At 63.1% G+C, this 57671-nt stretch carries 54 protein-coding genes and 1 riboswitch (2 of these 55 only partly in view); of the genes, 26 read left to right on the forward strand and 28 right to left on the reverse strand.

Translation table 11 applies throughout. The features are described 5' to 3' along the window. Positions 1-447, forward strand: the 3' portion of a protein-coding gene (locus tag CLV47_RS02180; protein WP_238145174.1) for an SDR family oxidoreductase. Its footprint begins 267 nt before the window's first position; 447 of the gene's 714 nt are visible here — the last part of the coding sequence; its start codon lies beyond the left edge, outside the window; it ends in the stop codon at positions 445-447. 207 nt (positions 448-654) lie between these two features. Here the strand turns inward: CLV47_RS02180 and CLV47_RS02185 are convergent, their stop codons facing one another. The 3 genes from CLV47_RS02185 to CLV47_RS02195 are packed head-to-tail and all read right to left on the reverse strand — an operon-like array spanning position 655 to position 3925. Continuing rightward, the gene (locus CLV47_RS02185; protein WP_170110925.1) at positions 655-1284 is read right to left on the reverse strand and encodes a TetR/AcrR family transcriptional regulator; all 630 of its coding nucleotides are present in this window, start codon (positions 1282-1284) and stop codon (positions 655-657) included. Between the two features lie 25 nt (positions 1285-1309). Continuing rightward, positions 1310-2311 carry an NAD(P)H-dependent flavin oxidoreductase gene (locus CLV47_RS02190; protein WP_170110926.1) on the reverse strand — a complete coding sequence of 334 codons (1002 nt, stop codon included), beginning with the start codon at positions 2309-2311 and terminating at the stop codon, positions 1310-1312. Positions 2312-2344: 33 nt separating this feature from the next. Continuing rightward, positions 2345-3925 carry a class I adenylate-forming enzyme family protein gene (locus CLV47_RS02195; RefSeq protein ID WP_202862330.1) on the reverse strand — a complete coding sequence of 527 codons (1581 nt, stop codon included), beginning with the start codon at positions 3923-3925 and terminating at the stop codon, positions 2345-2347. 152 nt (positions 3926-4077) lie between these two features. Here CLV47_RS02195 and CLV47_RS02200 point away from each other — a divergent pair, with 152 nt between their 5' ends. From CLV47_RS02200 to CLV47_RS02225, 6 genes are all read left to right on the forward strand, one after another. Then, positions 4078-4452, forward strand: a complete 375-nt coding sequence (locus CLV47_RS02200; RefSeq protein ID WP_106347341.1) for a hypothetical protein — start codon at positions 4078-4080, stop codon at positions 4450-4452. A 137-nt stretch (positions 4453-4589) separates the two neighbouring features. Further along, on the forward strand, positions 4590-5402 hold the full coding sequence (locus tag CLV47_RS02205; protein WP_106347342.1) for an ABC transporter ATP-binding protein: 813 nt from the start codon (positions 4590-4592) through the stop codon (positions 5400-5402). An 8-nt stretch (positions 5403-5410) separates the two neighbouring features. Then, positions 5411-6574 carry a branched-chain amino acid ABC transporter substrate-binding protein gene (locus CLV47_RS02210; protein WP_106347343.1) on the forward strand — a complete coding sequence of 388 codons (1164 nt, stop codon included), beginning with the start codon at positions 5411-5413 and terminating at the stop codon, positions 6572-6574. A gap of 33 nt (positions 6575-6607) precedes the next feature. Continuing rightward, complete coding sequence (locus CLV47_RS02215) at positions 6608-7486, forward strand: branched-chain amino acid ABC transporter permease (protein ID WP_106347344.1); 879 nt, start codon at positions 6608-6610, stop codon at positions 7484-7486. Beyond that, positions 7483-8496: a branched-chain amino acid ABC transporter permease gene (locus tag CLV47_RS02220; RefSeq protein WP_106347345.1), complete on the forward strand. Its 1014-nt coding sequence runs from the start codon at positions 7483-7485 to the stop codon at positions 8494-8496. The genes CLV47_RS02215 and CLV47_RS02220 overlap by 4 nt, the downstream gene beginning before the upstream one ends. Further along, positions 8493-9308 (forward strand): ABC transporter ATP-binding protein, encoded by an 816-nt coding sequence (locus CLV47_RS02225; RefSeq protein WP_106347346.1) that lies wholly within the window; start codon positions 8493-8495, stop codon positions 9306-9308. The genes CLV47_RS02220 and CLV47_RS02225 overlap by 4 nt, the downstream gene beginning before the upstream one ends. A gap of 69 nt (positions 9309-9377) precedes the next feature. On the opposite strand, the gene CLV47_RS02230 is transcribed toward CLV47_RS02225, so the two are convergent. After that, on the reverse strand, positions 9378-9914 hold the full coding sequence (locus CLV47_RS02230) for a GNAT family N-acetyltransferase (RefSeq protein WP_106347347.1): 537 nt from the start codon (positions 9912-9914) through the stop codon (positions 9378-9380). Positions 9915-9930: 16 nt separating this feature from the next. Next, positions 9931-10620 carry an SDR family oxidoreductase gene (locus CLV47_RS02235; RefSeq protein ID WP_106347348.1) on the reverse strand — a complete coding sequence of 230 codons (690 nt, stop codon included), beginning with the start codon at positions 10618-10620 and terminating at the stop codon, positions 9931-9933. A 105-nt stretch (positions 10621-10725) separates the two neighbouring features. Continuing rightward, positions 10726-10818: riboswitch (ZMP/ZTP riboswitch) on the forward strand. A 68-nt stretch (positions 10819-10886) separates the two neighbouring features. Between CLV47_RS02235 and serA the strand changes: the two genes are divergently transcribed. The 5 genes from serA (at position 10887) to sfnG (ending at position 16746) form a co-directional block, all read left to right on the forward strand. Next, positions 10887-12218 (forward strand): phosphoglycerate dehydrogenase, encoded by a 1332-nt coding sequence (gene serA, locus CLV47_RS02240; RefSeq protein ID WP_238145176.1) that lies wholly within the window; start codon positions 10887-10889, stop codon positions 12216-12218. A gap of 133 nt (positions 12219-12351) precedes the next feature. Further along, positions 12352-13335, forward strand: a complete 984-nt coding sequence (locus tag CLV47_RS02245) for a pirin family protein (RefSeq protein WP_106347349.1) — start codon at positions 12352-12354, stop codon at positions 13333-13335. A gap of 189 nt (positions 13336-13524) precedes the next feature. Further along, positions 13525-14511 carry a hypothetical protein gene (locus CLV47_RS02250; RefSeq protein ID WP_146135256.1) on the forward strand — a complete coding sequence of 329 codons (987 nt, stop codon included), beginning with the start codon at positions 13525-13527 and terminating at the stop codon, positions 14509-14511. Continuing rightward, on the forward strand, positions 14504-15277 hold the full coding sequence (locus CLV47_RS02255; protein WP_106347351.1) for a hypothetical protein: 774 nt from the start codon (positions 14504-14506) through the stop codon (positions 15275-15277). Before CLV47_RS02250 ends, CLV47_RS02255 begins: the two co-directional genes overlap by 8 nt. A 305-nt stretch (positions 15278-15582) precedes the next feature. Beyond that, positions 15583-16746, forward strand: a complete 1164-nt coding sequence (gene sfnG / locus CLV47_RS02260) for a dimethylsulfone monooxygenase SfnG (RefSeq protein ID WP_106347352.1) — start codon at positions 15583-15585, stop codon at positions 16744-16746. Positions 16747-16749: 3 nt separating this feature from the next. Here the strand turns inward: sfnG and CLV47_RS02265 are convergent, their stop codons facing one another. The 3 genes from CLV47_RS02265 to CLV47_RS02275 form a co-directional block, all read right to left on the reverse strand. Then, entirely contained in the window at positions 16750-17703 is a 954-nt protein-coding gene (locus CLV47_RS02265) for an NAD-dependent epimerase/dehydratase family protein (RefSeq protein ID WP_170110927.1), read from the reverse strand. 113 nt (positions 17704-17816) lie between these two features. Next, the gene (locus CLV47_RS02270; protein WP_106347354.1) at positions 17817-18263 is read right to left on the reverse strand and encodes a hypothetical protein; all 447 of its coding nucleotides are present in this window, start codon (positions 18261-18263) and stop codon (positions 17817-17819) included. A 49-nt stretch (positions 18264-18312) separates the two neighbouring features. Then, positions 18313-18939 carry a DUF2231 domain-containing protein gene (locus CLV47_RS02275; RefSeq protein WP_106347355.1) on the reverse strand — a complete coding sequence of 209 codons (627 nt, stop codon included), beginning with the start codon at positions 18937-18939 and terminating at the stop codon, positions 18313-18315. A 121-nt stretch (positions 18940-19060) separates the two neighbouring features. On the opposite strand from CLV47_RS02275, the gene CLV47_RS02280 reads away from it, so the two are divergent. Further along, on the forward strand, positions 19061-19774 hold the full coding sequence (locus CLV47_RS02280) for a helix-turn-helix transcriptional regulator (RefSeq protein WP_106347356.1): 714 nt from the start codon (positions 19061-19063) through the stop codon (positions 19772-19774). Between the two features lie 68 nt (positions 19775-19842). On the opposite strand, the gene CLV47_RS02285 is transcribed toward CLV47_RS02280, so the two are convergent. The 10 genes from CLV47_RS02285 to CLV47_RS02330 form a co-directional block, all read right to left on the reverse strand. Continuing rightward, the gene (locus CLV47_RS02285) at positions 19843-21012 is read right to left on the reverse strand and encodes a TetR/AcrR family transcriptional regulator (protein WP_170110928.1); all 1170 of its coding nucleotides are present in this window, start codon (positions 21010-21012) and stop codon (positions 19843-19845) included. A gap of 81 nt (positions 21013-21093) precedes the next feature. Then, positions 21094-22245 (reverse strand): acyl-CoA dehydrogenase family protein, encoded by a 1152-nt coding sequence (locus tag CLV47_RS02290; RefSeq protein ID WP_106347358.1) that lies wholly within the window; start codon positions 22243-22245, stop codon positions 21094-21096. Between the two features lie 162 nt (positions 22246-22407). Beyond that, on the reverse strand, positions 22408-23349 hold the full coding sequence (locus CLV47_RS02295; protein WP_106347359.1) for a hypothetical protein: 942 nt from the start codon (positions 23347-23349) through the stop codon (positions 22408-22410). 156 nt (positions 23350-23505) lie between these two features. Continuing rightward, positions 23506-24843, reverse strand: a complete 1338-nt coding sequence (locus tag CLV47_RS02300; protein ID WP_106347360.1) for a family 4 glycosyl hydrolase — start codon at positions 24841-24843, stop codon at positions 23506-23508. Positions 24844-24849: 6 nt separating this feature from the next. After that, a complete protein-coding gene (locus CLV47_RS02305; protein WP_106347361.1) occupies positions 24850-26157 on the reverse strand; it encodes an AI-2E family transporter in 1308 nt (435 codons plus the stop codon). Positions 26158-26162: 5 nt separating this feature from the next. Beyond that, positions 26163-26615 (reverse strand): acyl-CoA thioesterase, encoded by a 453-nt coding sequence (locus CLV47_RS02310; protein ID WP_106347362.1) that lies wholly within the window; start codon positions 26613-26615, stop codon positions 26163-26165. 106 nt (positions 26616-26721) lie between these two features. Further along, on the reverse strand, positions 26722-27129 hold the full coding sequence (locus CLV47_RS02315) for a Zn-ribbon domain-containing OB-fold protein (protein WP_106347363.1): 408 nt from the start codon (positions 27127-27129) through the stop codon (positions 26722-26724). Continuing rightward, positions 27126-28316 (reverse strand): thiolase family protein, encoded by a 1191-nt coding sequence (locus CLV47_RS02320; RefSeq protein WP_202862331.1) that lies wholly within the window; start codon positions 28314-28316, stop codon positions 27126-27128. Before CLV47_RS02320 ends, CLV47_RS02315 begins: the two co-directional genes overlap by 4 nt. A 111-nt stretch (positions 28317-28427) precedes the next feature. After that, on the reverse strand, positions 28428-30443 hold the full coding sequence (locus tag CLV47_RS02325; protein WP_202862332.1) for a chloride channel protein: 2016 nt from the start codon (positions 30441-30443) through the stop codon (positions 28428-28430). 88 nt (positions 30444-30531) lie between these two features. Further along, entirely contained in the window at positions 30532-31017 is a 486-nt protein-coding gene (locus CLV47_RS02330; RefSeq protein WP_106347366.1) for a MarR family winged helix-turn-helix transcriptional regulator, read from the reverse strand. A gap of 131 nt (positions 31018-31148) precedes the next feature. Here CLV47_RS02330 and CLV47_RS02335 point away from each other — a divergent pair, with 131 nt between their 5' ends. The 7 genes from CLV47_RS02335 to CLV47_RS02365 all read left to right on the forward strand — a co-directional run bounded on the left by CLV47_RS02335 (position 31149) and on the right by CLV47_RS02365 (position 38812). Beyond that, on the forward strand, positions 31149-31796 hold the full coding sequence (locus CLV47_RS02335; protein WP_106347367.1) for a TetR/AcrR family transcriptional regulator: 648 nt from the start codon (positions 31149-31151) through the stop codon (positions 31794-31796). Positions 31797-32047: 251 nt separating this feature from the next. Then, on the forward strand, positions 32048-33577 hold the full coding sequence (locus CLV47_RS02340) for a class I adenylate-forming enzyme family protein (protein WP_106347368.1): 1530 nt from the start codon (positions 32048-32050) through the stop codon (positions 33575-33577). Next, positions 33574-34368, forward strand: coding sequence for an MBL fold metallo-hydrolase (locus CLV47_RS02345; protein ID WP_106347369.1), 795 nt, complete (start codon positions 33574-33576; stop codon positions 34366-34368). The genes CLV47_RS02340 and CLV47_RS02345 overlap by 4 nt, the downstream gene beginning before the upstream one ends. A gap of 16 nt (positions 34369-34384) precedes the next feature. Continuing rightward, positions 34385-35152 (forward strand): SDR family NAD(P)-dependent oxidoreductase, encoded by a 768-nt coding sequence (locus tag CLV47_RS02350; RefSeq protein ID WP_106347370.1) that lies wholly within the window; start codon positions 34385-34387, stop codon positions 35150-35152. Continuing rightward, a complete protein-coding gene (locus CLV47_RS02355; protein ID WP_106347371.1) occupies positions 35152-37491 on the forward strand; it encodes a xanthine dehydrogenase family protein molybdopterin-binding subunit in 2340 nt (779 codons plus the stop codon). The genes CLV47_RS02350 and CLV47_RS02355 overlap by 1 nt, the downstream gene beginning before the upstream one ends. Further along, complete coding sequence (locus CLV47_RS02360) at positions 37488-38312, forward strand: FAD binding domain-containing protein (RefSeq protein WP_106347372.1); 825 nt, start codon at positions 37488-37490, stop codon at positions 38310-38312. The genes CLV47_RS02355 and CLV47_RS02360 overlap by 4 nt, the downstream gene beginning before the upstream one ends. Before the next feature lie 8 nt (positions 38313-38320). Next, complete coding sequence (locus tag CLV47_RS02365) at positions 38321-38812, forward strand: (2Fe-2S)-binding protein (protein WP_106347373.1); 492 nt, start codon at positions 38321-38323, stop codon at positions 38810-38812. 104 nt (positions 38813-38916) lie between these two features. Here the strand turns inward: CLV47_RS02365 and CLV47_RS02370 are convergent, their stop codons facing one another. Beyond that, entirely contained in the window at positions 38917-39984 is a 1068-nt protein-coding gene (locus CLV47_RS02370; protein ID WP_106347374.1) for an ABC transporter substrate-binding protein, read from the reverse strand. Positions 39985-40038: 54 nt separating this feature from the next. Here CLV47_RS02370 and CLV47_RS02375 point away from each other — a divergent pair, with 54 nt between their 5' ends. Beyond that, the gene (locus tag CLV47_RS02375; protein ID WP_106347375.1) at positions 40039-40260 is read left to right on the forward strand and encodes a PIN domain-containing protein; all 222 of its coding nucleotides are present in this window, start codon (positions 40039-40041) and stop codon (positions 40258-40260) included. A 111-nt stretch (positions 40261-40371) separates the two neighbouring features. Here CLV47_RS02375 and CLV47_RS02380 read toward each other — a convergent pair whose 3' ends face one another. The 5 genes from CLV47_RS02380 to CLV47_RS02400 form a co-directional block, all read right to left on the reverse strand. Beyond that, positions 40372-41013, reverse strand: a complete 642-nt coding sequence (locus tag CLV47_RS02380) for an NAD(P)-dependent oxidoreductase (RefSeq protein ID WP_170110929.1) — start codon at positions 41011-41013, stop codon at positions 40372-40374. A 121-nt stretch (positions 41014-41134) separates the two neighbouring features. Next, positions 41135-42589 (reverse strand): plasmid pRiA4b ORF-3 family protein, encoded by a 1455-nt coding sequence (locus tag CLV47_RS02385; protein WP_106347377.1) that lies wholly within the window; start codon positions 42587-42589, stop codon positions 41135-41137. A gap of 132 nt (positions 42590-42721) precedes the next feature. Next, on the reverse strand, positions 42722-43114 hold the full coding sequence (locus tag CLV47_RS02390; RefSeq protein ID WP_106347378.1) for a PaaI family thioesterase: 393 nt from the start codon (positions 43112-43114) through the stop codon (positions 42722-42724). 102 nt (positions 43115-43216) lie between these two features. After that, complete coding sequence (locus CLV47_RS02395; protein WP_106347379.1) at positions 43217-44713, reverse strand: CoA-acylating methylmalonate-semialdehyde dehydrogenase; 1497 nt, start codon at positions 44711-44713, stop codon at positions 43217-43219. An 86-nt stretch (positions 44714-44799) separates the two neighbouring features. Further along, positions 44800-45468, reverse strand: a complete 669-nt coding sequence (locus tag CLV47_RS02400) for an LPXTG cell wall anchor domain-containing protein (protein WP_146135257.1) — start codon at positions 45466-45468, stop codon at positions 44800-44802. A 1050-nt stretch (positions 45469-46518) separates the two neighbouring features. On the opposite strand from CLV47_RS02400, the gene CLV47_RS02405 reads away from it, so the two are divergent. Beyond that, positions 46519-48459 carry an N-acetylmuramoyl-L-alanine amidase gene (locus CLV47_RS02405; RefSeq protein WP_106347381.1) on the forward strand — a complete coding sequence of 647 codons (1941 nt, stop codon included), beginning with the start codon at positions 46519-46521 and terminating at the stop codon, positions 48457-48459. Here CLV47_RS02405 and CLV47_RS02410 read toward each other — a convergent pair. Continuing rightward, positions 48449-49093, reverse strand: a complete 645-nt coding sequence (locus CLV47_RS02410) for a hypothetical protein (protein ID WP_146135258.1) — start codon at positions 49091-49093, stop codon at positions 48449-48451. The two genes, CLV47_RS02405 and CLV47_RS02410, sit on opposite strands and share 11 nt — an antisense overlap. 52 nt (positions 49094-49145) lie before the next feature. Between CLV47_RS02410 and CLV47_RS02420 the strand changes: the two genes are divergently transcribed. Next, complete coding sequence (locus CLV47_RS02420; protein ID WP_106347384.1) at positions 49146-51245, forward strand: hypothetical protein; 2100 nt, start codon at positions 49146-49148, stop codon at positions 51243-51245. On the opposite strand, the gene CLV47_RS02425 is transcribed toward CLV47_RS02420, so the two are convergent. After that, complete coding sequence (locus tag CLV47_RS02425) at positions 51242-52285, reverse strand: FkbM family methyltransferase (protein WP_146135259.1); 1044 nt, start codon at positions 52283-52285, stop codon at positions 51242-51244. The two genes, CLV47_RS02420 and CLV47_RS02425, sit on opposite strands and share 4 nt — an antisense overlap. A gap of 243 nt (positions 52286-52528) precedes the next feature. Between CLV47_RS02425 and CLV47_RS02430 the strand changes: the two genes are divergently transcribed. Further along, positions 52529-53347 (forward strand): ABC transporter permease, encoded by an 819-nt coding sequence (locus CLV47_RS02430; protein WP_106347386.1) that lies wholly within the window; start codon positions 52529-52531, stop codon positions 53345-53347. A gap of 1 nt (position 53348) precedes the next feature. Further along, positions 53349-54644 carry an ABC transporter ATP-binding protein gene (locus CLV47_RS02435; RefSeq protein WP_106347387.1) on the forward strand — a complete coding sequence of 432 codons (1296 nt, stop codon included), beginning with the start codon at positions 53349-53351 and terminating at the stop codon, positions 54642-54644. Positions 54645-54677: 33 nt separating this feature from the next. Here the strand turns inward: CLV47_RS02435 and CLV47_RS02440 are convergent, their stop codons facing one another. Continuing rightward, positions 54678-55790 carry a glycosyltransferase family 2 protein gene (locus tag CLV47_RS02440; protein ID WP_170110930.1) on the reverse strand — a complete coding sequence of 371 codons (1113 nt, stop codon included), beginning with the start codon at positions 55788-55790 and terminating at the stop codon, positions 54678-54680. Between the two features lie 5 nt (positions 55791-55795). Continuing rightward, entirely contained in the window at positions 55796-56866 is a 1071-nt protein-coding gene (locus CLV47_RS02445; protein WP_202862333.1) for an NAD-dependent epimerase/dehydratase family protein, read from the reverse strand. A gap of 319 nt (positions 56867-57185) precedes the next feature. On the opposite strand from CLV47_RS02445, the gene CLV47_RS02450 reads away from it, so the two are divergent. Continuing rightward, positions 57186-57671: the beginning of an acyltransferase family protein gene (locus CLV47_RS02450; RefSeq protein ID WP_170110931.1), read on the forward strand. 1671 nt of this gene lie beyond the right edge of the window; only the first 486 of its 2157 coding nucleotides appear in the window; the start codon lies at positions 57186-57188; the stop codon falls past the right edge of the window.

The following is a 57671-nucleotide window of genomic DNA, read 5'->3' on the forward strand; positions in this document are numbered from 1 at the left end:
ATCTCGACCGTCGAGCCGGACCTGCTCCGCCGTGCCTTTGACGTCAACTTCTTCGGTCCGGTCGCCTTGGCCCGGCACATGGCCCCGGTGTTGAAGGTCAACGGTGGCGGCGCTGTCATCGACGTACTTTCAGTGCTGAGTTGGCTCGCGAAGTCGGCTGGCTACAGTGCGGCCAAAGCGGCGATGTGGTCAGCGACGAACTCGCTGCGCATCGAGCTACTAGAACAGCGCACGCACGTACTCGGTCTGTTTATGGGCTATGTCGACACACCGATGACCGCGTCGCTCGATGTGCCGAAAATTAGCGCACAAGAAGTCGTCGCGGTCACCCTGGATGGCCTGGAACAGGGTGCATATGAGGTTCTGGCCGACGCGGTCTCGGCAAAAGTTCGTGCCGCACTAGGCCAGCCGCTCGAGGCGCTTTATCCAGAGTTGGCGAAACAATAGGTCCATCTGTCAGAAGTCGGCGATCCCACAGATCGGCGTCCAACCGCACACGCCGGACCGACTGCATCGGGCCTGGCCGGGAACTGACCAAGGCCGATTCCGCCCCAAATCCGGTTGATAGGAACGTGAATGAGGGGTACAAACTCACGGACGGTGGGGTACGAAGTCACGGACGGCGGGGTACAAACCTCACGGATCGCAGGATTTCTACGGCGTGCGGGCGCAGAGGGCGGGGAAGACCGTGATCCACGCGTCGATGACCTGTTCCTCGGTGTGGGGGTTGGTGCGCAGTACGCCGGTGAGGGCCAGCCCGCGTAGCAACTGGAGCAGCGAGTCGAAGGCGATCTCAAAGCCAGGTCCACTCGCGTATGGCTCGCCGAACAGCAGACGCGCGATGTCGCCGAGCTCTTTGCCCACTTGGCGCTCGGCCGGCATGAGCGTGGCACGCAGTGACTCGTCCGTGCGCGCGGCGAGCCAGAGCTCGACCCCGGCGAGAAACGTGGCTCCCGACATTGCTTGCCGTACGGCTCCGACGGCCTTGGTGATGCGATCGGTCCCGGCAGGATCGGGCACGGCCCCCGGTAGTCGTTCGGCGAGCTCGCGCAGCTGCGCAGCCTGGACTTCCGCCACGTAATGGATCGCACCGACGAAGAGGTCGGGCTTGGTCGGGAAATGGTGCAGCAGCGCGCCGCGTGAGACTCCGGCCGCGGTCTGCACACGCTGGGTCGTCGTACCGCTGTAGCCGAAGGCGACGAGGCATGCGACGGTCGCGTCGATCAGCTTGCGGCGCGTCTCGGCCGGAGCGATGTGGCGTCTCTTCGTGGGGCGTTCTGTCACGTCGCGCTACGTTACCGGGTGGCGATTACGCCGATCTGCCGCTGAGGATCGCGTCGGCTTCCTCGCTGAGCGATCGCATGATTTCCGCCGCCGGTTTGATGTCGTCGATCAGTCCGCATGATTGGCCGCAGTAGAGCACCTGGTCTTCGAGGTCGCCCTCGAAACCATCCATCGGCATGAAGATCCCGTAGCGGGTCAGCTCGACGTCTTGTCCGGCGACCGGCATTCGGCCAACGTTGTCTCCCTCGCCGGGCCGTTGACCGGAGGCTGGCGAACCAGCGTCTTCCCAGGTTTGTACGACGTTGTTGCGCAGGACGCGATGTGCGGCGTTGGGCCAGCCGCCGTCGAACAGTTTCGTGTGAAGTGTCTGGTCGGGCATCGCGCTCACGATGCGTTCCTTGTAACCGGCCGCGGCGCGAGACTCGTCGCTGCACAGGAACCGAGTGCCCAAAGAGACACCCTGCGCACCCATGTCAATCATGGCCGCAATGCCCCGCCCATCGGCGATCCCGCCCGCGGCGATCACAGGAATCGGCGCGATGGCGCTGACCGTCGCCGGCACGATGACGGCCAGTCCCGTCTCGCTGCCATTGTGTCCGCCGGCTTCGACGCCCTGGACCATGACGGCGTCGACACCTGCCGCCGCGGCGTCCTTTGCCGCCTCGACCGAGCCGACCTGTACGACGACCTTAGTGCCGGCGGCGTGCGCCTTTTCGACGTACGGCCCGGCGTCGCCCCAGAAAAGGATCAGGACCGGCACCTCCTCATCGATGCAGCATTCGACCTGGCCCTCATCGAGCAACGGCATGATGAGGTTGACGCCGTACGGCGCATCCGTGCGGGCCTTGAGCTGCTGGATGAACTCGCGCGTCGCGGCGGTGGGCAGCCCGCCCATCCCCAGTACGCCGAGACCTCCGGCGCCGGATACCGCGCACGCGAGTTCGACGCCCGCGAGACCTCCACCCATGCCGGCATTCCAGATCGGCACTCGGATACCCAATTGGTCACTCAATGGTGTGGTGAACATGGCGCCCCCTCGGCTTGGGGCCATCGTATGCCTCTAGGCCGGAAGGCGTAACCGGTGTTTTTGGATCTTGCCGGTCGCGGTTTTTGGCAGTTCATCGACGAACTCGATCTTCTTCGGCACCTTGAAGCCGCTGAGCTGTTCCTTGCAGTAGGCGAGGAGCTCCTTTTCGGTTATATTGCCGTTCGAGACGACAACGGCCGTCACCGCCTCACCCCAACGGTCATCGGCCCGACCGACCACGGCGGCCTCAAGTACGGCGGGGTTGCCGAGCAGAGCCCGTTCGACCTCGATGGATGAGACGTTTTCGCCGCCACTCTTCACGATGTCTTTGGCGCGGTCGGTGAACCAGACAACGCCCTCGTCGTCGATATGGCCGATGTCGCCGGTGCGCATCCAGCCCCCGCGGAATGTGACCGTGTTGGCGTCGGCGTTGTTCCAGTAGCCGCGCATGACGTGTGGGCCGCGATAGACAATCTCGCCGGTCTCGTTTCGGCCCAGCAGGCTGCCATCGGCATCGACAATCTGCACTTCACAGGACGGGACGGGGGCGCCCCACGATCCTGACTTCTCTGCTTGGTGCGATGGCCACTGCATCACGGTCGGCGGGACACACTCGGTCATACCGGAGCCAAGGATCGCAGCTGCGTTGGGAAAGAGTCGTTCCAGCAACTTCAACCGTGCTTCTGGCATCGGCGCCATCGCGTAAATAGCGACTCGTACGTCGGGAAAGCTCAGGCCTTCGGTCGCCTCGTGGCCAAGCAGGATTGCGTACATGTTCGGCAGCAGCATGATGTGTGTGGCCTTGTCCTCCTCCAGGCTCTTGAGGTAGGAGAGCGGCTCGAATCCGGGGAAGACGATGGCCGTGCCGCCGGTCGCCAGGATCGGTAGGAGCAGGGTGTCCAGGGCTGTGGTGTGGAACAACGGCAGGATGATCGGGTAGACCGAATGATCGTCGCCCCATTTGTGGCCGATGATGATCGCCGTCGACAGGATCGCCGTCACCACGGAGGAGTGGCGAGTGAGTACGCCCTTAGGTGCGGACGTCGTACCCGAGCTGTAGAGGCAATGCACGATGTCGGAATCGTCGATCGCTACCCGTGGCGGCGTGGTGTCGCCCGCGCGGAGTACGTCGAAGTCCGCGACCTCGACTGGCAGCTCAGGCAGCTGCTCGATGCCGGCCACGATGACCCGGGCGACGAGCGGCAGCGACGGCAGGATCTGTTCGAGCAGCGGCACGAAAGCGGAGTCGGCGATGATTGTTTCGACGGCCGCATCTGTAAGCACATAAGTAATGTCGGCGGGACTCTGCGCCAAGTTGATCGGCAATGCGACGGCGCCGGACTTGGCAACACCGAAGAACGCCTCGACAAACCCGCACGAGTTGCCCATCAACATCGCGACCGGTTCTTGATGCCGTACGCCGAGGTCAAGGATTCCGTGCGCGACCGCGTTGCTGACGTTGTCGAGCTCGCGGTAGGTGCGAGTGCCGTCGTCGCCTTTCAGCGCGTTGCGGTCGGGGAATGTGTGCGCCACCCGGGTGATCAAATCCCCCAGCACGTTGCGCTGGGCGAGGTTGATATCAAGCGGGTCGACGCCTGACAGATCTGCTTGCACGATTGGTCCTCCAACAAGTACGACGGCTGCTGCTTGAACTGTGCTGGAGTGCGCGCCAACGGTCAAGTGCCGCGCCGTTAACTCCATATGGCGCCGTAACACACCGCGCATGATCATGACATTAATGGCAGTGACCAATGAGGGAGCGCGCCATGATTCTTAAAGAGGTCTCCGTCGAACGGTTCGCCTTCACGTGCCAGGGATGCTGGCACGAGTGGCAGGCCGACTACGACCTCCAGCATGTCGAGGACAGTTACGGGCACGCGAAGGACTACTTCTTCCGCGACGGAGTGCGGTGTACGGACCCCACCGGCGCAGGTGTGACGTTGTGCCCGCAATGTGGACGCAGCACGGTGAGCGCGCGCTTGACGCACCGTCGGGCCACTCCTGTGGTCCCGGCAGCCGAAGCGAGCAATCCCGATAGTGGCGAGCGACCGACGGCCGCGCAGACCGCAGCCCGCGCGCGCGTGCCGATTCTGCCAGCGGAGAAGCTGGACACCGGCACGCCGCACACGTCCGGGGAGTGACGCCAGGACGCAGCCACGACCGACATTCACCGAGATACAGGCCGCTTACCCAGCCCACGTGTGCTTTACCTTCGTGAGACGGTCCGCGATTTACGCTGCCCACAGGTGCAATCGGTGCGGCAATAGAAGGACATGTCATGTCTGCCCCAAGTTCGGCTGGTTCGGTGTCGGGCGATCGAATCGACGGTCGGCACGCAATCGGCGCGGAGAGCGGACTCGTCGTCGAAGGCGTGCGGGTCGGCTATCCCGGTGGCCCCGACGTGCTTCGTGGCGTCTCGTTGAGCGTGCGTCCAGGCGAGCTCGTGGTGGTACTCGGTCGCAACGGCGCCGGAAAGACCACCTTGTTGCGTGCTATCTCGGGCCTACTTCCGTGTCGCAGCGGCGAATGCCGAATCGGTACGGCGAGCCTGCGCGGGATGCGAGCGTTCCGGATCGCCCGACGCGGACTAGCGCACGTCCCTGAAGGCCGCCGGGTGATCCCGGGCATGAGCGTCGCGGACAATCTGCGCCTTGGCGCCTTCCCGATCGCTCATCGTCGGGACGTGGACGACACGCTTGCCGAGGTGCTTGAACTCTTTCCGTCGCTGCGCCGGACGCTGTCGGCGCGGGCGGGCACCCTGAGCGGTGGTCAGCAGCAGATGCTCGCCATCGCTCGCGCCTTAATGTCGCGACCGCGCGTGCTGCTCCTCGACGAGCCACTGACCGGCCTCGCTCCGGTGATCCAGGACGACGTCATGGCAACGCTGAGTCGGTTACGGGCCGACGAGCGCACGATCCTTCTCGTCGAGCAGAACGCCGCGCGCAGCCTGGCAATTGCCGATCGCGGCGTCGTACTCGTCGAAGGCGAGGTCGGCCTCGAAGGCGCCGCGTCGACATTGGCTACCGATCCTCGGGTCAAAGAGGGCTACCTGGGAATTAGACCGGAGGACAACCAGCCCAATTCGAGTTAGGAAGTCGCATGAAGTCTCGATTCAGTCGACAAATGGTCCTCGCCGCGGGCGCGGCAGTGACGCTGGTCGTGTCCGTCGGTTGCGGTTCTAGCGGTTCGGGGACGAGTGCATCTGGGAGCAGTTCGCCGATCATCGTTGGCCTCGTTCAGCCCTACTCTGGTGCGGAGTCGTACTACGGCAAGTATGCCGACAACGCCTGGACAATGGCGATGGCGAAGTATGGATCGAAAATCAAGGGGCACCCGATCAAACTTGTCAAAGGGGACAGTAAATGTGACCCTGCGACGGCGGTGTCGGTCGCACACAAGATCCTGGCCCAGAAGCCGGTGGCGATCGAAGCCCCCGACTGTTCCGGCGACACATTGGCGATGTTGCCTATTACTACTGCAAAGAAGGTCCCGCTGGTCTCGGAAAACCTCGCTCCGGACATCACCACCAAAGGAAGCAAGTACGTGTGGCGGGTGCAGGCCAGCGACGCGGCGACCAACAAGCTGTTCGCGAAATACATTGTCGACCAGGGGCACAAATCGATCGGTGTCATCAACGACACCACGTCGTACGGCGTGGCTAACGCTGCAACCCTCGTGAGCGGGTTGGCGAAGTCCGCGGTCAAGCCCGACGTCGAGGCGACGTACGACATCGCGGCAACGGATTACTCCGGACAGATTCTCAAGGTCAAGCAAGCCAACGTCGAGGCGGCGTACTTCGAGGGCTACGACCTCCAGGAAGGCAACCTCGTTAAGCAGGCACGTAGCCTCGGGCTCACGATGCCGATCTACGGGCCGACCACGGCCAGTGACGGTACGTTCTTGAAGGCCGCCGGCGACGCCGCCGAAGGCGTCGTGTTCGCGACGTCGTTCCTGCCGGATTGGTCGTCGACCGCGACGACGTTCGCGAAAGACTGGCAGGACCAGTTCGGGTATCCACCAAATATGGACAGCGTCGGCATGTATCAGGCGGCCGTGGTGACGATCAAGGCGCTGCAGAAGGCCGGGCCGTCGGCGACCGCGGACGACGTAAACCGCGCGATCAAGGGACTGACGGTGAGCGGCCTGCCCGAGGGAGCGGTGTCATTCACCTCGACCGGAGATCTCGCACATCCGCTGGTGATGGCGGGCACGTGGCAGGGCGGCGCGACCAAGCTGGTGAAGATACTGGCCAAACCCGAATAGGCCGCCGGTCGTGGTGGTGACGAGGGGGCGCCGATGACGCTGTTGCTGCAGACGCTTGTCAGTGGGCTGGCCGCGGGCGTGGTCTATGGACTGATCGCGCTGGGATTTTCGCTGGTGTACCGCACAAGCAGAGTCATCAACTTCGCGCAGGGAGATCTGGCGGTGCTCGCCGCCTATCTCGCCTATACGCTCCGACAGCTTGGCTGGCCGGTCATCGTCGCGTGCGTGGTGGGTGTACTCGGCACGGGCGTAGTGGCGGGCATTCTCGAGCGTCTCGCGTTGCGCCCGCTTTATCGCAGGCCTGGTGCCGTCGCGATCCTGTGCACCGTTGGGTTGGCGATCGTGTTGGAGGCGTGCATTCGGCTGATATGGGGGAGTCTGCCGCTGTCACTGCCGTCGATTGCGTCAACCTCGCCGTGGCATTTGGGCGGTCTTGCGATCACCCCGCTGCAGGTGTCGATGTTCGTGGTGGGCCTGGCGATCGCGGTCATGGTCACGCTGCTGATCGGGCGCACTCGATCCGGGCGGGCGATGCGCGGTTGCGCGCAAGACCCCGAAGTCGTGGTGCTTTTCGGCGTCAACGTTGATGCCCTCTACTTCTCCTCGTTCGTGATCGGGGGTCTCCTTGCTGGCGTCGCCGGGATCCTGATAATTCCCACACTGGGGCTGACACCGGATATCGGGCTCAACTTGAGCGTGCTCGGGTTCAGCGCCGCGGTCCTCGGTGGGCTGGGCAGCATCTGGGGCGCGCTGGCTGGCGGGGTGCTGGTCGGCGTGATCACCAACGTCGCTGCGGTCTACGTGAGCTCGAGCTACGCCAGCGGGTTCGTGTACCTGATCATGGCGGTGATCCTGTTGGTGCGGGTGCGCGGGCTGTTCGGGGACGAGATTGAGGCGGTGCGCGAGGTATGACTCCAGACACATCGGGTCTCGGCGTACGCCGTTCGTGGCCGCACGACCTGCGGCTGCTGTGGTTTGTCATCGGTACCGTCGCGGTCACGGTGCTGGCACCGGTAATCGTGACCGGGCCCAATTTGCTGACGTTCGACCTGGCAGTCATCTACGCGATCGCCGCAATCGGTCTCAACGTCATCTTTGGACTCGGCGGTTTGCTGTCGGTGGCTCAGGCCGCCGTGATGGCAGTCGGGGCGTACGCCGTCGTACTCACGCTCAATCGGTTCCACATCGCGGTCCTGCTTGCACTTGCGATCGCTTGCGTGCTGGGCGCGGTCACCTCCGGGCTCACCGGGCTCATCGCGATAAGGATCCGTTCGCACTATTTCATTCTCGCCAGTGTCGCCCTCGCCGAAGGCGTCGTCCTGGTCATCACCAACGAGACGAAGCTGACCGGCGGTAGCAACGGGGTGGGGTTCGACGGGCTGCCCACGGTGTTCGGGCTGGACCCATCCGACCCGGCGCAGTTCGTGCTGATCGGTGTCCCGCTGGCCGGTCTCGTCTGGTATCTCGCCGCCTGCTTGCGTGAGTCGCGGCTCGGTGTCGCCCTACACGCGGTGCGCAGCGACGACTACTTAGCGCTCGCCTCCGCGATCCCAGCCAGCCGGTGTCGACTATGGGCGACGGTGATCGGCGGCGCGTTCGGTGGCCTGGCCGGGGGGCTGCTGGCATTGCTCGACGGCTATATCGGGCCGCAAAGCTTTGGCCTCACCACGGCCGTACTGCTGCTGCTGATGGTCGTATTCGGAGGCGCGTCGTCCAACGGAGGAACGGTCGTCGCCGCGATCGTGCTGACCGCGCTCACTCAGGGCCTGTTGACCGCAACCAAGGTCGGCGACCTGGTGTACGGCGTCGCAATCGTGCTGCTGCTCGTTTTCGCCAGCGGTGGACTGGCCGGGCTGGCCCGCGGCGCATTCGAATGGGGCCGGCGACGGGGCCACCGTAGCAAGACGGGGCAGTCGACATGACTCAAGGTGCGCTATCCATCGACGGCCTGAGTGTCCACTTCGGCGGCCTGCAGGCATTGCGTGGCGTCTCGGCCGAGATCACGCCGGGCTCCGTCCACGGTCTGCTCGGGCCCAACGGGTCGGGGAAGACGACACTGCTCAACGCCGTGTGCGGTTTCGTCCGGTCGACCGGGCGGGTGTGTCTTGACGGTGTTTCGTTGACGCGCGCGCCGGCGTACGTACGCGCGCGCAGCGGCCTTCTGCGGACCTTTCAGTCCCCGAAGCTGGTGCCGGACCTGACGGTGGAGGAACTACTGCGCGTTGGAGAGCATCCGCGCGGCTTCCGGCCGTGGTGGCTCGTCACTGCGTTGCCGCTGCGCGACAGTCGGGCCCGCAAGTCGGGCCAGCAGCGGGCATTGGCCACACTCGACCTTCTGGGCCTCGATGGATCCCTGCTCGCGGTGCCGATCCGTGATCTGTCGCAAGGCGTGTTGAAGATGGTCGACATCGCGCGAGCGCTGATGGCCGATCCGAAGGTGCTGCTGCTCGACGAACCATCTTCGGGAATGAGCGAGGCCGAGATCGCCCGATTGCGCGGCCACATCCTGGAGTTGGCGAGACGCGGTACGACGCTGCTGCTGGTCGAGCACAACCTGCCGCTAGTGCGAGCCGTCTGCGATCGAGTTACGGTGCTCAACCTCGGCGAGCAGCTGACCTCGGGTCCGACCGCCGACGTGTTGACCAGGCCCGAGGTCGTCGAGGCCTTTCTGGGTGTCGGCGCCGATGGGAGTGTGCCTAACGCCGTCCAAGAGCAACCCGGCGGCGGGCCTTGACGCGTGCCGCGATTCCGCCGGTCACGAGCGTGGCCGCAGCGATGTCGGTGTGAAGGGCCGGTCGCCTCTCTACGTTTCGAGCGCGCGCTCCATCACGTAGTCGTGGTGCAGTTCAGGGCCGACGTAGAACGTCTTCGGCCCGACGATCGCGAACCCCTGTTTCTGATAGAAGCGAAGTGCGCGGCCGTTTTCCTGGTTGACCCCGAGCCAGATGCCGCGGGCGCCGGCAGCGACCGCCTGCCGCATCGTCTCGTCGAGGAGCGGCCCGGCCAGTCCGCTGCCGTGCGAGTCTTGCAGGGTGTAGACCTTGCTTAGCTCGATGGTGGGCCGGATCGTGATCGCGCCCGCGACGTCTTCGTCGGTTGGGTCGCCCCCGACGAGCATCGTGTAACCGGCGGCGAGTCCGTCGCGTTCGGCCAGTACGACGATCCGGTCTGGGTCGGCCAAATAGTCGGTGAATCGCGCGGGCGTCAAGTGCGCTTGGATGAACTCGGCGATCGCATCCGGCGCGGCGCCGGGCGGGCAGGCGAGTGGAAACGTAGCGGCCGCGAGCTCGCCCAGTGCGTCGGCGTCGGCGGATTCTGCGAGTCGGATGGTCGTAGTCACTTGGCGATAATAGGCGCTACTTGCGGGTGGGCCGGACCGAGATCATGTCGACGGTCGCCTCCTCGGTGGCGTCGACGGCCAGTCGTACCGCCTTAGCGATCGATTCGGGCTTGAGGTAGAGCTCCGGCTGGTATTCGCCGCCGTTGTATTCGACGATGTCGTGCTGCATGTCGGTGTCGACTTTGCCCGGGTGTATCGAACTGACCCTTATGCCGTTCGGCCGTTCCTCCTCGCGTAACACGTCGCCGAATGCGCGCAGCGCCCACTTCGTCGCGCAGTAGATGCTGTTGTCGGGCAGCGTCATCAGGCCGAACCCGGAGTTGATGAGCACGACCTGCCCGTTGGTCGCCCTCAACTGTGGCAGCAAGAGCGTTGTCAGCTGGGCGACGGCAAACAGGTTGACCTCGAACTCATCGCGCCACTGCTGCCGGCTCATCTGGTCGATGGGTCCTCGGGTCGCGACGCCGGCGGAATGGACTAGTACGTCGAGGCCCGCGATCTGCTTCGCCGCGCGCTCGACGTCTTCGTCGTCCGACATGTCCGCCGTGAACGGTTCTGCCGATCGAAAAGTTGCCGCGAGTTCTTTGAGCCGTTGCTCGTCGCGACCACCCAGGAGCAGGTTGTGAGTGGCTTCCAGTTCACGTGCGATGGCCAAGCCAATGCCCCGTGACGCGCCGGTGATCAGGGCTGTTGGTAGTGAAGTCATGAACCCACTCTATGGAACCCGAACGCGACTCTGTTGGAATACGTGTGAGGAAGATGGCGTTGAGGGGGCTAATCAACCGGGACCTGACGGCGTAAACTTGGCACGGTCGATGGCCGTAACTGGCGTTTAGGGTGGGCAACCACCAGGGAGCGGCCGGCATTACTTTCGACTTCGGGACCGTACGCCTGGGCCTCGGGTTTGCCTTTGTATGACGCTGCGGAATTGACACCGCTGCGAAACACTGCCCGAGACCCGCAGGAGCGCGAGTGACGACGACAACCCACGTTTACCGACTGTCCCCCGAGATCCGTGACCAAGTACGCCGCGCCGGCGCCGGCGCAGAAGGATCGGCCGTGCCTAACGAACTTCAGATGAACGCCGCGCACATCCCGAGTGATGAGATTCGGGTGCTGCTGCTGGAGAACATCCACCCCGACGCAGTCACCGTGCTCGAAGGCGCGGGCTTCCAGGTCGAGACCACCTCGGGCTCGCTGTCCGAGGCCGAGCTGATCGAGCGGGTCAAAGGTGTCCACCTTCTGGGTATCCGTTCCAACACGAAGATCACCGAGAAGGTGCTCGACGCGGCCGACAGCCTGCTCGCAATCGGCGCGTTCTGCATCGGCACCAATCAAATCGACCTCGGCGCCGCGACCAGCCGCGGCGTGACCGTCTTCAACGCGCCGTACTCCAACACCCGCTCGGTAGTCGAGCTTGTGATTGGCGAGATCATCTCGCTGGCCCGCCGCCTCCCACGCAAGAACAAGAACATGCACGACGGTATCTGGGACAAGTCGGCGACCGGCAGCCACGAAGTGCGCGGCCGCAAGCTGGGAATCGTCGGCTACGGCAACATCGGGTCGCAGCTGTCCGTGGTCGCTGAAGCCCTCGGGTTCGCGGTGTCCTTCTACGACACCGCCGACAAGCTCGCGCTCGGCAACGCCAGGAAGGTCGACACCCTCGATCAGTTGCTGGCCGAAAACGACGTGATCACCCTGCACGTCGACGGCCGTCCAGGCAATGCCGGGCTGTTCGGGGCGGCGGAGTTCGCGAAGATGAAGGACCGTGCGTTATTCCTCAACCTCTCGCGCGGCATGGTCGTGGACCATCACGCCCTGCGCGAGCATGTCCTTAGCGGGCACATCGCCGGCGCGGCCGTGGACGTGTTTCCGGAGGAGCCGAAGAACCGTGGCGACGAGTTCGTCTCCGACCTGCGCGGCCTGGACAACGTCATCCTGACCCCGCACGTGGGCGGGTCGACCGAAGAGGCGCAGATCCACATCGGCAACTTCGTGGCGGGCAAGTTCAAGGCATTCGTCGAAGACGGCAGCACCTCGCTCGCGGTCAACATGCCGACGCTCGACCTTCCCGAGCGCGAAGGTAGTCGGCGGATCGTGCACACGCACCAAAACACCCCCGGCGTACTGGCCGCGATCAACCAGGTGCTGGCCGATCACGGCGCCAATATCGAGGGGCAGTTCCTGGGCACCCGCGGCGACGTCGGTTACGTGATCACCGATATCGGCTGCGAAATCGAGCCGGCCGTCATCAAGGAGCTCGCCGCGATGTCGCAGACGATCCGGCTGCGTGTCCTTTCGTAGCTCCTCTTTCTTCATAAGGTCATACGCCCTGGTCGCTACTAGCGACCGGGGCGTATGACGTTATTCGTGTGTGCCGTCTTGCGAGGGTTGACACCGTGAGTTATAGTTGAAACATCAACTAAAGGAGAACCTCATGCCTGCGATCACCGTTCCTGACATCACCGTCGTACCTCGCATTCCTGCCGTTGACCGCACCTCCCAGGTCGCGCGTCCGGTGAAGAGCATTACTACGTCGCCCCGCGGTTTCGAGGGTGAAGGTTTCCCGGTACGCCGCGCCTTTGCCGGCGTAGGCCTGCAGGATCTCGACCCGTTCGTGCACATGGACCAGATGGGCGAGGTCGAATACGCGCCAGGCGAGGCGAAAGGTACGCCGTGGCACCCGCACCGCGGTTTCGAGACCGTCACCTACATGATCGACGGCATCATGGACCACGGGGATTCGCTGGGTAGCAAGGGAAGTATCACCGACGGTGACACCCAATGGATGACCGCTGGTTCGGGGATTCTGCACATCGAGGCGCCGCCGGAGCACCTCGTCGTCTCGGGTGGTCTGTTCCACGGGCTGCAGCTTTGGGTCAACCTGCCGGCGGCCGACAAGATGGCGCAACCGCGCTACCAGGACCTCGTGTCCGCGGACACCGCGCTGGCGACAACCTCCGACGGCGGCGCCCTCATCCGGGTCGTCGCGGGTCAGGTCGGCCACATCCACGGTCCGGGTGCGACGTACACGCCGATCACGTTCTCGCACACCACCGTCTCCGCCGGAGCGTCGGTCGAGCTTCCGTGGCGGCAAGATTTCAACGCGCTCGTCTACGTACTATCCGGACGGGGCACCGTCGGGGCCGACAAGCGGCCGATCGAGGCTGGGCAACTCGCCGTCTTCGGCCCGGGCGACTTCATCGAGTTCGCCGCCGGACGGCCGGTCGATGGACGTACGCCGGACCTCGATGTCGTCGTACTCGGTGGGCGTCCGATCAAGGAACCGGTCGCGATGTATGGCCCGTTCGTCATGAACACCAAGGCCGAGCTCATCACCGCGTTCGAGGACTACCAGGCCGGGCGACTCGGTCAGGTGCCCGCCGTACACGGCGCCGAACTGCGCACGACCGAGGACTAAATCGGGCTCGCATTCGTGAGTCGGTGAGTTTCTCCTGTGCTCGATCTGCGCACAGGAGTTCGTCGACCTTTGCGCTGTTCGCGACCGGTTCGAGGCGGGCGAAATACAACCTATGTGGTAAATTTTCGACTAAGGTTGTTTGACAGTTATGATGGCGAGTGATACTGATCAGAGAATTGGCTTGAGTGAATGTCCGAAGATGTATTCGGCGAAGCGTTAGCTCTGATCAAGCGAACCGGGATACGTGTTGCCGACGGCGATCTTGATCGGATGCTGCTCGTTCTACCCAATCGAACCCCGCTGTTCGTGATGCCGCGCACCCAGACAGCTAGCCCTAGTCCATCTCGAATCGCGGCAGACGTGCGCCGCGCGGGGCGTCGGCGTGTTCTCTATCTACTACCCCGGCTCGGGCGCGCCTTACGTACAGCCGCGGTATCTGGAGAAGTCGATGCCGTGTCAACTGAAATCGAACGAGTCATAATTCGCGGCCGTGACTATGTGACGGCGTCCGGCCCGGCGCCGGCCGAAGCGCAATCGGGTCGAACGGCGTGGGGACGGTGGGCGCTGGAACGCGTCCTAATACTCGCCACAGATCCGATGAGCCAAATGGATCTTGCGTCTGCTGTCGGAATAAGCCAACAAGCTGTGTCGAAAATCCTCCGTCAGCACCCCTCCGTTTGGAGAGGATCGGCTGGATGGCAAGCGGAGCCGGCCCTACTCCTTGAGTCGTTGCTACAGGAATACCCGGGCGCAGGTGGCGTCGCGACACACTGGTATCACCTCGACCCTGTGCCACAACAGATACGGCTCCTCGCAGAACTCGCAGAGGAGTTGGCAATCACCGTGCAGACGACAGGCGACATGGCTGCAGATAGATATGCGCCAAGGCGGCTCCCGACGTACGCGGCCGCGTACTCCGCCGAGGCGATCGATCTTACTGTCGCCGGCTTTGTTCTAACGGACTCGGATCAGTCGACGCTAAGATTGCAGATTCCCAGAGACAAGACTATTCACCCAGTCGGCAAGTGGTACCGGACCAGCAGGAAAGAGCCGACGGACGCCTTCGTCGACCCCGTACTTGCGCTCTGGGATGTCCTGCACGGATCGGGTTCAGATTCTGCTGATGCCGCACAGATGCTTCGCGCCGCGATCGTAAACGGCACGCTACGTGCCTGACTCGATCCATATCGTCTCAACGTCGAATGCCAGCGATCTGGGACTAATTGCGCTCGCTGACCTTGCCGTTGCGGCGAGCGGAACGCCGTACCGCGTCGTCGGCGGGCAGATGGTTCGCCTGCTGACGCACATTTATCCGATACCCGGAGTGATGGAGCGGGCGACGACTGACGCCGACGCTGGAGTCGACGAATTAACAGCGACCGGTCTCGGCCTGCACAGTGCATTGCTGGATCAGGGTTACACAGCAGAATCTGGCAATCATTACGCCAAGGAACTCGTGGGACAGGGTCGGCTTGAAGTGGATATCCTGGTTCCGCGATCTGTATCAGCCAAGACGGTGCGACTAGGAGGCCGGGGGTTCGATCCAATACCTGGACTTAATTTTGCGTTGGCGCGGTCGCCTACGTGCGTCGAGGTCAACGTGAATCTGCAAGACGGTCGGCTCCTGCGGTTCGTCGTGCCTATCCCTGACGTAGAGGCAGCGCTTGTCCTTAAACTGCTCGCGTGGCAGAAACGGTTGGCTGAAAAGGACCTCAGAGACGTCGCAGCATTACTCGAAATCGCGCATGCGCACCGTGAGTCATTTAGTCAGCCTTGGTATCTCGATGATGTGGCACGAGCGGCAAGAGGGGAGCGGCGCGATGCGGCGTTAGCCGCTTATCAGACCGCGGATTATCTGGATCGAGGCGGGCCCAAGGACGTGCACATTCAGCCTGCCCGGTTACGTGCGTTGATTGAGCGTCATATCCGCAATCCGAAGTAGTGGACAAAAATGCGAGGTCACCGCTCGCGGCCCGTGGTCTGGACCGAGCGAGACGCAGCGTGTCGAAACGCTCGCCCACCGGCGAGCGATGTGTGGGGTTATGGCGATCACATCGACACGTCCGCGGTACGACGGTAGTCTTCCTATCCATGATGGTCCGTCGCCAGCCGCTGCCTGCGCTGCCAGTCTTGGTATCGCGCCGCGCTGTTGACCTCATGCGGTTCTGCTCCGACCGCTGTTGCTAGAGCGCATCACCTCAGCGCCCACCAACATCACTTTTCTCCATTCAAGGAGCTTTTGCCGTCATGGCTATCGATCTTCAATCACGACTCGCCGATCCGCTGAAGTTCGCCTACTGGGTGCCTAATGTCTCCGGTGGCCTGGTCATCAGCACGATCGAGCAGCGCACCAGCTGGGACTTCGACTACAACAAGAAGCTTGCCCGAATCGCCGAGAACAGCGGCTTCGAGTACGCGCTCACTCAGGCCAGGTACGCCGCGTCGTACGGCGCCGACAAGCAGCATGAGGCGACCAGTTTTTCACTTGCGTTGCTCGCGGCCACCGAACGGCTCAAGGTGATCGCGGCGGTGCATCCGGGCATGTGGCATCCCGGTGTGCTGGCCAAGTACGTCATCACCGCCGACCACATCTCGAACGGCCGCGCGGCGGTCAACATCGTGTCGGGTTGGCTGAAGGACGAGTTCGTGAATTTCGGGCTGCCGTGGCTCGAGCACGACGAACGCTACGTGCGGACCGAAGAGTTCATCCGGGCCCTTCGCGGACTGTGGACCGAGACGGACTACTCGCAGCACGGAAAGTACTACGACATCAGCAATTTCACCCTCAATCCGCCGCCGGTCGACGTGCCTGGTCGGGCCCACCCGGAGGTCTTCTTTGGTGGTAACTCGACCGCCGCGCAGGCGACGGCCGGGCGCGTCGCGGACTGGTACTTCTCCAACGGTAAAGATCTCGAGGGATTCTCTGAGAACATCGGCGGCGTCGTCGCCTCGGCGCAGGAGTCCGGGCGCGCACCCCGATTCGGCTTGAACGGATTCGTGATTGCCCGCGACACCCAGAAGGAAGCCCGAGAGACGCTGCGCGAGATCGTCGCGAAGGCCCATAAGCCTGCGGTAGAAGGATTCCGCGACTCGGTGCAGGAGGCCGGTGCATCCACTACAGACAACAAGGGGATGTGGGCCGACTCGTCGTACGAGGATTTGGTGCAGTACAACGATGGTTTCAAGACCGAGCTGATCGGTACGCCGGAGCAGATCGCCGAACGTATCGTGGAATACAAGAAGCGTGGCGTCAACCTGATCTTGACCTGCTACTTGCACTTCCAGGAGGAGGTGGAGCAGTTCGGCCGGGAGATCCTCCCCATCGTGCGAGAGTTGGAAGCCGACCTCGCGCTCGCAAATGGCCTCGAACTCCGTGCAGTCGAGGCGGCGCCTGCCCTGCCCGTCGGCTAGCGCTCAGTTCTTGCTCAGGTGGCGGCGCGCTTCTTCGACGTACGCCGCAATGCCCGTCTCGATTGGGCTATGCGCGCGGCCGCGACCAATGATTCGGGTGATCGCCGACTCGTCGGTGCGTGAGGCGAGTCCCGACACGTCGCGTTCGCCCTCGCTCGTCAGGCTGATCTCGGCGCCGGGCACCAAGTCCCGGACGATATCGGCCACCTGGGCGATGGTTGTCGTATCGCCGCCTGTATTGGGAAACCAGGTGCCGCCGAAGTCGTCAGGCGAAGTCTGCAGGAGAGCGTGAAGCTGCATCGCCACATCGTCGACAGACACCAGGCTGACGGCCGCGTCGGCGAACCCCACTGAGGCGGGTACGCCGGTGACGGGGTTCTCCACCAACTGCGCCATCCAGCTGGTGGCACCTGCCTTGCGACCGTAGCCGTAAACAATACTGGGCCGCAGTCCCGCTACGAACATGCCGTAGCGCTCACGATAGAGGTCGGCAAGTTTCTCCATATATATCTTGCCCGCGCCGTACGTCGGAAGCCCCGGGCAGCCGTACGGCGCCGCGGACTCGGTGAGTGGGAAGTCCGCCTCGTCGTACATCGCGTCGGAGCCGAAAACCGCGACCGAACTCGCCATCAGCACCTGAGCGGTGCGCGCGGCGCGGGCCGCGTCGAGAAGGTTCGTCGTACCGACGACATTGACGTACGCCGCGGTCAGCGCGTCGTCGCTGCTTTCGGAACCGAGCTTGAAGGCGAGATGTACGACGCGGTCGACTCCATCAAGCGCTGCAGCGAGTGAGTCGAGGGAACACACATCGCCGGTTATCACTTCGGCGGCGGCCAGATCGTCGCTAAGCGGTGACGGCGACGCGTCGAACAGTCGTACCTGATCTCCGGCGTCGAGGAGCAGCTTCGCCAGCCGCGTGCCGATGATGCCTGTGCCGCCAGTGATCAGGACTCTCACTGTGTTGCTCCTCGGGTCGCGACGGTATTTACCCCTACGGCGCCACTCTAACGTCCGGCAAAGTGGTCGCCAGGGCGACCAGTTTGCCGGACGCAACGGAATTCAGCGTTGGGCTAGACGTTGAGTGCGGCGAGCAGGACCACGACTACGGTTGCAACGGCAAACAGCCCGTGTAGACCAACGACCGCGACCGGGAAATGCGCCTCCGCGGGCACCACGGCACCGGTCGACGATCCGGCGCCGACCTTCACCCCCACGGCCTGATGTTGGGTGCGGTACGACGGAACCCACCGCAACAGCATGGTCAGCCCGAGAACGGCCACGACGACAAGGACGATGAAGGAGATCCAGGCCAGCGCGCGCACATCTGCGATCATGTAAATGATCCAGACGACGAGGCCGGCCGCGGCCAGGCCGAAGTGACCGAAGATCACCGCCGGTGGGAATCGGCTAGCGCCCTCGGCCCCTGGACGCGCGCCGCCTTTTGCGATCCAGGTGGCGAGCAGATAGAAACCGCCACCGGCGGCCAAAATCCACAAGATCAATGCGACAACGTCCATGACAATCTCCTCCTGGTTGATGCTCTGTTGAGTCCGGGGCCTAGCTGGTCTACCGGTTGGTGTGTACGGCGGGGCGGACGGACTGGTCCTTCGGGTTGTTGGCGGCGGGGGTAGTGCTGGGGAGGGCCGCGGTTTTTGAATGCCTGGCCTGCCCGGGATCTCTGTCCTTCGCGAACCCTTCGGCCTGGGTGACTTCATCTGCCACCCGTACGCCGTACCGGTACGCGAGTTTGCCGCCGAGGTAACCCGACCCGGCCAGTGTGGCGAGCGATACTGCGGACAGCACCAGTTGCCAGGTGCCGACGGCGTTCCCGTCGCTGGAGAAGCCGAAACGCCAGGCGAAATTGACCCCGTAGGCCACGGTGACGGCGAGGTTGAGGCTCATGTGCAGCAGCGCCGTGCGGAACGCCGGCGTACCGGTCGGAATCGCGAACATGTCCAGGAAGCCGACCATCGCGGCCGCCAAGGCGCCGAGTACGCCGATTGCGATCAGCCATTCCGCGCCCTGAACTAAGAATCCTGGCTTGCTGACGATGAGGGACGCAATGTCAAAGACGAGACTCGCGACCCAGGCGCCGATCGGGACGGTCACCAGCATCGGGTGGAAGGGATGTCCGTATGGGCCCGCGAGCGCGGCGCTCACCGGTTGCTTTGCTTGGCTGGCCTGATTAGACATCGCGGCTCCTTAGTAGTTTCTCCAATCATTATTAGTCTTTTAGTCTAAAAGCGTCAAGGGACCCGTGAAATTGCAGCCAGTTCCGAGTAATACTCTCGCTTGTTGGCGTTATTATTGATCCGTGAAGGAATCGAATTCAGAGGGATCGGTTGACCCCGTTCGAGCGGTGTCGGCCCTGGACGACCCGTCGCGCCGGAAGATTTATCAGTACGCGCGCGATGCTCGGCGCCCGATCAGCAGGGAGCAGGCCGCAGAAGCGGTCGGCATTTCCCGCAAGCTCGCGATTTTCCATCTCGACAAGCTCGTCGAGGTGGGGCTCCTCGTGACGCATTACGACGCGGGCAACCGAGTCCGCAAGGTCGGTCGCACGCCCAAGGTCTATGAGCCGGCCGCCATCGACATTGCGGTAACCATCCCCGAGCGCCAGTACGGCGCGCTGGCGGAAATCCTCGTGCAGGCGCTCGTGACGGAGCGTCCGGGAGAGACTGCCCGTGATGCCGCCTCTCGAGCCGCCCACGAACGTGGACGCCTATTCGGAGAGTCGGCTCGGTCCGATCTGCGCGGCGGGAAGCTGGGCCCTGAGCGGGCACTCACGCTCGCGGAGTCCGCGCTGCGGGGCCGCGGATTCGAACCGTATCGGGAGAGTCCGGCATGTGTGCGGTTGGCTAACTGCCCGTTTCACCCGCTGGCGGAACGCGAGACTGAGGCGGTCTGCGGCATCAACTATGAATTCCTCAGGGGATTCCTCAGCGGTGCCGGAGCCAGCCGGGTGGAGGCGGTCCAGGCTCCGCGACCTGGCGAGTGCTGCGTGCAGCTGCAGGCCGCATCCGGGTAGTGCCCAGCGATGAGTCAAAGTTGCTGGCGTGGAAATATCGCCATTTCCGTAAGGGAACTGCTTGGTTGCTAGAGGTCGGTAGCGACAATGGCCAGCGTGAGTTCGGTCAGGCGATCCGCGAGGTCGGACCGGCGGTTTGTGCGGCCGGTGCGCACGAGGTTATTGATGACGGTGAAGGCGGCATTCACCATCAACTGCAGCTCGCCGGGCTCGCGACCGGGGAGCGCCCGGTCGACAATCCGCACCCACACGTCGAGATAGTCCTTCTGGGCTCGAACAGACGCGGCCCGTTCCTTGTCGGGGAGCTGGTCGCGTTCGCTGATCAGTAGGCCGATCAGGTAGCTGTTCTGGACCGAGAAGTCGATATGCGACCGCATGAGGATTGTCAGCGCGGTGCGTGGATCCGGGGCGGCGTGTACCTGCGGAAGCCCCGCGTGTAACCGCTCGTATCCGCGCACCATAACCGCGGCCAACAGGTCCGCCTTGCCGGCGAAGTGCTTATAGACACTCGGCCCGGCGATACCCACCGCAGAGCCGATGTCGTTCATGCTGACGGACCCGAATCCCCGACGATCAAACAGCTCGGCGGCGGCGTTGAGTAGCTGTTCGCGGCGCGACTCGGAATCGGATCGGTGACTCCTACGGTTGACTAGCTTGGCTGCCGGGTCCGCGCGCACGTCGCAGCGTACGACGGCGTACGCCACTTGCCGGGCCACGTGTTCGAGTCGGCGCGACGGTAGGTCAACGCGCCGCGCGGCCAGACTTGCGAGTACGCCGAGGAGTGACCATGCGACAAGTTCCGCATTGGCATCGGTGAGGTCGTTCCGCTCGGCGCGGAGCAGCCCGGCCATGTGCTTGACCAGGTCGGTGAGCTGAGCCCTCAGCGCCGCATGTTCCTCATCAGGCAGATGACGCGCCTCGCGTTGCCAGAGTCCTGCCAGACCACTGCGCGTCATAGACAGGGTCACCAGAGCCGTCACGAGACCGTCGACGTCGGTGGACCGGCGGGCGGCCCCGTCCAGGGAGTTGAAGCCGCCCTGGACGGTGGTCAAAAGGAGCTCCTGTTTGTTGCGGACATGCCGGTAGAGCGCCGGGGCGGAAATCCCGACCGCGTCCGCTACATCGGCTAGCGCAACGCCGTGATATCCGTGGACCCGGAAAAGGTCGGCCGCCGCGGCCACGATCTGACTCTTGCGATTTCGTGGCCGGGTGGTTTTGACCGCTTCGCTGCTCGACATTCTCGTCCTTTGTGAAGGTGGTGGCGGCATCGGTGTGCGCGGTCAGCCGGTCGTGCCTTCACCGCGGAGCGCGTGCAAGTGTTACAGACCGAGTGACTTAGCGATGATCGTCTTCATGACCTCGCTGGTCCCGCCGTAGATTCGCGATACGCGAGTGTCGGAGTAGAGCTGCGCGATTGGGTACTCGAGTACGTAGCCGTATCCGCCGTGTAGCTGCAGGCATTTGTCCGCGACTCGGCCAGCCATCTCAGTGCAGAACAATTTGCACTTCGCCGCGTCGACGGCGGTCAGCTCGCCCGCATCATCCAGCTCGATCGCCTTGTCGACCATCGCCTCGGCGGCTTCGACCTCGGCCGCGCACTCGGCGAGGACGAACTTCGTGTTTTGAAACCCGGAAAGAGGCTTCTCGAAGATTTGCCGGTCCTTGACGTACGCGATGGTGTGCTCAATCGCCGACATCGCCAGCGCGTAGCTCTGGACGGCGATGGACAGTCGCTCCCGCGGCAGGTTGTTGCCCAGGTAGGAAAACGCCTTGCCTTCTTCGCCGAGGAGGTTCTCGGACGGGATGTGTACGTCGGTGAATGAGAGTTCGCATGTATCGCTTGACTTCAGGCCGATCTTGTCCAGCCTGCGACCCACCTCGAAACCTGTCGACGTGGTGTCCATGACCAGCAGCGACAGGCCCTCACGGCGATTGTCGCCGCTCGGCGGCGACGTACGGGCGACGACGATGATTAGGTCGGCCTGCGAGCTGCCGGTGATGAAGGTCTTGGCGCCGTTGAGGATGAAGTCGCCTCCGTCGCGGCGCGCGTTGGTCTTGATGCCAGCCAGGTCTGAGCCGGTGCCCGGCTCGGTCATCGCGATCGCCAACATCAGCTCACCGCTGGCCACGCCCGGGAACCACCGCTTCTTCTGCTCCTCGTTTGCCAGGTTGAGCAGATACGGCACGATGATGCCGGTGGAGATGTTGTAGTTACCGAACGACACCGCCGCCCGAGCAGTCTCCTCGGTCATGACCGCCTGGTACTTATAGCTGGTCTTGCCGGCGCCGCCGTACTCCTCGGGAACGTCGAACGCCGTCGCGCCGGTCTCGCCGAGCTTCTTGTAGAAGTCGTGCGGCACGTAGCCGATGGACTGCCACTCCGCGTAGTTAGGCGTGACCTCCTTGGCGATGAAACTGCGAATAGTGGACCGGAATGCCTCGTGGTCTTCGTTATAGATCGTGCGTTGCACAGTCGTGTTCCTTTCAAGATGAGGTAATGATCAGGCTAATGGAGATTAACCTGGCTGCAAGCGCTCGCGGGCGGTGGGCTGCTCATTAGGACGGCTCTTCATTAACCTAACGTCCGGCAAAGTGGTCGCCCCGACGACCACTTTGCCGGACGCAACGGTGTTCTAGGGTGCGCGAGAGTGTAAACCTTCCCAGCCGCCACGCCGCAAGAGGCGTCCGGCCTGCGCCATAAATGGATCCGGCCCGATGCGAAACGCGATTACCGGTACCCGCAACACGCGTGAATCTCCCAGAGTCACCTCGTTTTGACGAAACAGGTCGGCGTACGCCGCATCTGGCCCGAAGTGCTGCGCGCCGTCAATCTCAACGACGGCGTCGTACTCGTCCCATTCGGCGTCGAGGTAGGCGCGTCCATTGGGCATCACCCGTACTGTCTGGCGGTCGGGCGGTGGGTAGCCCCACTTGCGACACATCGCGGCGAAGTCGAGTTCCCCGAGGGACTGTGCACCGTCCGCGAGATCGCCGATTGTGCGACGGATCAGCGAACGCCGCACATGTCGCTTAACGGTGTGGGCAGCGAGCCACAGGTCCTCGGCTGTCACGATTCGTTGCTGCACGACCATCGCGAGAATCGTCACCGCCTGGCGATCCGACCGCGCCCAGAGTGCGGCCCGAATTGCGGCGATATGCGGCAGGACCCTCGGCAGGCCGACCGCGGCGAGGTCATTCGGCTGGCGCCGCCGAGTCTCATGGATCCGCACTCCCTTAGTGCGGCGATATCTTGCCGATTTTGGCACGCTGACGTGGACGACGTCCTCGCTGAAGCCGCTGAGACCAACTGCGATCAGCGCGCTAACGCCATCCACGGCGGCGGCGGTCCCTACCTCAAACACCGCTTGCCACAGTTTCGAGTGAGTGCCCGCCGGACCGACTTGGATGGACTGCTGACCGAGCCGGACCCAGCGCCCAGCGGCGAGTTCGGCGCGCACTTCGCTCCGTGTAAGTCCGGCTTGGTAGAGCTGACGGCGGTGCGCGACTCCCTCTTGCGGTGCGGCGAGGGATAGCACCCGCGACCGCCGGAGTGTCCGTGCGCGTGGAGTCGTCATGCCACGAGCGTCCCGCAGATTCGCGCGATTCGATCATCCCGCCGGGCTAGCTGTGGATAACGCCCGTCGTACCTCTAACGTCCGGCAAAGTGGTCGTCCCGACGACCACTTTGCCGGACGCAACGGGGATTGGGACTAACCGGGGGCGCGCCTCAGCTAGTGGAGGCGGACCGTGACGTCGGGGAAATGCGGGAGCCACTCGTCGAGAATGCGCGTCGCGCGGGCAAACGAGCCGTTTAGCGGGTGCATGGCCAGGGCGGCGTACGCCGAGCCGAGACTGCCGGTCGTCGCGGCGTCGATCGTCGCGCGTTCGACGGCCTTGATCTCGCGCATGAGGCCGACCTGGTGATCGGAGAGTACGCCGACCGGCAGCGCGATGGGGCCCGACTTTCCCACGACAGTAGGTATTTCGACGACGGCGTCATTATCGAGATCCGGTACGGCGCCGGCGTTGCGCACATTGAGTATGAGCGTCTCGTCGCCATTGGTGGCGATGGCGCGCATGACCGCCAACGCGATCTGCTCGTAACCCCCGCCCTCGACATCGTCGGGGTGTCGTTCGTCCGCGCCGGCAGCCTCGCGCGAAACCGCCATATAGGTGCGATTTCGCTCGTCCACGGCGCTCTGCCACACGCTCGCCGGTGAGGAGTTGGCCCGCGCGGCCGCGTAGAAGTCGGACTGTTGCGCGCGCAGGTACGACGCGCGCGACGTCGTACCGCTCACCGATGCGAGTACGTCGGCCGCGTAGTAGAAGTAGTGCAGGTATTCGTTCGGGATGCAGCCAAGCGAGCGCAAGAGTTGGGACCCGAACAGCTGCCCCTCTTCGAACGACTCGAGCGAGGGCTTGTCAGCTAGCAGCGCCGGGAGCAGGTCCGGGCCCGAGTCGTGGCGAATCGAGCGCAGCCAGCCAAGATGATTAAGGCCGACGTAGTCGAACTTTTCCTGTCCGACGGGGATATTCAGTGCGCGGCCGACTCGGCGTACCAGAGAGGCGGGGGAGTCGCAGATGCCGATCACTCGATCCCCGAGCACGGAGTGCAGCGCCTCGGTCACCATCCCGGCGGGGTTGGTGAAGTTGATCAGCCACGCTTCGGGAGCCACGTCCACCACCGCGCGGGCGATGTCGAGCATCGCTGGGATCGACCGGAGGGCAAAGAGTATGCCGCCGATGCCGACCGTCTCCTGCCCGAGTACGCCGTGGCGCAGCGGGATATTTTCGTCGTACTCTCGCCCCTCAGGGCCGCCGGGCCGGATCGCGGAGAACACAAATGCGGCACCGGCGAGTCCTGAACGCAGGTCCGTCGTCGCGACTACCCGCGGGCTCCACGGGCGCCCATGAGCGAAACCGGCAAGGACGGACTCGATAACGCCGAGTCGTCGTACGTCGGTGTCAACGAGTACGACGCGGTCGATTAGGCGCGTTGGGTCGTCGAGAAGTGCTCGATATACAAGAGGAGTACGAAAACCGCCGCCTCCGATGATCGTGAGTTGCACGGCACCTCACTCCGGGGCGTCGATGGTCGGGTCGAACAGTGAGCCGTCCTCATCGCCGGAGTCGAGGCCCAGCTGGACCGCTTCGGTGCTCTGCGGCAGGCCCTGGCTGGCACGCAGCAGATCCAGCCAGCCGGTGTTGATCACGGCGGCGAGTGGTACGGCGATTAGGGCGCCGAAGATCCCGCCTAGTACGGCGCCGAGTACGACCAGCAGCAGCGAGGCCAGCGGATGGATCTTGAGCTGGCGGTTCATCAGCAGCGGATAGATGAAGTTGCCCTGGACCGTCTGGATGCCGATCATGACTAGCGCCATCACGATCGCGGTGGTCAGGTTGGTCGACACGAGCGTGAGGAGGACGACCACGATCGAGGAGATCAACCCGCCGAGCGTTGGGATGAACGCGAAGATGAAGGCGATCAAGCCGGCGGACAGGGCCAGTGGTACCCCGGCGATCTTGCAGGCGATCCAGGTAGCGATACCGACGATGAGGGCGACGAGCAGCGTCACGCTCATGTAGGAGACGAGCACGTCCCACGCGCGGCGGCCGGCACGGTTGACCTTCCAGCGCGCGCCGGTGGGGAACAGTTTCGACACCCAGCGCCACATCGTGTCGCCGTCGGCGAGGAAGAAGTACGTCGTGAAGAGCGTGAGCAACAGCCCGGACAGCGCACTGCCTGTCGTCGACACGACGTTGAGGGTGCCGTTAACGACTTCGTCCGGGTTGGCCTGAAGTTTCGCCAGAGCCTTGTTGATTGTCTGGCCGAGCTGCGACGTGTCCATGTGCAGTGGGCCGTCCGCCAGCCAGCTGATGAGCTCGTTGACGCCGCGTTGGACCGTTGTGTAGACGGTCTGATAGTTGCCGACGAACTCCTGGACGATGAGCGCGATCAGCCCACCGATAAAGGCGATTCCGGCGAGAAACGCAAGTATCGCGGGCAGCACTCCGGGAAGTCCGGCGCGTCGCAGCAGCCGCACCAGCGGTGTCAGCAGGGCCGCGACCAGAAGCGAGATCACGACCGGTACGACGACGACCGTGAGCTGGGTCAGCAACCACATCAGCAGGTAGATGGCAATGCCGATGACAACCAGCCGGATCGCCCAGCCGGCCGTGAGTTTCACCGCTCGGGGGATCGGTTCGGCGTTCAGGTCCGGCGCGAAGTCTTCGTCGACGGTTTCCTTGGCGGTCGCGCGTGCCCTCGCGAGTCGCTCGCGAAATTTGCCGGCCGCGCCGGTATCCCGGCGATGCTGCCGGCTTGTCGTGGGGCCGGACTTCATCTCGTCATGTTCGCCGGCCGCGGGCGACTGCTCGGGCATTGCGTTCAGCGACCGGCGCGTTGTCTGCGCAGTGGCGCCGGATGACCCAGTGCCGCGCGCATCGGCTCTGGCACGGGCATGCGGGTGAACTCTTTGGCGTCCACGGTGACGTAGACGGTGCGCGCGGAACAGACCGGCGTGCCGTCCACGATCGCGGCGTAGTCGACGGTGATCGAAGAGTTGCCGATCGCGACAAGCGACGCGGCGATCTCGGCGTCGTTGGGCCAGCGAAGACTGCCATGCCAGTCGATCTCGGAGTGCACGAGCATGACATCCACGCCATCTTCGGCCATCTTCCCGTAGCCGTATTCAAGCGTCTCGAGCCACGCCATGAACGCTTCGTCGAAGTAGTTGAGGTACCAGCCGTGGTAGACGACCGACTGTTGGTCGGCCTCGTAATAGCGCACCTTGAGCGGCATCGTGAAGGTTTCGGTTGATACATGTACGTCGATCGGCACGGTTCGTCCTGACTACTCTTTAACGGGCCTATTACGCAGCCAATCTATCCGTACCGTTTGCGAGCTCCGCTCGCGCCGCTCTATCCGGCGAGGTCCTGCCCCGGGGTTAGGCCTGCGCGAAAGCCGGGTACGCCGTACCGTTGCTGGCCGTCGCCGGCGCGAGCTTGACCGCCAGGTCGGGTCGCAGGTCGGCGCGGTCGATCAGGATCCGGGCCGGAAGCCACGGGCCTTCGGCGAGCTCGACGTAGCCGGTGACGTACGGTTCGATCCCGTTGAACGCCGGATGCGTCGGCCGGTCGATCACGGTCCAGGTGACGAGTTTCGCCGTACCGGAGGCTTCTTCGCCGACGAGGTCGTCACTTTGGCAGGTGTCGCATCGGGTCGTCTCGTACGTCGTCGCGTCGCCGCATGCCTTGCAGCGCTGCACAAGTACGACGCCGCGGCCGAGCGCCTCGAAGAACGGAGCGACCCGTTCTGTGACGTCGATCGTGATGTCTGGCAGGTCGAAGCTCATCGTGCGTTCTCTCCTGGGGTGAGGATCGTCGTACCGTGGTGTTCGAGGATTCCGCCGTTGCCGCTGACCATGATCACGTCGCGCTTGTCGACCTGTCGGTCGCCGCCGTCGCCGCGCGCTTGGATGATCGCTTCGGACAGGGGAGTGAACCCCCACATGTAGTAGCTCGACAATTGACCGCCGCCGGTGTTGGTCGGCAACGATCCGCCGGGGCCGAGTTTGCCGTCGGCGACGAACGCCCCGCCTTCGCCTTTCGCGCAGAAACCGTAGTCCTCGAGGGTGATCAGGACCGTGTAGGTGTAGCAGTCGTAGAGCTCCAGCAGGTCGACATCGTTGACCGAGAGGCCCGCCATCGCCAACGCCTTGGGGCCGGCCTGCGCCGCGCCGGTCTCGATGCCGAATTTCGAGTCGCTGCGAAACGGGTGCGAGAGGTGGGTCTGCCCGTAGCCGAGTACGTCGACGGGTCGTTGTTTGAGGTCTCGGGCGCGTTCGGCCGAGGTCACGATGACCGCGACGCCGCCGTTGCTGACCAGGCAGCAGTCCAGCAGGTGCAGCGGGTCGGCGACCATCCGTGAGTCTTGATGATCCTGCAGGGTCATCGGCTTGCGCATGGTCGCGAGCGGGTTCTTCTCGGCCCACGCGCGTTGGCTCACCGCGACGTGGCCGAACTGCTCGCTCGTCGTACCGAACACGTTCATGTGCCGCTGCGCCGCGAGCGAGTAGTACATCGTCGTCGAGGTCATTCCGCTGGCGATCCGCACCCCCGCGAAGTCGACCGGTGTCACCCGACCGCGGTGGCCGTACGCCTCGCCGGCGCTCAGGCCCTGCTTGAGTGGAGCGTCGGCGAACAGGCACGCGATCGTGGTCGCCTGGCCGGATTGGATCAGCTCGCTGGCATAACCCATCATGACGCTCGCGGTAGCGCCGAACGAGTTGATCTCCGAGGCGATTGCCAATTCGCGCAAGCCGAGTCGGTCGCGCAGCTTGAGGTTGAGCCCGGTGTCGCCGACGCCTTTGCTCACGAGGAGGCCGTCAATGTCGGACAGCTCCAGGCCGGCGTCGTCCACGGCGCGGCGTACCGCGTCGTCCGCGAAGTCGGTCGCGGTGCGTCCGTAGACCTTGCCCATGTCGGTTATGCCGAGGCCGGCGATCGATGCGCGCGGCGTACCGGTTGAAGTAGAAGTCACGTCCCGACACTAGCGCGCGGCGGTACGGCGTACGCAGACGCGCATGTCCCGGCGTACCCGAGCAGCAGAAACCTGCGACAAGGAGCACGCAGACCCCAAGTGCTGAGGGGCCTAATCTGCCCGATCATGCTCGCCAGGTTCGATCGGGGTGAGCACGCTGATGCGGTCGCCGGCAGATAGCCGCAGGCGAGGGTCGGGGGCGACCAGCCGCCGCTGGTGCAGAACCGACACCGGCAGATGCCCGGGTGGCCACGCGATCTCGCTCAGCGCGCGACCGGATGCGGGAGTGTCCGCAGCGAGGGTATGTTCGACAATTTTGTATCCCGCCAGCTGGGTACCGCGATCGTGCTCGGCGTCACCGGCATGTGGGTCGGCCCATTCGGCGGAGCGTTGTGCCGCAGCGATGTCGGGCTCGTCCGCGGCCAGGCGGCGGGCGACCGTCCGCAGCACATTCTGGTTATTGACCCATCCGTCCAGGTGTTGTCCGTCTGTAGACAGCACCGGTAGTCCGTCGCGGCCATAGAGGACAAGCTGCCGGAGCGCTTGGGCGAGGCTGTCGTTGGCAAACAGGGCCTGCGGCTCCCGGGTGTGCGTCACCGGCCCGAGCAGCCGCTCCAGGGCGGCGTTGCTGTCTCGGCCGGCCGCGTCCGTGGTGCGGGCGGTGTCGATCGGTGCAGGGAAAGGATGTACGGCGTCCGCGACGGTCAGTGCGTCGAAGACATGACGGGCGGTCGGCCGGTCGATGTCGGTGCCGCGGCGGATCAACTTCGTGGTGTAGATGGTGCCGTGCGACAGCACGCGCGAAATCGTGGTGGAAATAGCCACGGCGAGCATCACCGGCAGGGTGAGCGTGAAATCTCCAGTCGTCTCGACCACGCTGGCCAATGCGGTCAGCGGGCCGCGCGCAGCGGCTGCGAACACCGCGCCCATGCCCACGATCGCATACAGGGCCGGCTGGCCTGCGGAGGTCCCGAACACGTGGTCAACGATCTCGCCGAAGGCCATGCCGGAGGTCGCGCCGATGATCAGGGATGGCCCGAATACGCCGCCGGATCCGCCGATGCCAATGGTCAGGCCGGTCGCGACCATCTTGCCGAACGTGAGCACGATCAGGAACCACAGGGTGTAGTCGCCGGCAGTGGCGCGATACATCACCGGATAGCCGACGCCGTACAACTGGGGTAACGCCAGTAGGAGCAGGCCTAACACGACGCCACCGACCGCCGGGCGGGCCCACTCTGGGCGATTCCGCCAGAGTCGGTCGCAGACGTCTTCGATCCCGTAGAGCATCTTGGAGAACGCCAGACCGATCAGCGCGGCGACCACGGCAAGGACCGCGACCAGCAGATAGTTATAGGCGTGGCCCAGCACCAGATCGTGCGGCAGCCCGGTGAAGAAGGCGCCAGAACCGAAAAACAACCGCGAAATCACGTCGGCGAGCATGGCCGAGAGCATCACGGGGAGGATCGCGTTGATCGACAGTTCCCGCAGAATCAGTTCCACCCCGAAGAACACGCCGGTGATCGGGGCGTTGAACGTCGCGGAGATTCCGCCGGCCGCGCCGCAGGCGACGAGCACCCGCAGCCGGTTTTCCGGCATCCGCATCCACTGACCCACGGCGGAGGCGAGTGCCGAGCCGATCTGCACGATCGGTCCCTCGCGACCTACCGATCCGCCGGTGCCGATGCATAGTGCAGACGCGAGGGCTTTGACAACGCTGACCTGAGGGCGGATCCGGCCACCGTTCTCGGCCACCGCAATCATCACCTCGGGTACGCCGTGCCCGCGCGCCTCTCGGGCGAAGCGGTAAATCAGCGGACCGTACAGAAGGCCGCCGAGCACCGGCATCACCACGAAGACGCCCCAACCCAGCCACGGCAGGTGGGCGCTGTCGACCCGGCCCTGCTGACCGAACGTGCTGTGCCCCGAAGCCAGCCAGGTGAATCCGAAGATCAGGTAGCGAAACGCCACCGCCCCTAGCCCGGCGCCGACCCCGACCAGCGCCGCCGTGAGTAGCAAGCCCAACCGGTTGCCCCGCATCCAGCCGGCCGCGGTGCTAGCCCTCGCGCGCATCTGCGACCACCACGGCGTCGTACGTCGTCTCGCAGTTGTCGCTGGTTCTGTCATCGCGCACCCGGCGCGTGTAAACGCGCTCTGCCCCTCGCTTGTCGCCGTCCGATCCTGTCGTGTTTTCGCGCCGCGCTGAGCGAGCCCGCTAGGACGGGGTGGCCGGCCAGTCGTGGTCGGGTATCTCTCCCAGCGCCCGCGACAGCGCCCGCAATCCCGCCGCCGCGGCCCGCTGCTGTTCGACCGATAATGTCGACAGCGCGTCGCTGATCATCACCCGTCGGGCGGCGGTGGCTTCGTCCAGCGCGCGGCGTCCCTCGCGATCGAGCGAGACCATCACGATGCGGCGGTCGGTGCGGGAGCGGTGCCGTCGTACGAACCCCTTACGGACCAGCCGGTCGCACATACGCCCGGCGGACGACGGGCTGACCTGAAGATGATCGGCGAGATCCGCAATGCGCTGAGGCCCTCGCGCGGCAAGTACCACTAGGGCCCGATACTGCGCCGCCGAAAGGTCCTCGGCCAGCGCACCCAGCGACCGGGTGCTCAATCCAATCAGCGCCCTGGTCGCGGTCAACACCTCGTCCACGACGTCGTCGCTCGAGCGGGAGGCGGGTTTGGGAGATCCAACCATAGCCGCTCCCTTGTGTTTGCCTATTGCAACTGTTGTACACCGAATTCAATGCAATGTGCTCTTAGCCGTCGCTAGTCTCTCGCGGGCGGATAAAGTCGCGTTAACTAACGCTCGTGTGTGTGGAGGAGATAATGGCCGCGAAGTCACCGCAGCGTCAGCCAGTCGTCGGCGGGCGTGCCGCGGTGAGTCCGACTGCCGTGCGGGAGGCCGCATTGACGTTGTTCGCCGAGCGGGGCTACCACGGTACGGCGCTGAGTCAGATCGCGAAGGCGCTCGACATTCAGACGCCGAGCCTCTACAACCACATGGCATCCAAGCAGGACTTGCTCGTTGCGATACTGCAAGACACCACCGACCGCGTGCTTGCCGAGTACGACGCCGCGGTTGACGGCGTCGAGGATGTCGGGGAGCGGCTCAGTGCGGCCACCTATACCTACGCTCTCCGCCATGCGACGCATCCGCGCGAGGCGGTCATCGTCAATCGCGACGCAACAGCCATCGACGAACCGGTTCGCGCCGCGGTCTACGCGAAACGTCGCAAACATGCCGACGATTTCCGCGAGCTAATCCAGAAGGGCGTCGAGTCCGGCCGCTTCGACGTGGAGAACGCTACCGTCGCGGCGTTCGCGATCCTCGAGATGTGTGTCAGCATCGCGCGATGGTTCGACCCTGATGGGCCGGTTTCGGCCGAGGAGATCGCGCGCCAGCACGGCGAATTCGCCCTGCGCATCGTCGGCGTGAGGTCGGCCCTCTCCGCGTGTTCGGATGGCGCGTCGTAGCTCACTACGGGAGGTCACGCCTACCGTCGACCCGATGGAATCGCTGTCGTGCCGCTATCGCTTCTCGGTCTCTAAATAGACCACCATCACGAGGCCAACCGCTGCGAGTCGACTCCTCCCAGTGGCCATCGTCGCTCGGAAGACTCCCAAATTCCGGTTCGTAGGGATCGGCCCTTGCCGAAAATGGCGCAGCGCAATACAGTCACTAATTATCGTTAGTTAGCGGCAGGACACGGGCTGAGGAGGTTGGAGTGATCCACACCGAGCTGATCCAACCGATCGACGCTCTGCTCAAGAGACATGCGGCGGCGGCTCCGAGTCGGGTTGCATTTAGGGACGAGCGGCGTGAGGCGACGTATGCCGACCTCATCCTGCGCACCGGCCGCCTCGCGGGAAGCCTGCAGGCGCTGGGCATCGAAACGGGTGAAAGAGCCCTTATATACATGGACAACTGCGTCGAAGTCGTCGAGGCGTATCTGGCACTACCACGTGCGGGGCTCGTTGCGGTCTGCGCGAACCCCGGCTCTGCGGCCGCGGAGATCGAGCACATCCTCAGCGACAGCCAGGCGCGGATCGTCTTCACCGACCAGGACCACCTAAGTGTCGTTCGGGCCTTGGCCCCGCCCGATGACGTGCGGATCGTGGTGGTTGACGGCGACGCCGACGACGTACTGCAGTTTGAAGACCTCGCGAAGGCGACCGACGTACCACCGGCTCGCGACAGCCTGAGCCTGGACGACGTCTCATTCATGCTTTACACCTCCGGTACGACGGGCCGGCCTAAAGGCGTCTACCTCACGCAGCGCGGCTGCCTGTGGATCGCGGCCGCCTGCTGGGCGCCGATTCTCGGGCTGTGCGCGGACGACTACATACTCTCCCCGCTACCGCTATTTCATTCATACGCGCTCGTGATGTCCGTGACCGGGGTGCTGGCGGTTGGGGCCACCGAGCGAATCATGCGCAAGTTCAGTCCCGACCAAGTTATCGGCTACCTCGAGTCCGAGGACATCACATTCCTGCCTGGCGTGCCGACGATGTTCAACTACTTGCTGCAGGCCGCCGGCGATCGCGGGCTGACCCCGAAGGCGCTGCGAATGTGCATTTCGGCCGGCGCCATCATGCCCGCTGCGCTGAACGAGAAGTTCGAGAGTGCCTTCCACATACCGCTTCTTGACGGTTACGGCATCACCGAGACTTCGACCATGGTGACCATGAACTGGCCGACCGGCACCCGCAAAATGGGTTCATGCGGGCTCCCGTTACCCGGTTCGACGGTCCGGCTGATCGATCCTGCGACCGGCGAAGACGCGGCACCCGGAGCCGAGGGCGAGATTTGGGTGCAGGGTCCGCATGTCGCGCCCGGCTACCACCAGCTCTCGGAGGCCACGGCCGCGGCGTTCGCCGGTGGTTGGTACCACACCGGAGATCTCGCGCAGCGTGATGAGGACGGTTTTCTGACGATCAGCGGCCGGATCAAGGAACTCATCATTCGAGGTGGCGAAAACATCTATCCGGCCGAAGTGGAGGCCGCGCTGATGCTGCATGACTCGGTCGCCGATGCGGCCGTCGTCTCGCGTCCACATGAAGCGCTCGGTGAAGTGCCCGTCGCGTTCATCGTCCCGGCCGGCGACGGCCTCGACATCGACGCGCTCAAGGCGCATTGTGCGACCCGGCTCGCCGCGGTCAAAGTACCGAGCGAGTACGTCGTCATCGACGCGATACCGCGCACCGGCTCCGGCAAGGTCCTGCGTTTCAAACTCCAAGAAAGGCTCGAAGGATGAAGATCGGTGATCTCGACATCATTCCCATCTCCGATGGCACGGCCACCGAACAAGGCCGCGAGATACTAAGCCGCCCCGGCGTCGAAGACCCGTGGGCATGCCATCCGGACGTGCTCGACGCGGACGGCGCGCTGCATTTCGACCTCGGCGGGTTCCTGCTGCGTACCGGCGACCGGACCATCTTGATCGACGCCGGCGTGGGCCGCATCGACAACGGCCAGTACGTCGGGGGCGGTTTCCTCGACAGTCTCGCCGCGGCCGGCGTGCAGCCGGATCAGGTCACCGACGTCGTACTGACGCACCTGCACTTTGACCACGTCGGCTGGACGACCTCGCGGGGCGCGGTGGTGTTTCCCAACGCGACGTATAGGGCTCATCGCGCCGACTGGGACCATTTCGTCGAGGCGCCGGACGCCTTACCGGGCGCCGTCAAAAAGCTGACACCGCTCAAGAACCAGCTCGACCTATTTGACTCCGAGCACACGATCGCACCAGGTCTCGACGCACGGCCGGCGCCTGGCCACACGCCCGGCTCGACGGTGTACGTCGTGTCCAGCGGCGCCGCGCGCGCATTGATGCTTGGCGATGTCGTGCACTCGGTCGTCGAGCTCGCCGAGCCGGACTGGGAAGCGGTGTTTGACGTAGATCCCACGGCGGCGAGCGCCGTACGCAACACGATCGCCGACGAGGTCCTCGACACCGACACCCTCGTCGCCCCGGCACATTTCCCCGGCCTGGCCTTCGGCCGGGTCGTGACCACCTCCAGCGGCCGCCGCTGGACCGCGATTTAGACGAGAGAGAAACACTATGGACTTGCAGCTTGCCGGAAAGACCGTATTCGTGAGCGGATCGGGCCAAGGGCTCGGCCGCGCGATCGGTGAGGCGTTCGCCGCAGAAGGGGCCAAGGTCGCCTTCCACTACAACTCCTCAGGAGCAGGTGCAGAGGAAGCCGTGGCCGGGATCAAGGCCGCCGGAGGCCAGGCCGTCGCGGTGGGAGCGGACATCCGCGACGACGCAGCCGTCCAAAAGGCCGTCGACACGGCGGAGTCCGAGCTCGGCCCCATCGACGTACTGGTCAACAACTCGGCGGTGACCGGCACCGGCAAGTTCGTCGACACGACCCCCGAAGAGTGGGCCCGACAGGCCGACGTCACGATCATGGGCACCCTGCGGATGACCCAGGCAGTCGTGAAGAAGATGATCGCCAACGGCGGTGGCTCCATCGTCAGCCTGATGGGAGACTCCGGCCGGGTCGGCGAGTCCGGTCTGCTGGTGACCGCGACGACCCGATCGACGACTGTCGGCCTGACCAAGTCTCTCGCCAAAGAGCTTGCGCGCCACCAAATCCGGGCCAACGCCGTGTCCATTGCTTTGGTGCGTACGGACAATTTCGACCAGCACGTCGGGTCGAAGGAGGACGAGCGGATGAAGAAGATCCTGTCGATGTATCCGTTGCGCCGCCTCGGCAAGCCCGACGACGTCACGCCGACGATCCTGCTGCTGGCCTCGCCCCTCTCGTCGTGGACCACCGGGCAGGTGCTGTCGGTCAACGGCGGCTACTCGATGCAGTCCTGATGTCCGTCGGTAGTGCCGGCAGCGTCGGAAAGAGCGTCCGCCGCAAGGAGGACGGCCGGCTGATCACCGGCCACGGCCGGTTCGTCTCCGATTTGCAACTGCCGCGAATGCAGCATGTCGCGTTCTTGCGCAGTCCGATGGGCCACGCGCAGATCACCGGGATCGACACCAGCCGCGCCGACGGATACCGGGTATTCACTGGGGCGCAGGACACCTTCAAGAATGTGGTGCTGCGGGCGCAGTCGGCGCTGCCGTCGTACGTCGAGACCGAGCAGCCGATCCTCGCGTGGGACAAGGTCCGCTTCGCAGGGGAGGCGATCGCGGCCGTCGTTGCCTCCAACCGCTACCGGGCCGAGGACGGCCTCGAGATGATCGACGTCGAGTTCGAACCGTTGGAGGCGAATGTCTGCGCCTGGCGCGAACCGACAAGCGTGATCCACAACGACGCACCCGATAACGTCCTGCTGCACAGGAGGTTCGAGGCCGGTGACGTGGAGGAGGCCATGGGTGGTGCCGCCGTCGTCGTGGACCGTGAGCTCACCACCAACCGGCACGCGGGCAACCCGATGGAGTGCCGGGCCGGGGTCGCGCTGTGGGACGCCGCCGATCGCACGCTGACGTTTTGGTCCGGCACCCAGGTGCCGTTCCTTGTCCGCAACATCATCGCCGAACTGCTGGGCCTGTCCGAGGGTAACGTGCGAGTGATCGCCCCGGACGTGGGCGGCGGGTTCGGCACGAAGTCGGTCATTTACCCAGAAGACGTCGCGCTGTGCCTGATCGCGCAGCAGATGCCCGGCGTACCGGTGAAGTGGCTCGAGGACCGCATCGAGCATCTCGCTTCTGCAACGCACGCCCGGGAGCATCGCTACCTACTGAAGGCCGGCTTCGCCGCCGACGGCGTACTGATCGGGCTCGACGCCGACATCACCTGCAACGTGGGCGCGTATTCGGTCTATCCATGGACGGCGGGGATCGAGCCACTCATGGCGGGAGGCTTGCTTACCGGTCCCTACAAACTTGCCAACTATAGATGCGAAGTTCGCGGCGTCACGACCAACACCTCGCCGTCGGGACCGTATCGTGGAGTCGCGCGGCCGGCGAGTGTCTTTGCGATGGAGTCGATCATGGACGACGCCGCGCGACGGCTCGGCATCGACCCGATCGAGATCCGGCGGCGCAACTTGATCGGACCAGGCGACGTTCCCTACAAAATGCCGTCCCGGCTCGTCGACGAGTCGGGGCACTACAACGAATGCATGGACAAGGCGCTCACGCTCATCGACTATCCCAAGTGGCGCGCCGAACAAGAGCATCGGCGTACGACGGGAGATGCGCCGATCGGGATCGGGGTCGCCTGCTACAACGAGCTCACCGGACTGGGCCGGGCCGCGTCGGCGGGTCCTCGGATGCCGTTTCGCACCGGTCACGACGCGTGCACCGTGCGGATCAACCCCGACGGCCGCGTGACCGTCTTCAGCGGCGTCAGCTCGCAAGGGCAGGCGCTCGAGACGACGATGGCGCAGGTCGTCGCGGACGCGGTCGGGGTCTCGTACGACGACGTCGACGTACGCATCGGAGACACCAACGAGTCGCTGTGGGGGTTCGGCGCATTCTCATCGCGCCAGGCGGTCATCGGCGGCGGCGCCGCGCACTTGGCCGGCGAAGCGGTGCGGGACAGGGCATTGAAGCTTGCCGCGGCGCTCAAGGAGATTGACGTGGCCGACCTGATCTTGCGTGACGGCGTGATCGAAGTAAAGGGCGAACCACAGCCGCTGATCAGCCTCGCCGAGGTGGCCCGCGTTGCCTACCTCGAGTCCAACCGGCTGCCCGACGGATTTGAGCCTGGCTTGGAGGCGATGAAGTTTTACGATCCGATCCGGGGCGCCTTCGCCGCCGGCGTACAGGTCGGCGTCGTCGAGGTCGACACCCGGACCGGGGCGCTGCGAATTCTCGACTACGTATGCGTCGAGGATGCTGGCAAGGTGGTGCATCCGCAGGTCGTCGACGGCCAGATCGCCGGAGCTATCGCGCAGGGTCTTGGCGGCGCGATGCTCGAGCACCTCGTGTACGACGACGCCGGCAACCTGACGACCGGGACACTGATGGACTACCTGATGCCCACCACCGCAGACATACCGGACATCACCATCGGGCACATCTCGCGGCCGCCCGACAACCCGACCGGCGTCCGCGGAGTGGGCGAAGGCGGCACCCTGGGACCGAACGCCGTACTGGCCGGTGCCGTGGGCGACGCGCTCGGCATCCTGGTCGAGGACCTGCCGGTCGATCCGGCCAGAGTGCGCGAGATGGCGCGCCGGCGTACGGAGGTGGCGTCGTGAAGCCGCCGAAGTTCGACTACGTACGCGCGGCCAGCGTCGCCGAGGCCGTCGCGGTCCTGGATGCCAATGAGGACAGCAAAATCCTGGCCGGTGGGCAGAGTTTCGTGCCCGTCCTCGCGCTGCGGATGGCGCAGCCAAGCGTGGTCGTCGACATCAACCGGATCGACGGACTGTCGGGGCTGGAACAGCTCGCCGATGGGACCACTCGCGTCGGGGCCCTCGTGCGGCACTATCAGCTCGTCGAACAGCGGCAGCATCCGCTGCTAGCCTCCGGCGCCCGGTGGATCGGGCACACCGCGATCCGCAGCCGCGGCACCTGCGCGGGGAGTATCGCGCACGCCGACTCGTCCGCGGAGCTGCCGGTATTGGCTACTGCGCTGGACGCGACGGTGCACATCACCGGTCCTGCATCGACGCGCACGTTGGCGGTTGAGCAGCTCTTCCAGGGCGCGATGACGACCGCGCTCGAGGAAAACGAGATGATCACCGCCGTCGACTTCAAGATCGCTGAGCGGTGGGGCTTTGCCGAGTTTGCCCGCAGGCACGGCGACTTCGCGATCGTGCTCGCTGCGGCGGCAGAGGTCGACGGGGAGCTGCGCGTCGTACTCGGCGGTGTCGGTGGCGTGCCCGAGCGCGCGTTTGCCGCTGAGCAAGAGTACGGCGCGGGAGGCCCCGCAGCGATCGACCGGGCGGCCGCGGCCGCTGCCGATCAAATCAACCCGACCGCCGACCTGCACGGCTCGGTCGAGTTCCGCCGCGACATCACCCGCGAGATGGTACGGCGGGCGCTCACTCAGTTCTCGACAGCGAAAGCCTCTTAGGAGCCGGCATGCGGACTCAATTCACCGTCAACGATGCGGCGTACGGCCTCGACGTCGAGCCGCGGCTAACGCTCGTGGACGCGTTGCGGGAGGAGTGCGGGCTGACCGGCACACACGTTGGCTGTGAACACGGCGTGTGCGGAGCTTGCACGGTCATCGTCGACGGGCAGCCGGTGCGCAGTTGCCTGATGCTCGCGGTCCAGGCCGACGGTACGTCGGTGAGCACGGTCGAAGGACTCGCCGCCGCCGGGCCCGACGGCGAGGTGCTGCACCCACTGCAGGAGGCGTTCGTGACGCACCACGGTCTGCAGTGCGGCTTCTGTACGCCGGGGATGCTGATGAGCGCGCTGCACCTGATCGAGACCGAAACGGACCTCACGCGGGACCGGATCCGCGAGGAGATGTCGGGGAACATCTGCCGGTGCACCGGTTATCAGACGATCGTCGATGCCATCGAGTCCGCCGCGGCGACAATGAGCAGCCAAGCCGCGGTTCGATAGCAGTCTGACCCGACAGCCTGTATCACCGACTGTGCACTTGTGTCACCGACCTCGGTAACACAAGTGCACAGTTCACGACACAAGCAACGGCCTCGCGAGTCGCGTTAGCCCTCGGTGCTTTGCGGGGCGACGCCGCTAACTGCGTCGACCAGCCGGGGGACGAGGTGTTCGAGCACGTACTTCTGGCTCAGCGGCGTGAGGAAGTAGATCGCGCCGGCCAGTTCGGCGTCGGTGAAGATCGCGTGGTTGCCGGTGACCGCGCTCAGGCTGGAGACAGTCCCGAATTTGAGCAGGTCGCCGATGCCCTCAGGTGACTCGGTGGCGAAGACGATCACGTCGGCATCGATAAGGCCGATGTTCTCGGCGGAGATCTGAGCCTGAGAGCCTGCAGTGGGGGCGTAGGTCTCGAGGCCCTGCGTCATGTTGAAACCGAGGTCGGTCAAGAAGTCGGTATTGATGCCGTCCGGATACACCCAGAGGTTGCCTTCGTACGGCGTGCCCTGCGAGAAGGTGGCGGTTAGACCTTTGAATTCCGGGTGCGCGGCGGCCGCGTCGGTGTACGCCGATTCCACGCCGGCGATCAGTTTGTCGCCGGCGTCCGAGCGTCCGACGGCGGCCGCTACCTGCCGGGTCTGGTCCCGCCAGTTCGAGAAGTACTCCTCCGAACCCTTGATGCTCGTGACTGTCGGGGCGATCTTCGACAGCTCTTGATAGGTCTCTTTCGTGAGTCCGGCGTTGGTGCCGATGATGAGGTCGGGTTTCAGTGCCGCGATCTTCTCGTACTGTAGGCCGTCGGTCTGGTCGAGGACGGCTGGTTTGGCGTCGCCGAGCAGGTCTGTGGCCCACGGCCAGACCGCGTATGGTTGGTCGCCGTACCACTCGGTGGTGGCGATCGGCGTGACTCCGAGCTCAAGCAGGATGTCCTGCTCGGTCAGACCCACGACGACCACGCGCTGCGGCTCGGCGTCGATCTTGGTCTGGCCGAACTTGTGCTCGACGGTGACGGGGAAACTGTCGGTCGCCTCGGTCGTGTAGTTGGGGTTGGTTTTTTCCTCGCCCGAGGCGCTACTGCAACCGGCGAGGGCGCCTCCTAAGAATGCGAGTGCGGCGACCGCGGTGAGGACGCGCGCGACGACGGAAGTCGTGCGGCGTCCCGGATAGGTGATGTTCATAGGCCCTTCAACGGGTCGAAGTGATTAGTAGCTATTTAGCGTAGCCTAACCTAAGTGTTGGCCTTGGCCGTCGCACGTACGTTAGCGAGGGCAGTCGGGCTCGCGGAGGACTCTCAAACGTTCAGCACGGTGATCGACGCGGCCGATCGGGTGACCTTCACCCGTGATCCGTTCGATCGGATCATCACTGCCCAGGCAATTGCTGCGAAGGATGTGCTGGTCACCAAGGACGCGCGCATTCTGGCAGCCTATCCACGGCAGGCGGTATGGGCCTGAGCCCGCCGGATGCGGCCAACCTCGCCCCGCGTGGGTGGCGAGGTACTGCCCGCAATTACTAGGAGAAGTCGAGGTTGATGCGCCGTTGCAGATCGGTGACCGGCGGCGATGTTAGTGGCCGACGGTGAATCGCTGTCGGAGGTGTGCCTGCCGTTCAATCTCGTCCACGTAGGCGAGGGCGAAGTCGGTACCGGAAATTTCCGAGGAGCCGTCGTCCTTGGTCACCAGCTGGTCGCCGCCGATCCGGTAGGAGCCGGTGGTCTCGCCGGGAGCGACGGCGCCGAATAGGGCCGCGGGGCTGACGTAGAACCAGTCGAGCTCGGTCGGTGCTTGTTGCAGCGCATCCAGGACCTGCGCGTGGGCGAGCGCTTCGGGTTTCCAATCGTCGTGGAAGTCCGGCGTGTCTACCAGCCGCGGTCCGTCCGGTGCCACGAGTGAGGAGCCGGCGCCCCCGACGAACGACAGTCGCGCGTGATGCTGGATCGCGGCCTGCTCAAGCCCGCGAACGTGCGATGCCAGGCCGCCGTCGATGTCGATGGCGCGCAATGCGATGACGAGCTGATCGGCGTCGGCGGCAGCCTGCCGCACGGTATCGGGATCCGTCACGGACCCGATCCGGTAGTCCACGCCGTCGACCGGGTTTGTGGGTGCGTGGCGTGAGTACGACGTGACCGTGTGTTGCCGTCGGAGCGCTTCACGCGCGATATTGCCCCCGGCGTACCCGGTGCCTCCAAAGATAACCAGTTGCGTCATCAGCGCACCTCCTCGTGTAGCTGATGAGCTAACGATATAGCCGGCAAGCGGCGGCGGTGGTGGGCACGCGTTGACGTGGTCGAATCGCGGCCGTGCCAGCCGGCAGGTAGCCGCAGACCGGTCAGCCGTTGCGCGAGGCCACCACGGACCGGGCGACGGCGGCGACGGCGGGGTCTACGCCGGTGAGCAGGCTGCGTCGGGTGTTGCCGAAGAGAGTTTCAAGGACGTCGAGTGTGGGACTGCCAGCCGGTACGTAGTCGGGTCGCAAACTGCCTGATACGCGCCAGCCAAGTTCCAGCAGCAGATCCCTGATCTCGTCCCGCCACTGCTCGGCCGGCACCCCACCGCCGACGACGGCGAGCGCGAGCCACCCCGCTTGTCGGTCAAACTCGGCTTTGCCGATCGGCAGCCGCGACGCGATGTGCCGCAATAGCGCGCCCGGCTGTGCGCGGCACCGCCGGGCGACCGCGGTCGGCGCCAACGTGCCCTTGCGGACGCTCACCAGCCCGAGCGCACGAGCGCTGTCGCGAAGGATCGCGATGGGCGGAGTGAGATCCTCACGGTTTGCCTTGCCGATCCACCAGTCGGTAATACCGGTTCGTTGGGCTACCTCCTCGACCATTCTGGGCGGCAGGTAGCCGGCGTTGGTCAGCCGTGCTCCGTCGTCGATGACGTCGAGGAGCGCCATGTACGGTGCGGTCAGGCGGGCGGCGTCAGTTGCCTCGACCTCGTCGGTGGTTACGTCGCGTGCCAGTAGTTGTGTGAGTCTGCGGTCGCCGCCGCGGATGAGTCGTTCGCGCAGCGCGGCCAACTCCTCGGCCACCGGGACTGGCGGCGCGAACGTTGTTGCGAGTGCTGCGTTGGCCTCGTCGACGTCGAACTGGTCGGGGTCCCAGTCGGCGGGGAGCCAGTCGTGGGCATGGCCGGCGTCCTCAAAAGTAGGAGGGAGTGCCGACGGGTCGTATCCGCTGCGCACCCACGCTGCCAACTCCGCGTAGCCCCAGGTACCGCCGCAGTCCTCGGGTGGGCATGCCAGCCGTCCGGCCACGCAGCGCACCTCGACTGGCGGCTCGTCGGTGACTTCCTCGACGGCGAGCACGTGGTCCCAGCCGTCGCCGAAGTCGTACTCGTACCAAAGCCGGTCGCCCTTGGCGCTGAGGACCTGATCGAGCCGGACGCGGTCTTCGAGTACGCCGTCCTCGCCGTCGTCGATGTCGAAGGGCGTGACGAAGTACGGCGAGCGCCGGTCGCTTCCCGTTCGGAAGCGGTGCAGGTGACTGTCGAACCATCCCATCGCGGCTTGGATCGCGAGGTGCAACTGGTCGAGGGTCAGGTCGCCGGGTAGCTCAAGCCGCCGCCACACTGGCGGCTTGGTGTCGACCAGGTCTAACCGGACCTTAAAGCCACGAACGTCGGCAGGCGCATCGCCGAGCGCTGGTTCCGGTGTGACCAGCGCAGCATCGATCGACGCCTTCGCGCGGTCGGCGAGGATACGCAAGAGTGCCTGTTGCTGCTCCGGGGTCGACTCCGCGGCGAGCTGCTCGGCGAGTCGTCGTACGTCCTCAGTATTCGACATGGTCGCCAGTCAACCATTGCTCATTACGAACACCGCGACTTGGGGAGGGCTGTAGTACGTCGTACTCGTGGAGTCCGAAACCGCTGTCGGTAACTCGGAGGGCTGGTGTGCCGCCGACAGTTATCGGGCAGGTCAGGCCGGCAGATGAGTGCTCGACACCTCGACAAGCAGCTTGTCGTCGTTCCCCAAAATCTGTGTCTGGACGACCGTGAGTCGACGTCCCGCCCGCACAATAGTTGACTCCACTCTGAGCTCACCACCACGTTGGTTTCCCAACATCGAGGCGTTGAGCCCGAGGGTGATCATCCGTGGCCCATTCCCGGATTCATCGCAGTTTGCGAGGTTCGCGGCATGCGTGGCCGTGCTGTCGGCGAGCGTGAGCAGTACGCCGCCGTGGACCATTCCTCCCGAGTTGGTGTGCTCGTCCCGGACGGCAAAAGTGGCCACCACCCGGCCGTCAACAAACTCCGGCTCGGTAAGCCCAAGCAGCTTCGACAGAGGATTGTCGACGACGGACCGTTGCATTCGTTTGCTCCCGAGTTTGCCGTGGTGGCGCTTGCGCCATGCTAGCTGTTCGGGACTAGGACCTGACTGTGCCTACATCGAGAAGGCCGCGACGTACTTCGGTTAGTTCTGTGGGAAGCCGAGGTTGATGCCGCCGTGACTCGGGTCGAGCCACCGGCTGGTGACGACCTTGCCGCGGGTGAAGAAGTGCACGCCCTCGGTGCCGTGCGCGTGAGTGTCTCCGAACAGCGAGTCCTTCCAGCCGCCGAAGGAGTAATAGGAGACCGGCACCGGGATCGGCACGTTGATGCCGATCATCCCGACCGTGACGTCGTTTTGGAACCGCCGCGCGGCGCCGCCGTCATTGGTGAAGATCGCGGTGCCGTTGCCGTACGGGTTGTCGTTGATCAGCGCCAGGCCTTCGTCGTACGACGCCACCCGGATCACTGAGAGGACCGGCCCGAAGATCTCGTCTTTATAGATGTCCATCTCCGGCGTCACACGATCGAAGAGCGTCGGGGACAGCCAGAAACCGCCGTCCGCGCCGTCCACCTTGCCGCCGCGCCCGTCGACGACGAGGTCGGCGCCGGACTCGATCCCGGAGTCGACGTACGACGCCACCTTGTCGCGGTGTGCACCGGTGACCAGCGGCCCCATGTCCGTGCCTTTGGTTCCGTCGCCGGTGGTGAGCGCGCTCATCCGCTCCTTGATCTTGATGATGAGCTCGTCGGCGACCGGCTCGACGGCGACCAGTGCCGAGATCGCCATGCAGCGCTCGCCGGCCGAGCCGAACCCGGCGTTGATCGCGGCATCCGCGGCGAGGTCGAGGTCTGCGTCCGGCAGGACCAGCATGTGGTTCTTGGCGCCGCCGAGAGCTTGCACGCGTTTGCCCTGCGCCGTACCGGTTTCGTAGACGTAGCGGGCGATCGGGGTCGAGCCGACGAACGAGACGGACGCGACGTCCGGGTGGGTCAGTAGCGCGTCGACGGCTTCTTTGTCGCCGTGTACGACGTTGAACACGCCGTCGGGCAGGCCCGCGTCGCGCCACGCCTCGGCGATCAGGTTGGCGGCAGACGGGTCCTTTTCGGACGGTTTGAGTACGACGGCGTTGCCGCAGCCGATCGCGATCGGTACGAACCACAGCGGGACCATCGCCGGGAAGTTGAACGGGGAGATGATCGCGCTGACGCCGAGGGGCTGGCGTAGTGAATAGACGTCGATGCCGGTCGATACGCCGGAAGAGTAGCCGCCTTTGAGGAGGTTCGGTATGCCGCACGCGAACTCGGCGACCTCGAGCCCGCGGATCACTTCGCCGCGCGCGTCGGAGAGCACTTTGCCGTGTTCAGAGGTGATGACCGCGGCGATGTCGTCGGCGCGGGCATTGAGGATCTCGCGGAATTTGAACAGCACCGCTGTGCGGTTGGTGATCGACGTCGCCGCCCACTTCTTCCCGGCCTCGGCGGCCTGGGCGACGACTTCGCCGACTTCGTCGGTCGAGGCGAACGCGACATGCTTGGTCACCTCGCCGGTCGCCGGATTGAAGACCTCGCCGGTCCGCTCGGGCGACTCCGTGCCCCATTCGGATCCGCCCACGAAATGCCGCACGATTGGTGTATTCACTGTGACTCCTCGACGCTCGAAACTCCCTCCCGACACACTATGTGCCGAGAGGGAGTCAACGTACGACGGAGTGCCGGCACGAGCCGCTAGTGGTCGAGGCGCCGCCGGCGGCCAACCCATACGAGCCCGAGTCCCGATGCTAAGAGCAGCCCCGCGTAGGGCAGTAGCGACACGGTATCCGTGCCGGTGTTGGCGAGGCTGCGAGTAGCCGCAGCAGGATCCGTCGCGCCAGCGAGAGATGTAGTGCCGTCACTATCGTGTACGAGATCGAAGTCCAATGACTGGTACGAAGCCGATTGTCCGTCGACATTGCAGACTGCCTCCACGTGATAATGCCCGGGTTCCGCGGGATAGCCGGCCGTCCAGTGTCCGGTGGCATCCGTACCACTATCGGCCGGTCGTGTGAAGGTCTTCGGGAGTTGTGCCGTGACAGTTACTGTTCCGGGGGAACCGCCAATCGCGCAGCCATTGCCGCTAATTTGAACGAATTGTCCATTGGCATCGACGCCCAGTTTTACAGCAAGTGTGTTGTCGCCGGCGAGGAGGTCTGCCGCCGGGCCGGCTGGTTGCGAACTCGCCGGTACCGTCAGCATCGGGTACTCAATGGTGGTGTTGTAGATGTCGCAGACCGCGTGCGCGGTGTAATCGCCGCCGGAACGATCGAGTGTTGCGACGACATACCAATCCCCGCTTCCGGTGACGTTCACCGTGATCGTGGTGCCGGCCAGCACGCCGTTCTTGTCGGCGAATCCCACGATCACCTCCCCGGGTGTCCCGTCCGTGCCGATGCAACCGCCGCCAGCGATTCCCCATACGTCTGGTGTGCTCGCAGATGCTGGCGAGGCCCAAGGGGCGGAAGAGTAGTCGGCGCATCAGCGACTGCGGCTGGGATGGCGGACATCGTTAGCAGCGCTGCCGCCGTGATGATCTGACAGATACGTGAGCGAGCGGTCATTTGGGTCCCCGTCTGAGGAAGTCTGTGGATTACCTATACCTCTCGCACACATTTCGCGAGGTCATAATAGGTGTGACGTAAGCGTTATCTCAAACGGGCGGCTGTTCACCCGATTGTTATCCATCGATGTGCTCGCCTGGTGAACAGGTGGTTCAGAGGGCTCGACATACGGGGGCGAGAGGCTGCCCGGTTGATTTGAAATCACCATCGAATGATCACGAGGCGATAACAATCGGTTGAGATTGAGCGTGAGGTGCGTCCCGCTGACTTGTCCCCATGTGCCCCACCAGTCACAGTAGTGACGGCTTATTAAAACTGAATATCTGCGCGCCCATAGTGTGAGCGCAGTCGCTTCCTCCCCCCGTGAACAAAAGGTCTCGCAATGCGTGCTGCCAATGCACCCAGTCGTACATCGACCGTCTCTCGAGTACTTACGATCGCCGTCTCGGCATTAGTGCTCAGCGGTGCCCTGATCGGCATCCCCATCATCCGCGGTATCGCCGAGGACCCGAAGCCGGTCTCGCCCGCTGTACAGGACATTGCTCTCGGTGCGCCCGCCGCACCGGCTGCAAAAGTCAAGGTGCTGGACTCCGGAGACAATCCGGCACCTGCTCCTAGTGCTCCTTCCGCGCCGAGCGCGAGCGGTACCGCCGCGCCGACGCCGGAGGCAAGCCCACCCTCTAGCGAGTCCCAGTCACCCACGTCGCCCGGTGCTGCGCCTGATTCGAGCGCGGCCCCAGCCGCTCCCAGCACGTCGCCTGCGCCTGGTTCTCCGAGCACAGCCCCGGCATCGCCAAGCACAGCGCCTGCGCCGTCGGCGCCGGGCGCTCCTGCGCCCCCCGCTACGGGCATGCCTGAAGGCAGCAAGACGATGGTGCTTGCCCAGCCGAACACTAAAGGCTTCTCGATGGCCGGTGTGACCTGGGCGGGCGACAACCCGACGACTGGCCTGGCTGTGCAAATTCGCGTGAAGGACACAGAAAAGGGCACGTGGTCCGGGTGGACCGATCTGAGCCTCAATCAAGACGGCGGCCCGAATCCCAACGCCGCGGGCGAACGGAATGGCACCGATCCGTACTGGTTCGGGACCTCGGACGGCATCGAAATATCGGTCACGATTGCGCCTGGCGTCAACATCACGGATGCCAAACTAACGCTGATTGATCCTAAGAAGATCTCGCAAGATGGAAATCCTGGCGCCCCGCAACCGGCAGCGCAGGCGCACGGTGCACCCGGCGATCAGCCACTTGTATATACGCGAGCTCAATGGGGCGCGGACGAGAGTAAGCGGACCTGGGATCCGCAATACGCCTCGACCATCAAAGCAGCGACCCTCCACCACAGCGCTGACGGGAACAACTACTCCGAGGCCGATGTGCCTGGCATCATGCGGTCGATCTACCAGTACCAAGCCGTGACCCAAGGCTGGGGCGACATCGGCTACAACGTCGTCGTCGATAAATTCGGTCGTGCCTGGGAGGGTCGCTACGGCGGACTTGCCTCGACCGTGATCGGTGCACATGCTGGCGGGTTCAATACATACACGTTCGGTGTATCGATGCTTGGCAACTACGACCTGGTAGACGTTCCGGCGGCGACCAAGGAGACGGTGGCACAGCTCATCGCGTGGAAGTTCGGGCTCTATGGCGTCAATCCCACTGGGACGACGCAACTTACACAGATGAATGGCGGTTTCACTACGGCAAAGTTCAACGACGGACAGACAGTGACTCTGAACACGATATTCGGGCATAGGGACACTGGCAATACAGTCTGCCCAGGTCGCTACGGATACGCAGCGCTCCCCTCTATACGTGCCAGAGTCGCGCAGATTATGTCGTCGTATCCAGCGTTTGATCCTCAAGGTGCAATGTCGACCGGAGCGGGGACCAATGGCGAGATCGCGATCAATGGTTGGGCATTCGATGGGAGCGCTCCGTACGGTTCGGCCACGGTCATGTTCACCTTGAACGGGCAGGTTGCGGGATACGCTAGTGCGTCTGGTCCACGCCCAGAGCTTGGGAATTATGGAATTCCGGGCAACCATGGATTTACAACAACGCTGAAACCATCGTCGACCGGTAGTGACACCGTCTGCATGTTTATTTTCAACCTAGGTAATGGAAAAGATGTCTTGGCCCAATGCTCCAAGGTGGTAATTCCTAAGATCAATCCGCAGGCTGCCTTCACCGCGACGAAGGACGCAGCCGGATTGATTCACGCTGATGGCTGGGCGATTGATATGAGCGCACCGATGGAGCCAACTGTGGTGATGCTGACGCTGGACGGTGCTGCGGTCTCGTTCTCCTACGCCAATGGTCCCCGCCCAGAACTTGCGAACTACGGAATTCCAGGCAACCACGGACTGAACACCGTAGTACAGGGAAGTCGAACTTCGAGCAACCTGTTGTGTATGTACGTGTTCAACATCGGCGCCGGTAGCGACATTCTTGCCGGTTGCTTGACTCTGGCACCCCCCCCAATAGACCCACAGGGCGCGATGCAGGCTGGAGTCGATAAGAGCGGCAATATTGTGGTCGACGGCTGGGCGTTCGATCTTAGCGATCCAACAGCGGCGGCGACGGTCATGTTGACGTCAAACGGGCAGGCTTTTGCCTTCCTGTACGCCGATCAACCGAGGCCGGAGTTGGCCAATTATGGGGTGCCGGGCAATCACGGTTTCGTCTACGCGACGAAGCCGTCCAAGGGTTCGAGCCAGGTGTGTATGTACGTCTTTAATATCGGCGGGGGCGCTGATCGACTCGTCGGCTGTGCCACGGTCAAGGTCTAGGTCGTTTGATGCCTTCCGATGAGATGCAGTCCGATACCGATCCGAAAAAGGGAGTTCCAGGAGCCGGGCGGTACATTGTGATCGCTGCCAGCGTTGGGATCGTTGCTGTGCTTGCCGTGATCTTGGTCGCGGTGTTGGGATCGAACGGCAGGACCGACAACGCTGCCGATGGGGGGACCAAGGCCGCGTCGTCCGTCCCGCCGGATAGCTCCTCGCCTTCAGCGCCGGACTCGACGCTGACCAGTACGTCGGCCGGGTCGCCGGGCACAGATAGTTCGTCCGCCACGAAGCCGTCGACATCGGTCTCGACGCCGCCTTCAGCCAGCAAAACTGCGCCGCCGCCGTCGGCTGGTGATGTGTCTGGGCAGCCTGCGCTCCCTCCGATCTCGGGGGCCGAAGTCGTTATCACCAGCGTTACTTCGGCGCCCGGCACGCATTCTATCGATGTCTCAGCCGCAGTAAACGGGATCACTACGCTTGACGGCACCTGTACGGCCACTGCAACAATGGGCAGCGAAAGCGCCAAGGCGTCGGTAAAGGCGCTCTTTGACGGTCGGGGCATGTCGTGCGGTTCCATCACCATTCCCATGCAAGGTAAACCCGGTGGCAAATGGAAGGTGACCGTCGTCTTCACTGCCGCCGTAGGTACCACGGAATCAGCCGCCGCGACTGTGGAGATCAAATAGATGGCTGGTATGACGCAGGCGACCGCTACGACCGCTCGACGTGCCGTTCTAGTCGCGATTGTCATCGCGTTGATGGGTGCGTTCTTCACGTCTACTGCGCAGGAGGCCAGGGCAGTCTCGGCTGGCGATTGGAAGGCCGGGATGATCATCTCGGACGCGAAGTTCTTCGACGGCAATGCTATGTCGGCAAATGATGTGCAGGGATTTTTGAATTCGCAGGGAGCCAATTGCGTCGCCGGTGAGATGCCATGTCTCAAGAACTACTCGATGCCCACACCTCCGATCCCTGCGGAGCCCGGCCTGTGCAGTGCCGTCGGCGCGACCGGCGGACTGTCGGCTGCCCAGATCATCGACGTCGTTGCCCGCGCTTGCGGCATCAGCCAGAAGGTCATCCTGGTCACGCTCCAAAAGGAGTCCGCGCTGATCACCAAGACGCGACCAAGCGCGATCAACTATCGAAGTGCGACCGGTTTTGGTTGCCCGGACACCGCGCCGTGCGATGCACAGTACTACGGGTTCTTCAACCAAGTCTACCGAATGGCTCGACAGTTCAAGGTCTACACCAATAACCCCACCCGTTACGGCTATCAAAAAGGTCGCAACAACAACATCCAGTACAACCCGAACGCCGGGTGCGGATCATCAAATGTCTACATCGAAAACCAGGCGACTGCAAACCTGTATATCTACACGCCGTACCAACCAAATACGGCGGCGCTCAACAACATGTACGGCACGGGCGACTCGTGTTCAGCATACGGCAACCGCAACTTCTGGCGGATGTATACCGACTGGTTCGGCTCGACCACAGATCAAAACGCGATTAACCCACAAGGCGATCTGCAGAGTGTGACCGTAAGCGGTGCATCTATCCTGACATTGACCGGTTGGGCGGTCGACATGAACATTCCGTTGGCCAGCGTTTCGGTGGCCATATCCGTGAATGGCAAGGAATTTGGGTCCGCATTAGCTACAGTTCCCAGACCAGAACTTGCCTCATACGGGATACCTGGTAATCATGGCTTCTCGGTTCAACTCCAGGCGCCCTTCGATGGACCGAACGAAGTATGCGCCACAGCTAAAGACATCGGCGGAGGACAGGACACGTCGCTTGGGTGTAAATCCGTCACAGTGGCGTATCCAAAGATTAATCCGCAAGGCGCCTTGCAATCTTCAAGTCACGATTCGAATGGCAACATCACCGTAGGCGGTTGGGCCGTTGACATGAGCACGCCCGTTGACCCCGTAACACTGATGATCACGGTCAACGGTCAGGCGGTCGCATTTCTCTACGCCAACCAGCCCAAGCCCGAATTGGCCTACTACGGTATCCCAGGAGACCACGGCTTCTCAGTAACAGTCAAAGGAGTCGTTAACGGGCCCAATACCGTATGCGCCTACGCGTTTAACACACTCGGAGGCAGTGACATTCTAACTGGCTGCGCCACAGAGTCTGTCCAACTTCCGGGGAGTCCACAGGGATCGCTGGACTCGCTCACTGCTGACAATGCGGGAAACGTTGCTGTCAAAGGCTGGGTCTGGGACGTGAGTTCACCGACAGCGCCGGTGACTGTGATGCTGACCGTAGACGGTAATGTTTCCGCGTACTTCTATGCGTCGGATCCGAAACCTGAGCTGGCACATTACGGAATCCCGGGAGATCACGGTGCGAATTACACCCTCCGGCCCGGCACCCAAGGTGCAACACAGGTGTGTATGTACGCGTTCAATATAGGGGCCGGCGGCGACATTCTTGTCGGATGTAAAAGCGTCTGGGTGGTGCCGCCTGGCAGCCCGATCGGTAGCGTGCAGTCAATCACTACGGGCAGCGCGGGTTCAATCACGGTTCAGGGGTGGGCGTGGGACAGCGACGTGCCAATCAACCCGGTCGCACTCATGATCACGACGGATGGCATCCCGACAGCCTTCTTGTATGCCGACCAATCTCTGCCGAATCTGACGGCGTACGGGATTCCTGGCCGACACGGATTTGCATATACGTTTGCGCCCAAGAAACTGGGGGCCAATCAAGTATGCGTCTACGCAGTCAACCAGGGCGCCGGCGCCGACGTGTTGCTCGGGTGTAAAACGACAAGCTAGCGTGGTCTAGCTCGACGGACGAGTTGGGTTCGTACACTCGCGAGCAGGGACCGCGCAGCGGTCAGCGGTCTCCCCGCTCCTATGTCGCTGATCGATCCGCCGTCGTCCGACCGCGGGGGCGGTTCGTCTGATTGCTCCGCCTGGTCGAGGCGATCGCTTGCGAGGTGATGCGCCATATAGTTCCCGTGGTATTCGGTGGCGGCCAGTACCTCGGGTCGTCGACCGAACTCGTTCTCGACAAATACGATATTGAACTGATTCTCATACTCGATGTCCCGGGCGATCGGGACGAATCCTTCGGCCAGCATGAACGCGATCACATCCAATGAGAGCCACTGATCGGCCCACATCATGCGTTCCTCAACCTCGATCTTGATCACCTGGCATGAGGACAGAAAGTGACGAGCGCCTTTCAGAACCTGCTTCGAGGCGCCCTCTACGTCAATCCAGATGCACGAACGCTCAACCTCGGGGAAGTAGCTATCCAGCGAGACTGCGTCGACGGTAAATTTCTCGTAGGTTGTCGACTCGTCCGATCGAACTAACAGCGAACTGTTTCCGGTGACCTGACGCATGTCCTGACCGTCGGCCTGCCTGCGGAGATGAAAAGTCTCCTCACCGGGCTGGTCGGTCACGGCGCAATTGAGGTATTCGACACCCGGGGCAGACTCTTTGAGCAGCCCACTGTAGGCAATGAAGTTGTACTTGTTCGCTTCGAACGCTACGACACGGCATTGAGGCAGCATTCGCTTGATCTGGCGTGACGCCTCAGCTTTGTAGGCGCCGGCTTCGGCGAACACGGTCGGCTCCGACAGTTCGACGAGTCTGAAGAACAAGTCGTCGAGATGTCGAGCCGAGTTCGAACGACCCTGATGCATGTTTGAGAATGTGGACACATGATCCCGCAATTGCTGGTCGTACAGCCTCGCCAACATGCGGTTCAACTGCTGGGCATTGGTCAGGTCCACTTGCGGCACAGGAAGAGCCCTCCAGCTCGTATTTGGTGTACATGATGGCGGCGGCCCCGGGAAGCTGCGCACGTTCGCTTGTCCGTCAACTATGCCATGCGCTAGCCGCCGACATCGTGAGCGATCCCTCGTAACCGCGGCGTGCGCACATCCGGCGCCCGTAGCCACTACAATCGACCGAGCGATCTAACGTAGCGATGCCGATCTGGGCCCGTCCATGTCGACCACTAGGCGACCGTTGTGTGTAGGTGAAGTCGAACCGTTTTGGCGCATCGGCGTAAGTAGAGTAGTTCAGAGCAGAGACAAGGTAGGCGAGTGGCAACACGTAATCCGATAAAGGAGATATGGCATTACAGAGGGCTAATCGGCAATTTCGCCAGTCGCGAAATCAAGGGCAAGTACCGGGGGAGCTTACTGGGGTCTGTTTGGTCCTTGCTTAATCCACTCTCCACCCTCGCGATTTACAGCATTGTCTTTGGCTTCTTCTTGAGGTTTCCCAACAGGGTCGCGGGAAACGGCACTCTATCTAGTTTTCCGGTGTATCTATTTACTGCCCTCGTGCTCTGGAATTTTTTTAATGCCCTAGTTACGGGCAGCATTGGTGCGCTAGTTGGTGCCGGACCGCTATTGCGAAAGATCTACTTCCCTCCCTTTACGGCAGTTTTTGGTTCAATGCTTGCTGTCCTAAACCAGCTAATGATCGAAATCGGCATTCTAGTCGTCGTATTTTTGATTGCCTGGAACATCAGTTGGACGATTCTGCTCCTACCGATACTCCTCGCACTTTTCGCGGCGTTTGGTCTCGGCGTTGGAATGTTTTTTGCGATGCTGAATGCGCGCTTTCGCGATGTCAATTATATCATCACAGTACTGCTAAACCTCCTGTTTTATAGTGCGCCCATTATTTACCCTATTGAGCTAGTTCAGGCCAAGTACGGCGAGTATCCTTGGTTGAAACTATATGAATATAATCCCCTGACTGTATTCATAGAATCATTTCGGAACATTCTGTGGGACCTCAAATTTCCCGGATGGCCCAGCATGGCGTATATGGTGATCGTGAGCCTGCTCGTCCTCGCAGGTGGATGGTTCTTCTTCCAACGACGCGCTCACGACGTTAGCGAGGAACTTTAAGATGTCTGGTCTATTTGCGACGAATCAAACGTCGGAGGATATAGATCGCATTAGCGCGGCCCGTGAGTCGGCGATCGAGATCCGCGATGTGTCGAAGCGATTTAAACTCTTCGCGGACCGACGCACCAATCTGAAAGAAATGGTAACGGATCGTCGCCGGAAAGATCGGAGTGATGAGTTTTGGGCGTTACGTGACATATCGCTCGACATACCCAGGGGTAAGACGTTCGGTCTGATCGGGCACAACGGGTCCGGCAAGTCAACTCTCCTGAAGCTGATTGCCGGCATCCATCGTCCGACCAAAGGGAGCGTGGTTGCGCACGGACGGGTGTCAGCCATGCTCGAGCTCGGTGCAGGTTTTCATCCGGAGTTGTCCGGGCGTGAAAATGTGTATCTTAACGGGTCGATCCTCGGAATGACTCGCAAGCAGATCGACCGCGCGATGGAGCGGATAGTCGACTTCAGTGGCTTGAGCGAGTTTATAGACACGCCCGTGAAGATCTATTCGTCGGGGATGTACGTGCGTCTTGGTTTTGCGATCGCGGTCAACCTTGATCCGGAAATCCTCATTGTGGACGAGGTCATCGCTGTCGGCGATGAGGAGTTCCAGCGCAAATGTTTTGATCATTTGTATGATTTGCGCAGACGCGGGACGACCATAGTCATGGTCTCCCATAGCCTCGGCCTGATGGCGGAGATCTGCGACGAGGTCGCCTGGATTGATAGCGGTAGGCTGCGAGGAGTGGGGCCCGCGAGAAAATTGACGGACGAATACCTCGCTTCGGTTAACATAAGGGAAGCCGAGAGCGCCCAAGGCATAAGCCATGAGTCGCCAGCGTATGGTTCTACGGAAGTCGACCCGAGTCGTCATGGATCTGGGGAGGTCCAGGTGACTGATATTGAGTACCTTGACGCTGAAGGTAGTTCGGTGGCGTTTCTGACCAGCGGTCAATCGTGTACGCTGCGGGTTCACTACTCTGCGTCGGCAGAAATTTCGAGCGTGGCATTAGGCCTTAGTTTCGATCATGAGTCAGGCGCACATATCGCTGATACGAATAGCGGTTACGACAACGGATCTTCCTCACTGCAGGCTGGCCGCGGCCACTTTGACTATCGAATGGATAGACTCCCATTGCTTCCAGGAGCCTTTACGCTATCCACTCTGTTGTCGGACAAAGGTCATACGTACGATTCTCGAGAGCGAGCCTTCATAATGAAGGTCCGGGCCGCAGAGTCGAATCTTGGTTCGGGTTTGGTTCGTTTTGAGGGTCTGTGGACCGGACCCGGATCCTCTTAGCCCGCGGTGGGACTATCTGCGCCCGATCGAATCCTAGCGCCAGCTTTTTGGCGCGTTGAGTATTCGCCTCGCGCGTGCTCGCAGTGACTGGGCATTGATCAAGTTCTGTATATGATCGATTCTGCCGTTCAGAATCCCAAACTGGGCGATGAGACGATTCGTCGCGCTGATGTTGGCAGAGTTGATGTTCTCGATAGCTTTTTCAATCCGCGCTAACTCTGCATGCAAATCCTGGCCGAGGATGTGGAGTTTTTGATCGGTATGGCCGGCCAGGTCCGATAACGCGTTGATCAAGCTATTTGTGTGGTCCGTTCGTTCGTGTGCACCCTGGTTGGTTCGGTTAACAAGTTCGGCGACAAAGAGATAATGCCCCAGACCGTTGGCTTGCGCGGTGCCTCTTATATACCGGTCTCGTATCGCTATGTCGTAATGGGAGTGATCGGCGCTGGCGACAACGACACTGTTGCCCAGGTCGCCCTCGGCGTCGCGACGGTGGTGCCATTTGGCAAGTGGTTGTCCGTCAAGAAATCCCACCGTGTGGCGCTGGAGAACTCGTAGGTTGAAATCCCAATCCGCGAGAACTGGAAGCGAGTTGTCGTAGAAGCCCACCTCGTCGTGAAGGGAGCGGCGGTAGAGGAACGAGATTGGCGGCGCATAGTTGCGCACTAGCATGTCCAGTAGGGTAATCTCGTGCTTGTCGGCGGCGAGGATCTCGCTTGACTCCGTGACGACGCTTCCCGCTTCTATCCGTTCGTAGATTACTTCCGTGCGTGCCATGACGCCCGCGTCGTGTGAGCCCTCGAGATGAGCTACGGTCTTCTCGAGAAACTCTGGGTGCCAGCTGTCGTCGTCGTCGTGAATGGAAATGTATTTCGATGAAGATCCGCGTACTCCGTCGTTCATGGCGCCTTCACGGCCGCTAGACACGACGTTATGTATCACACGAATTCGTCCTTTGGAGCGCTCTAGATGGCGTCCAACGACTTCATTCACTGGTCCTGGGTCGCCCGCATCGTTCACGATGACGATGCTGAAATCCTGGTAAGTCTGGGCAAGCACGCTTTCAATTGCCCGGTCTAGTAAGATTGGGCGATTCTTGGTTCGGGTGACAACGGCGACGGTTGCGTCGACCTGGTCATTCGACACGCGACTTAGCTTCTCTCGCCAGTATCGATCCAGTGGCACAACCTTGCGACGCCATCAGTTACTGAGACCTTTGGACTCCAGTCGAGTGCTGATTGCGAGTCCGTGATTGTGCACGATGCGGCGCGCACGTCGCCGTCACGGAACATGCCATTGATAGTTGGCCTCGGCGCGTCATAAATGGAGGCGATTATCTCTGCGACTTGCAGAATCGTGGTCCCGCTGCCACTTCCGATGTCATACGCGAACTTATTGCCGCCGGAGTTGAGTGCACCGGAGACTATTGCCGACGCAACATCATTAATATATACGAAGTCCCGAACAATATCGCCATCTTCGTAGACCGGTATGCTGTCGCCGGATCGAGCCTTCTGTGCGAAGAACGGCAGGATTCCTGTGTACGGATTTGTCAGCGATTGACCTGGTCCGTACACATTTTGAAGTCGGAAGATGACTGGCGTGACTTTCATCGCAAGTGACCAGGCCCGAATAATGTGTTCCTGAGCGAGCTTTGTTGATCCGTAGACGCTCGTGGGATCGGCGACCACAGTGCTCGAGTTGAACGGCAAGACCGTAAGGCCAGGAAAGTCCCACTGTGCGCGGTCCAGCATGTCCCGTGTTCGTTGCCCAGGGTAGACGATCTTGCCGTTCGCGTCCTGCCAGGCTCCCTCGCCATACACCGCCCGGCTGGAGGTAAGCACAATTCGTTCTGGCAACTTGCCATTTCGGGTAAATGCATCAAGCATCTGAGTCGTACCAACGACGTTGACTTCTGCATGTCTGGATGCCTCCGTGAGCGATTGCCCCGTGCCTGTCTCAGCTGCGAGGTGGATCACTGTCGAAGGTGCTACATCCGCCAAAATCCGATCCCAGTCATCACCTGAGGTCACATCTCCAACGAGTAGTTCAACGCGTTCGTCTAGGTCGCCTGGTCTTGTCGCGTTCGCGTGCACTTGCGGGTGCATATTATCCATGGCGACGACGCGATCGAAATGCTTGGGCAACTCGGTCGACAACGCGCAGCCGATGAACCCGGCGCCGCCGGTAACGAGGCAGGTTTTGGCCATTTCGCTGATCATGTCTCCAGTTCGTATTAGCTTGCTAGTGCAATTGCGACGTCGTCCACTATAGGGGTTCCGACTTGACGAGTGCGGGACGCCGATCGCCTGCAGTTGGTTGTCGGCCGGGTTCGTGGACGCCGAGCCGCTGCCGCTCGAGGCGGCGCTAACACGGAGGAAACCACACTTGGCTTCGGCGATTGAGCTCGAGCACGGCGCTTCGGTCCTGCTCGCCGAGAACCGGTAATCTGACACGCTGCAGCCATACTGTCTCTAGACAATGCACCGATTACGCTTGCGAGGCGCAGCGAATGGATGGATAAGCCTTGGATCACGCGCGGTGAAGATCACGCGCTGTCGCGTCGACATTGGTCACGCTAGTAAGAAGGGCCGATGTAACGGCATGGTGAAACGTTCGTCAACGGTGTCCGGAGCCGATGCCCTAACGACGCATAACAAGCGTGCGCGGAAGGACATCCAAGCGCTTCGCGCTGTAGCCGTCGTTGCGGTCGTGCTCTACCACCTCTGGCCGAGCAGGCTTACCGGCGGATTCGTTGGGGTCGACGTCTTCTTTGTCGTTTCTGGATTCCTCATCACGTCGCACCTCGTCGCGAAACCACCTGCGCGGATTGTTGACCTTGCGACCTTCTGGGGTCGGCGAATTCGACGATTGCTGGCTCCGGCATTCGTGGTGATCGTCGTAACGCTGGTCCTTGTGAGGGTATTTCTTCCTAGCACTCTCTGGCGCGGGAATGCGCACGACGCGACAGCATCTATGCTGTACTACCAGAACTGGCATTTGATTGGTGATGCGGTCGACTATCTC

It is taken from the genome of Antricoccus suffuscus, from assembly GCF_003003235.1.
GTDB lineage: Bacteria > Actinomycetota > Actinomycetes > Mycobacteriales > Antricoccaceae > Antricoccus > Antricoccus suffuscus.

What these genes read in the sequence shown, in the direction of transcription:
- CLV47_RS02190 (WP_170110926.1), bottom strand. Translation starts at nt 2,311, where the DNA reads ATGTTCACCACACCATTGAGTGACCAATTGGGTATCCGAGTGCCGATC.
- CLV47_RS02200 (WP_106347341.1), top strand. Translation starts at nt 4,078, where the DNA reads ATGATTCTTAAAGAGGTCTCCGTCGAACGGTTCGCCTTCACGTGCCAG.
- CLV47_RS02205 (WP_106347342.1), top strand. Translation starts at nt 4,590, where the DNA reads ATGTCTGCCCCAAGTTCGGCTGGTTCGGTGTCGGGCGATCGAATCGAC.
- CLV47_RS02210 (WP_106347343.1), top strand. Translation starts at nt 5,411, where the DNA reads ATGAAGTCTCGATTCAGTCGACAAATGGTCCTCGCCGCGGGCGCGGCA.
- CLV47_RS02215 (WP_106347344.1), top strand. Translation starts at nt 6,608, where the DNA reads ATGACGCTGTTGCTGCAGACGCTTGTCAGTGGGCTGGCCGCGGGCGTG.
- CLV47_RS02220 (WP_106347345.1), top strand. Translation starts at nt 7,483, where the DNA reads ATGACTCCAGACACATCGGGTCTCGGCGTACGCCGTTCGTGGCCGCAC.
- CLV47_RS02225 (WP_106347346.1), top strand. Translation starts at nt 8,493, where the DNA reads ATGACTCAAGGTGCGCTATCCATCGACGGCCTGAGTGTCCACTTCGGC.
- CLV47_RS02235 (WP_106347348.1), bottom strand. Translation starts at nt 10,620, where the DNA reads ATGACTTCACTACCAACAGCCCTGATCACCGGCGCGTCACGGGGCATT.
- CLV47_RS02245 (WP_106347349.1), top strand. Translation starts at nt 12,352, where the DNA reads ATGCCTGCGATCACCGTTCCTGACATCACCGTCGTACCTCGCATTCCT.
- CLV47_RS02250 (WP_146135256.1), top strand. Translation starts at nt 13,525, where the DNA reads ATGTCCGAAGATGTATTCGGCGAAGCGTTAGCTCTGATCAAGCGAACC.
- sfnG (WP_106347352.1), top strand. Translation starts at nt 15,583, where the DNA reads ATGGCTATCGATCTTCAATCACGACTCGCCGATCCGCTGAAGTTCGCC.
- CLV47_RS02270 (WP_106347354.1), bottom strand. Translation starts at nt 18,263, where the DNA reads ATGGACGTTGTCGCATTGATCTTGTGGATTTTGGCCGCCGGTGGCGGT.
- CLV47_RS02275 (WP_106347355.1), bottom strand. Translation starts at nt 18,939, where the DNA reads ATGTCTAATCAGGCCAGCCAAGCAAAGCAACCGGTGAGCGCCGCGCTC.
- CLV47_RS02285 (WP_170110928.1), bottom strand. Translation starts at nt 21,012, where the DNA reads ATGTCGAGCAGCGAAGCGGTCAAAACCACCCGGCCACGAAATCGCAAG.
- CLV47_RS02295 (WP_106347359.1), bottom strand. Translation starts at nt 23,349, where the DNA reads ATGACGACTCCACGCGCACGGACACTCCGGCGGTCGCGGGTGCTATCC.
- CLV47_RS02305 (WP_106347361.1), bottom strand. Translation starts at nt 26,157, where the DNA reads ATGCCCGAGCAGTCGCCCGCGGCCGGCGAACATGACGAGATGAAGTCC.
- CLV47_RS02315 (WP_106347363.1), bottom strand. Translation starts at nt 27,129, where the DNA reads ATGAGCTTCGACCTGCCAGACATCACGATCGACGTCACAGAACGGGTC.
- CLV47_RS02325 (WP_202862332.1), bottom strand. Translation starts at nt 30,443, where the DNA reads ATGACAGAACCAGCGACAACTGCGAGACGACGTACGACGCCGTGGTGG.
- CLV47_RS02330 (WP_106347366.1), bottom strand. Translation starts at nt 31,017, where the DNA reads ATGGTTGGATCTCCCAAACCCGCCTCCCGCTCGAGCGACGACGTCGTG.
- CLV47_RS02335 (WP_106347367.1), top strand. Translation starts at nt 31,149, where the DNA reads ATGGCCGCGAAGTCACCGCAGCGTCAGCCAGTCGTCGGCGGGCGTGCC.
- CLV47_RS02345 (WP_106347369.1), top strand. Translation starts at nt 33,574, where the DNA reads ATGAAGATCGGTGATCTCGACATCATTCCCATCTCCGATGGCACGGCC.
- CLV47_RS02350 (WP_106347370.1), top strand. Translation starts at nt 34,385, where the DNA reads ATGGACTTGCAGCTTGCCGGAAAGACCGTATTCGTGAGCGGATCGGGC.
- CLV47_RS02355 (WP_106347371.1), top strand. Translation starts at nt 35,152, where the DNA reads ATGTCCGTCGGTAGTGCCGGCAGCGTCGGAAAGAGCGTCCGCCGCAAG.
- CLV47_RS02365 (WP_106347373.1), top strand. Translation starts at nt 38,321, where the DNA reads ATGCGGACTCAATTCACCGTCAACGATGCGGCGTACGGCCTCGACGTC.
- CLV47_RS02370 (WP_106347374.1), bottom strand. Translation starts at nt 39,984, where the DNA reads ATGAACATCACCTATCCGGGACGCCGCACGACTTCCGTCGTCGCGCGC.
- CLV47_RS02380 (WP_170110929.1), bottom strand. Translation starts at nt 41,013, where the DNA reads ATGACGCAACTGGTTATCTTTGGAGGCACCGGGTACGCCGGGGGCAAT.
- CLV47_RS02385 (WP_106347377.1), bottom strand. Translation starts at nt 42,589, where the DNA reads ATGTCGAATACTGAGGACGTACGACGACTCGCCGAGCAGCTCGCCGCG.
- CLV47_RS02390 (WP_106347378.1), bottom strand. Translation starts at nt 43,114, where the DNA reads ATGCAACGGTCCGTCGTCGACAATCCTCTGTCGAAGCTGCTTGGGCTT.
- CLV47_RS02405 (WP_106347381.1), top strand. Translation starts at nt 46,519, where the DNA reads ATGCCTGAAGGCAGCAAGACGATGGTGCTTGCCCAGCCGAACACTAAA.
- CLV47_RS02420 (WP_106347384.1), top strand. Translation starts at nt 49,146, where the DNA reads ATGGCTGGTATGACGCAGGCGACCGCTACGACCGCTCGACGTGCCGTT.
- CLV47_RS02435 (WP_106347387.1), top strand. Translation starts at nt 53,349, where the DNA reads ATGTCTGGTCTATTTGCGACGAATCAAACGTCGGAGGATATAGATCGC.
- CLV47_RS02445 (WP_202862333.1), bottom strand. Translation starts at nt 56,866, where the DNA reads ATGATCAGCGAAATGGCCAAAACCTGCCTCGTTACCGGCGGCGCCGGG.